Annotated in this window: 59 protein-coding genes (2 of these 59 only partly in view); 33 read left to right on the top strand and 26 right to left on the bottom strand. The window is 69.6% G+C overall.

Translation table 11 applies throughout. The annotated features are described in order from the left end of the window. The 4 genes from ABD235_RS06365 to ABD235_RS06380 form a co-directional block, all read left to right on the top strand. On the top strand, positions 1–537 hold the final stretch of the coding sequence (locus ABD235_RS06365; protein WP_344170832.1) for a 3-hydroxyacyl-CoA dehydrogenase NAD-binding domain-containing protein. It extends 1,608 nt beyond the left edge of the window; 537 of the gene's 2,145 nt are visible here — the last part of the coding sequence; its start codon lies off the left edge, out of view; it ends in the stop codon at positions 535–537. Positions 538–663: 126 nt separating this feature from the next. Then, positions 664–1,944 (top strand): ABC transporter substrate-binding protein, encoded by a 1,281-nt coding sequence (locus ABD235_RS06370; RefSeq protein ID WP_344170835.1) that lies wholly within the window; start codon positions 664–666, stop codon positions 1,942–1,944. Continuing rightward, complete coding sequence (locus ABD235_RS06375; RefSeq protein WP_344170838.1) at positions 1,941–2,849, top strand: carbohydrate ABC transporter permease; 909 nt, start codon at positions 1,941–1,943, stop codon at positions 2,847–2,849. Before ABD235_RS06370 ends, ABD235_RS06375 begins: the two co-directional genes overlap by 4 nt. Continuing rightward, complete coding sequence (locus ABD235_RS06380) at positions 2,849–3,733, top strand: carbohydrate ABC transporter permease (protein WP_344170841.1); 885 nt, start codon at positions 2,849–2,851, stop codon at positions 3,731–3,733. The genes ABD235_RS06375 and ABD235_RS06380 overlap by 1 nt, the downstream gene beginning before the upstream one ends. A 41-nt stretch (positions 3,734–3,774) precedes the next feature. Here the strand turns inward: ABD235_RS06380 and ABD235_RS06385 are convergent, their stop codons facing one another. After that, on the bottom strand, positions 3,775–4,305 hold the full coding sequence (locus tag ABD235_RS06385; RefSeq protein WP_344170844.1) for a YbhB/YbcL family Raf kinase inhibitor-like protein: 531 nt from the start codon (positions 4,303–4,305) through the stop codon (positions 3,775–3,777). Positions 4,306–4,452: 147 nt separating this feature from the next. Here ABD235_RS06385 and cobT point away from each other — a divergent pair, with 147 nt between their 5' ends. Genes cobT through ABD235_RS06405 form a run of 4 tightly spaced genes read left to right on the top strand, consistent with a single transcriptional unit; the run spans position 4,453 to position 8,093 of the window. Then, positions 4,453–5,496, top strand: coding sequence for a nicotinate-nucleotide--dimethylbenzimidazole phosphoribosyltransferase (gene cobT / locus ABD235_RS06390; RefSeq protein WP_344170847.1), 1,044 nt, complete (start codon positions 4,453–4,455; stop codon positions 5,494–5,496). Further along, entirely contained in the window at positions 5,493–6,713 is a 1,221-nt protein-coding gene (gene cobA / locus ABD235_RS06395; RefSeq protein ID WP_344170850.1) for a uroporphyrinogen-III C-methyltransferase, read from the top strand. The genes cobT and cobA overlap by 4 nt, the downstream gene beginning before the upstream one ends. Positions 6,714–6,750: 37 nt before the next feature. Continuing rightward, positions 6,751–7,557, top strand: coding sequence for a TrmH family RNA methyltransferase (locus ABD235_RS06400; RefSeq protein WP_344170853.1), 807 nt, complete (start codon positions 6,751–6,753; stop codon positions 7,555–7,557). Further along, a complete protein-coding gene (locus ABD235_RS06405; protein WP_344170856.1) occupies positions 7,557–8,093 on the top strand; it encodes a GNAT family N-acetyltransferase in 537 nt (178 codons plus the stop codon). The genes ABD235_RS06400 and ABD235_RS06405 overlap by 1 nt, the downstream gene beginning before the upstream one ends. A gap of 48 nt (positions 8,094–8,141) precedes the next feature. On the opposite strand, the gene ABD235_RS06410 is transcribed toward ABD235_RS06405, so the two are convergent. Together ABD235_RS06410 and ABD235_RS06415 are read right to left on the bottom strand one after the other, a co-directional pair. Continuing rightward, positions 8,142–8,504 carry an ACT domain-containing protein gene (locus ABD235_RS06410; protein ID WP_344170859.1) on the bottom strand — a complete coding sequence of 121 codons (363 nt, stop codon included), beginning with the start codon at positions 8,502–8,504 and terminating at the stop codon, positions 8,142–8,144. Between the two features lie 4 nt (positions 8,505–8,508). After that, positions 8,509–9,504: an erythromycin esterase family protein gene (locus tag ABD235_RS06415; RefSeq protein WP_344170862.1), complete on the bottom strand. Its 996-nt coding sequence runs from the start codon at positions 9,502–9,504 to the stop codon at positions 8,509–8,511. Positions 9,505–9,626: 122 nt separating this feature from the next. Between ABD235_RS06415 and ABD235_RS06420 the strand changes: the two genes are divergently transcribed. Then, complete coding sequence (locus tag ABD235_RS06420) at positions 9,627–10,409, top strand: GNAT family N-acetyltransferase (protein ID WP_344170865.1); 783 nt, start codon at positions 9,627–9,629, stop codon at positions 10,407–10,409. On the opposite strand, the gene ABD235_RS06425 is transcribed toward ABD235_RS06420, so the two are convergent. Beyond that, on the bottom strand, positions 10,399–11,436 hold the full coding sequence (locus ABD235_RS06425) for a LacI family DNA-binding transcriptional regulator (protein ID WP_344173674.1): 1,038 nt from the start codon (positions 11,434–11,436) through the stop codon (positions 10,399–10,401). The two genes, ABD235_RS06420 and ABD235_RS06425, sit on opposite strands and share 11 nt — an antisense overlap. A gap of 61 nt (positions 11,437–11,497) precedes the next feature. On the opposite strand from ABD235_RS06425, the gene ABD235_RS06430 reads away from it, so the two are divergent. After that, a complete protein-coding gene (locus ABD235_RS06430) occupies positions 11,498–12,052 on the top strand; it encodes an AAA family ATPase (RefSeq protein ID WP_344170868.1) in 555 nt (184 codons plus the stop codon). Here the strand turns inward: ABD235_RS06430 and ABD235_RS06435 are convergent, their stop codons facing one another. The 3 genes from ABD235_RS06435 to ABD235_RS06445 are packed head-to-tail and all read right to left on the bottom strand — an operon-like array spanning position 12,053 to position 13,830. Continuing rightward, positions 12,053–12,529 carry a hypothetical protein gene (locus ABD235_RS06435; protein WP_344170870.1) on the bottom strand — a complete coding sequence of 159 codons (477 nt, stop codon included), beginning with the start codon at positions 12,527–12,529 and terminating at the stop codon, positions 12,053–12,055. Between the two features lie 45 nt (positions 12,530–12,574). Next, complete coding sequence (locus ABD235_RS06440) at positions 12,575–13,054, bottom strand: hypothetical protein (protein ID WP_344170873.1); 480 nt, start codon at positions 13,052–13,054, stop codon at positions 12,575–12,577. Beyond that, the gene (locus ABD235_RS06445) at positions 13,054–13,830 is read right to left on the bottom strand and encodes a hypothetical protein (protein WP_344170876.1); all 777 of its coding nucleotides are present in this window, start codon (positions 13,828–13,830) and stop codon (positions 13,054–13,056) included. Before ABD235_RS06445 ends, ABD235_RS06440 begins: the two co-directional genes overlap by 1 nt. A 50-nt stretch (positions 13,831–13,880) precedes the next feature. On the opposite strand from ABD235_RS06445, the gene ABD235_RS06450 reads away from it, so the two are divergent. Continuing rightward, positions 13,881–14,300, top strand: a complete 420-nt coding sequence (locus ABD235_RS06450; protein ID WP_344170879.1) for a DUF3592 domain-containing protein — start codon at positions 13,881–13,883, stop codon at positions 14,298–14,300. Positions 14,301–14,315: 15 nt separating this feature from the next. Here the strand turns inward: ABD235_RS06450 and def are convergent, their stop codons facing one another. Then, on the bottom strand, positions 14,316–14,921 hold the full coding sequence (def, locus tag ABD235_RS06455; protein ID WP_344170882.1) for a peptide deformylase: 606 nt from the start codon (positions 14,919–14,921) through the stop codon (positions 14,316–14,318). 55 nt (positions 14,922–14,976) lie between these two features. Between def and ABD235_RS06460 the strand changes: the two genes are divergently transcribed. After that, on the top strand, positions 14,977–15,546 hold the full coding sequence (locus ABD235_RS06460; RefSeq protein WP_344170885.1) for a DinB family protein: 570 nt from the start codon (positions 14,977–14,979) through the stop codon (positions 15,544–15,546). A gap of 46 nt (positions 15,547–15,592) precedes the next feature. Here ABD235_RS06460 and ABD235_RS06465 read toward each other — a convergent pair whose 3' ends face one another. Beyond that, on the bottom strand, positions 15,593–16,408 hold the full coding sequence (locus ABD235_RS06465; protein ID WP_344170888.1) for an LLM class F420-dependent oxidoreductase: 816 nt from the start codon (positions 16,406–16,408) through the stop codon (positions 15,593–15,595). 67 nt (positions 16,409–16,475) lie between these two features. Here ABD235_RS06465 and ABD235_RS06470 point away from each other — a divergent pair, with 67 nt between their 5' ends. Both ABD235_RS06470 and ABD235_RS06475 read left to right on the top strand, forming a co-directional pair. Then, positions 16,476–17,852, top strand: a complete 1,377-nt coding sequence (locus ABD235_RS06470) for an AAA family ATPase (RefSeq protein WP_344170891.1) — start codon at positions 16,476–16,478, stop codon at positions 17,850–17,852. Positions 17,853–17,861: 9 nt separating this feature from the next. Then, the gene (locus ABD235_RS06475; RefSeq protein ID WP_344170894.1) at positions 17,862–18,365 is read left to right on the top strand and encodes a DinB family protein; all 504 of its coding nucleotides are present in this window, start codon (positions 17,862–17,864) and stop codon (positions 18,363–18,365) included. Between the two features lie 3 nt (positions 18,366–18,368). Here the strand turns inward: ABD235_RS06475 and ABD235_RS06480 are convergent, their stop codons facing one another. Continuing rightward, complete coding sequence (locus tag ABD235_RS06480; protein WP_344170897.1) at positions 18,369–18,707, bottom strand: winged helix-turn-helix transcriptional regulator; 339 nt, start codon at positions 18,705–18,707, stop codon at positions 18,369–18,371. 88 nt (positions 18,708–18,795) lie between these two features. Here ABD235_RS06480 and ABD235_RS06485 point away from each other — a divergent pair, with 88 nt between their 5' ends. After that, entirely contained in the window at positions 18,796–19,407 is a 612-nt protein-coding gene (locus ABD235_RS06485; protein ID WP_344170900.1) for an NADPH-dependent F420 reductase, read from the top strand. Between the two features lie 9 nt (positions 19,408–19,416). Next, on the top strand, positions 19,417–20,397 hold the full coding sequence (locus ABD235_RS06490) for an SMP-30/gluconolactonase/LRE family protein (RefSeq protein ID WP_344170903.1): 981 nt from the start codon (positions 19,417–19,419) through the stop codon (positions 20,395–20,397). 116 nt (positions 20,398–20,513) lie between these two features. Here ABD235_RS06490 and ABD235_RS06495 read toward each other — a convergent pair whose 3' ends face one another. Together ABD235_RS06495 and ABD235_RS06500 are read right to left on the bottom strand one after the other, a co-directional pair. Continuing rightward, positions 20,514–21,290, bottom strand: coding sequence for a dioxygenase family protein (locus ABD235_RS06495; RefSeq protein WP_344170906.1), 777 nt, complete (start codon positions 21,288–21,290; stop codon positions 20,514–20,516). A 64-nt stretch (positions 21,291–21,354) separates the two neighbouring features. Continuing rightward, positions 21,355–23,124, bottom strand: a complete 1,770-nt coding sequence (locus tag ABD235_RS06500) for a BCCT family transporter (RefSeq protein ID WP_344170909.1) — start codon at positions 23,122–23,124, stop codon at positions 21,355–21,357. 141 nt (positions 23,125–23,265) lie between these two features. Here ABD235_RS06500 and ABD235_RS06505 point away from each other — a divergent pair, with 141 nt between their 5' ends. Next, a complete protein-coding gene (locus tag ABD235_RS06505) occupies positions 23,266–24,120 on the top strand; it encodes an LLM class flavin-dependent oxidoreductase (protein ID WP_344170912.1) in 855 nt (284 codons plus the stop codon). Here ABD235_RS06505 and ABD235_RS06510 read toward each other — a convergent pair. After that, positions 24,117–24,617, bottom strand: coding sequence for a DUF6328 family protein (locus ABD235_RS06510; protein ID WP_344170915.1), 501 nt, complete (start codon positions 24,615–24,617; stop codon positions 24,117–24,119). The two genes, ABD235_RS06505 and ABD235_RS06510, sit on opposite strands and share 4 nt — an antisense overlap. A gap of 147 nt (positions 24,618–24,764) precedes the next feature. Next, entirely contained in the window at positions 24,765–24,968 is a 204-nt protein-coding gene (locus ABD235_RS06515) for a cold-shock protein (RefSeq protein WP_012921273.1), read from the bottom strand. 484 nt (positions 24,969–25,452) lie between these two features. On the opposite strand from ABD235_RS06515, the gene ABD235_RS06520 reads away from it, so the two are divergent. Then, positions 25,453–25,725, top strand: a complete 273-nt coding sequence (locus ABD235_RS06520; protein WP_344170918.1) for a protealysin inhibitor emfourin — start codon at positions 25,453–25,455, stop codon at positions 25,723–25,725. Positions 25,726–25,760: 35 nt separating this feature from the next. On the opposite strand, the gene ABD235_RS06525 is transcribed toward ABD235_RS06520, so the two are convergent. Both ABD235_RS06525 and ABD235_RS06530 read right to left on the bottom strand, forming a co-directional pair. Then, positions 25,761–27,386, bottom strand: coding sequence for a beta-N-acetylhexosaminidase (locus tag ABD235_RS06525; protein WP_344170921.1), 1,626 nt, complete (start codon positions 27,384–27,386; stop codon positions 25,761–25,763). Positions 27,387–27,444: 58 nt separating this feature from the next. Beyond that, complete coding sequence (locus ABD235_RS06530) at positions 27,445–28,215, bottom strand: fructosamine kinase family protein (RefSeq protein ID WP_344170924.1); 771 nt, start codon at positions 28,213–28,215, stop codon at positions 27,445–27,447. 152 nt (positions 28,216–28,367) lie between these two features. Between ABD235_RS06530 and ABD235_RS06535 the strand changes: the two genes are divergently transcribed. The 8 genes from ABD235_RS06535 (at position 28,368) to ABD235_RS06570 (ending at position 36,303) form a co-directional block, all read left to right on the top strand. Next, positions 28,368–28,784 carry a VOC family protein gene (locus ABD235_RS06535; RefSeq protein WP_344170927.1) on the top strand — a complete coding sequence of 139 codons (417 nt, stop codon included), beginning with the start codon at positions 28,368–28,370 and terminating at the stop codon, positions 28,782–28,784. Between the two features lie 84 nt (positions 28,785–28,868). Next, positions 28,869–29,765 (top strand): alpha/beta fold hydrolase, encoded by an 897-nt coding sequence (locus ABD235_RS06540; RefSeq protein WP_344170930.1) that lies wholly within the window; start codon positions 28,869–28,871, stop codon positions 29,763–29,765. Between the two features lie 34 nt (positions 29,766–29,799). Further along, positions 29,800–30,513 (top strand): ABC transporter ATP-binding protein, encoded by a 714-nt coding sequence (locus tag ABD235_RS06545; protein ID WP_344170933.1) that lies wholly within the window; start codon positions 29,800–29,802, stop codon positions 30,511–30,513. Continuing rightward, entirely contained in the window at positions 30,510–31,232 is a 723-nt protein-coding gene (locus tag ABD235_RS06550; protein WP_344170936.1) for an ABC transporter permease, read from the top strand. Before ABD235_RS06545 ends, ABD235_RS06550 begins: the two co-directional genes overlap by 4 nt. Further along, the gene (locus ABD235_RS06555) at positions 31,229–32,443 is read left to right on the top strand and encodes a sensor histidine kinase (RefSeq protein ID WP_344170939.1); all 1,215 of its coding nucleotides are present in this window, start codon (positions 31,229–31,231) and stop codon (positions 32,441–32,443) included. Before ABD235_RS06550 ends, ABD235_RS06555 begins: the two co-directional genes overlap by 4 nt. Next, the gene (locus ABD235_RS06560; protein WP_344170942.1) at positions 32,440–33,063 is read left to right on the top strand and encodes a response regulator; all 624 of its coding nucleotides are present in this window, start codon (positions 32,440–32,442) and stop codon (positions 33,061–33,063) included. Before ABD235_RS06555 ends, ABD235_RS06560 begins: the two co-directional genes overlap by 4 nt. A gap of 112 nt (positions 33,064–33,175) precedes the next feature. Beyond that, entirely contained in the window at positions 33,176–35,440 is a 2,265-nt protein-coding gene (locus tag ABD235_RS06565) for a discoidin domain-containing protein (RefSeq protein ID WP_344170945.1), read from the top strand. 62 nt (positions 35,441–35,502) lie between these two features. Then, positions 35,503–36,303: an alpha/beta fold hydrolase gene (locus tag ABD235_RS06570; protein ID WP_344170948.1), complete on the top strand. Its 801-nt coding sequence runs from the start codon at positions 35,503–35,505 to the stop codon at positions 36,301–36,303. Here the strand turns inward: ABD235_RS06570 and hrpA are convergent. After that, on the bottom strand, positions 36,293–40,261 hold the full coding sequence (gene hrpA / locus ABD235_RS06575) for an ATP-dependent RNA helicase HrpA (RefSeq protein ID WP_344173676.1): 3,969 nt from the start codon (positions 40,259–40,261) through the stop codon (positions 36,293–36,295). The two genes, ABD235_RS06570 and hrpA, sit on opposite strands and share 11 nt — an antisense overlap. 230 nt (positions 40,262–40,491) lie before the next feature. Here hrpA and ABD235_RS06580 point away from each other — a divergent pair, with 230 nt between their 5' ends. Both ABD235_RS06580 and ABD235_RS06585 read left to right on the top strand, forming a co-directional pair. After that, positions 40,492–40,896: a VOC family protein gene (locus ABD235_RS06580; protein ID WP_344170951.1), complete on the top strand. Its 405-nt coding sequence runs from the start codon at positions 40,492–40,494 to the stop codon at positions 40,894–40,896. Between the two features lie 175 nt (positions 40,897–41,071). Next, positions 41,072–42,400 (top strand): hypothetical protein, encoded by a 1,329-nt coding sequence (locus ABD235_RS06585; protein ID WP_344170954.1) that lies wholly within the window; start codon positions 41,072–41,074, stop codon positions 42,398–42,400. On the opposite strand, the gene ABD235_RS06590 is transcribed toward ABD235_RS06585, so the two are convergent. Genes ABD235_RS06590 through ABD235_RS06600 form a run of 3 tightly spaced genes read right to left on the bottom strand, consistent with a single transcriptional unit; the run spans position 42,401 to position 44,957 of the window. After that, complete coding sequence (locus ABD235_RS06590) at positions 42,401–42,805, bottom strand: universal stress protein (RefSeq protein WP_344170957.1); 405 nt, start codon at positions 42,803–42,805, stop codon at positions 42,401–42,403. It abuts the gene before it with no gap. A gap of 59 nt (positions 42,806–42,864) precedes the next feature. After that, complete coding sequence (locus ABD235_RS06595; RefSeq protein WP_344170960.1) at positions 42,865–44,436, bottom strand: tripartite tricarboxylate transporter permease; 1,572 nt, start codon at positions 44,434–44,436, stop codon at positions 42,865–42,867. Further along, entirely contained in the window at positions 44,433–44,957 is a 525-nt protein-coding gene (locus ABD235_RS06600; protein ID WP_344170963.1) for a tripartite tricarboxylate transporter TctB family protein, read from the bottom strand. The genes ABD235_RS06595 and ABD235_RS06600 overlap by 4 nt, the downstream gene beginning before the upstream one ends. A 94-nt stretch (positions 44,958–45,051) precedes the next feature. Between ABD235_RS06600 and ABD235_RS06605 the strand changes: the two genes are divergently transcribed. Then, complete coding sequence (locus ABD235_RS06605) at positions 45,052–46,233, top strand: RNA-guided endonuclease InsQ/TnpB family protein (protein ID WP_344170966.1); 1,182 nt, start codon at positions 45,052–45,054, stop codon at positions 46,231–46,233. Positions 46,234–46,268: 35 nt separating this feature from the next. Here the strand turns inward: ABD235_RS06605 and ABD235_RS06610 are convergent, their stop codons facing one another. Further along, the gene (locus ABD235_RS06610; RefSeq protein WP_344170969.1) at positions 46,269–47,279 is read right to left on the bottom strand and encodes a Bug family tripartite tricarboxylate transporter substrate binding protein; all 1,011 of its coding nucleotides are present in this window, start codon (positions 47,277–47,279) and stop codon (positions 46,269–46,271) included. 143 nt (positions 47,280–47,422) lie between these two features. On the opposite strand from ABD235_RS06610, the gene ABD235_RS06615 reads away from it, so the two are divergent. The 3 genes from ABD235_RS06615 to ABD235_RS06625 are packed head-to-tail and all read left to right on the top strand — an operon-like array spanning position 47,423 to position 50,305. Then, on the top strand, positions 47,423–48,217 hold the full coding sequence (locus tag ABD235_RS06615) for an IclR family transcriptional regulator (RefSeq protein WP_344170972.1): 795 nt from the start codon (positions 47,423–47,425) through the stop codon (positions 48,215–48,217). Then, positions 48,207–49,508: a CaiB/BaiF CoA transferase family protein gene (locus ABD235_RS06620; protein WP_344170975.1), complete on the top strand. Its 1,302-nt coding sequence runs from the start codon at positions 48,207–48,209 to the stop codon at positions 49,506–49,508. The genes ABD235_RS06615 and ABD235_RS06620 overlap by 11 nt, the downstream gene beginning before the upstream one ends. Next, the gene (locus tag ABD235_RS06625) at positions 49,505–50,305 is read left to right on the top strand and encodes a citryl-CoA lyase (RefSeq protein WP_344170978.1); all 801 of its coding nucleotides are present in this window, start codon (positions 49,505–49,507) and stop codon (positions 50,303–50,305) included. The genes ABD235_RS06620 and ABD235_RS06625 overlap by 4 nt, the downstream gene beginning before the upstream one ends. On the opposite strand, the gene ABD235_RS06630 is transcribed toward ABD235_RS06625, so the two are convergent. From ABD235_RS06630 to ABD235_RS06645, 4 genes are all read right to left on the bottom strand, one after another. Beyond that, positions 50,274–51,773 (bottom strand): AMP-binding protein, encoded by a 1,500-nt coding sequence (locus ABD235_RS06630; protein ID WP_344170981.1) that lies wholly within the window; start codon positions 51,771–51,773, stop codon positions 50,274–50,276. The genes ABD235_RS06625 and ABD235_RS06630 overlap by 32 nt on opposite strands. Positions 51,774–51,901: 128 nt before the next feature. Beyond that, positions 51,902–52,078, bottom strand: coding sequence for a hypothetical protein (locus ABD235_RS06635; RefSeq protein WP_344170984.1), 177 nt, complete (start codon positions 52,076–52,078; stop codon positions 51,902–51,904). A gap of 14 nt (positions 52,079–52,092) precedes the next feature. Further along, positions 52,093–52,776, bottom strand: coding sequence for an SDR family NAD(P)-dependent oxidoreductase (locus ABD235_RS06640; RefSeq protein ID WP_344170987.1), 684 nt, complete (start codon positions 52,774–52,776; stop codon positions 52,093–52,095). A gap of 16 nt (positions 52,777–52,792) precedes the next feature. Next, positions 52,793–53,590 carry an alpha/beta fold hydrolase gene (locus ABD235_RS06645; protein WP_344170990.1) on the bottom strand — a complete coding sequence of 266 codons (798 nt, stop codon included), beginning with the start codon at positions 53,588–53,590 and terminating at the stop codon, positions 52,793–52,795. 41 nt (positions 53,591–53,631) lie between these two features. On the opposite strand from ABD235_RS06645, the gene ABD235_RS06650 reads away from it, so the two are divergent. Beyond that, the gene (locus ABD235_RS06650) at positions 53,632–54,759 is read left to right on the top strand and encodes a M24 family metallopeptidase (protein ID WP_344170993.1); all 1,128 of its coding nucleotides are present in this window, start codon (positions 53,632–53,634) and stop codon (positions 54,757–54,759) included. On the opposite strand, the gene ABD235_RS06655 is transcribed toward ABD235_RS06650, so the two are convergent. Next, on the bottom strand, positions 54,756–54,794 hold the end of the coding sequence (locus ABD235_RS06655; RefSeq protein ID WP_344170996.1) for a GlxA family transcriptional regulator. 936 nt of this gene lie beyond the right edge of the window; 39 of the gene's 975 nt are visible here — the last part of the coding sequence; its start codon lies beyond the right edge, outside the window — the gene reads right to left on this strand; the stop codon is at positions 54,756–54,758. The genes ABD235_RS06650 and ABD235_RS06655 overlap by 4 nt on opposite strands.

Genomic DNA, 54,794 nt, shown 5'->3' on the forward strand with positions numbered 1-54,794 from the left:
CCGCTGGCGATGCTGGACGAGGTCACGCTGACGCTGCCGCAGAAGATCCGCGACGCGGCCCGGGCGGCCGGAGACAGTGCGGGAGCGTTCGACGAGCACCCGGGGATGGCGGTCGCCGACCGGCTGGTCACCGAGTTCGACCGCAAGGGCAAGGCAGCCGGAGCGGGCTTCTACGAGTATCCGGCGGACGGGCCGAAGCACCTGTGGCCCGGGCTGTGGGAGCACTTCGGCGGCGGAACCACCGACGTACCGCTGATCGATCTGCAGGAACGTCTCACCTTCGCCATGTCGCTCGAGACCGTCAAGTGCCTCGACGAGGGCGTGCTGCGCTCCGTGGCCGACGCGAACATCGGCTCGATCTTCGGCATCGGCTTCCCACCCCTGTACGGCGGTGCGTTGCAGTACATCAACCAGTACGCCGGCGGCCTGCCCGGCTTCGTCGCGCGGGCGCGTGAGCTGGCGGCGGCGTACGGACCGCGCTTCGAGCCGTCGTCGCTCCTGGTCACCCTGGCTACAGAGCGGAAACGTTTCAGCTGAGCGGTTCCGCGGTCTTGCGTGAGCGGCGCTTTTCGTTCATTGTCGGAACACTTCTCCAACGATTCACCTGAGCGCACGCCCCCGGTGGATCGTTGGGTTCCGGACGCCCACTCGGAGGTGGAGTCGATGGCCGCTCGTCGCCCGAACACCGGACTGACCCGACGTGACCTGCTCAAGCGGACCGGTGGCCTGGCCGCCCTCGCCGCGTTCACGGCCGCCTGTGGTGGGAACACCGGGCGACCAGCCGACAGCGGGGGAGGCGGCGGCAAACCGGCCCTCGCGCAGTGGTACCACCAGTACGGCGAGACCGGGGCGCGGGAAGCGGCGCTCAAGTACGCCAAGGCGTACGGCGACGCCGCCGTCAGCGTGCAGTGGACGCCGGGCGACTACGGCGCGAAGCTGTCGTCCGGACTGCTGTCCAGCAAGGGCCCGGACGTCTTCGAGAGCCAGCTGAACATCGCGATGGTGAAGAGCAACCAGATCGTCGCGCTGGACGACCTGCTGGAGGGTGTGAAGGACGACTTCAGCGCCGAGGACCTGGCCACCAACACGATCGACGGCAAGGTCTACGGCATCCGGATGATCGTCGACCCGCAGGTGATCTACTACCGCAAGAGTCTGCTGGACAAGGCCGGCATCCAGCCGCCCAAGACGATCGACGAGCTGATCGCGGCGTCCAAGGAGCTCACCACCGACAAGGTGAAGGGCATCTTCGTCGGCAACGACGGCGGCGTCGCCCTCGGAGGGCCGGCGCTGTGGTCCTCGGGCGGTGCCTACCTGACCAAGGACAACAAGCCGGGCTTCACCGATGGGCGCGCGGCGCAGGCCTTCGGCAAGCTGCACGAGCTGTACGCGAGCAAGTCCACCTTGCTCGGCGCACCGACCGACTGGACCGATCCGAGCGCGATCATCCAGGGTCTGGTCGCGATGCAGTGGATCGGGATGTGGGCGCTGCCCGCCATGCAGAAGGCACTGGGGGACGATCTCGGTGTCTTCGCCTTCCCGGCGCTCGACGCGCAGGGCACGCCGGCGGTCTACTCCGGCGGCTGGACCCAGTTCGTCTCGGCCAAGAGCGCCAACGTCGACGCGGCGAAGAAGTTCGTGAAGTGGCTGTGGATCGACCAGGCGGAGTACCAGGAGGACTGGTGCCTGAACTACGGCTTCCACATCCCGCCGCGCAAGAGCCTGGCCGCGAAGGCCGCCAAGCTGCAGGACGGCGCCGCGGCCGAGACGGTGAAGCTCAACGAGCAGTACGGCAAGACCGACAACCCGGCCTGGACGCCGAAGATGGGCACCGCGTTCGGTGACATGCTGACCAACATCATCCGCAAGGGCGCCGATCCCGCGGCCGAGATCAGCAAGGCGGAGAAGACCGTCGGGACGGAACTGTCCCGGCTGTTCGGATGAGTCCCCGCGCCACCACGAAGGGGATCCGCGGCAACACCCTGTGGTTCTGGGTGTTCGTCGGCCCCTTCGTGATCGGCCTGCTGATCTTCAGCTACCTGCCGATCCTGTGGAGCCTGGTGCTCAGCTTCTTCGAGGCGCGCAACACGGTCACGCCGACCGAGTTCGTCGGGCTGCGCAACTACGTCGACATGCTGACCGACCCGAACTTCCTGTCCAGCCTGGGCACGTTCTCGGTCTTCGCCGTCTTCGTCGTGCCGCTGACCTTCGTGCTCTCGCTCGCGCTGGCCCTGCTGGTGAACCAGGTCAAGATCGCCCGCGCCTTCTTCCGCTCGGTGTTCTTCCTGCCCACCGCCTGCTCGTACGTCGTGGCGTCGCTGATCTGGAAGCTGTCGATCTTCAACGGCGTCCGGTTCGGCCTGGCCAACACCGTGCTCGGCTGGTTCGGCATCGACCAGATCGCGTGGCTGTCGACCGTCGACCCGCCGTGGTTCTGGATCCCGATCATCACCGTCCGGCTCTGGTTGCAGCTCGGCTTCTACATGATCCTGTTCATCGCCGGTCTGCAACGGATCTCGCCCGCGCTGTACGAGGCGGCGTACGTCGACGGCGCGAAACCCGGCTGGCAGGTCTTCCTCCACATCACGCTGCCGCAGCTGCGGGCGACGGCGGTCGCCGTACTGATCCTCAACCTGATCGCGGCGTACCAGGCGTTCGACGAGTTCTACAACCTGCTCGGCAACGTCAACTTCGCGCGACCACCGCTGATCTACCTGTACGGGATCTCGCTCGGCACGATCCAGGACCTCGGCCACGGCAGCGCCGGCGCGCTGATCCTGGCGGCGATCATCATGATCGTCACGCTGCTGCAGAACAAGATCTTCGGCTTCGGCAAGGCGAACGACTGATGGCCGCCCGGGAACGCACGTCCGGTACGCCGGAACCGATCGGCTACTCGCGCAGCGGTATCGGCCGGGTCACACTGGTGCTGCGCTGGATCGCCCTGGCGATCGCGGTGATCCTGTTCCTGCTGCCGTTCTACCTGATCCTGCGCAACGCGCTGGCAACCGAGGCCGACATCACCGCGCCCGAGTGGACGCTGTTCCCCAAGGACCTGCAGTGGGGCAACGTCAGCGAGCTGTTCAACGACCAGAGCGTGCCGATCGCACGCGCCCTGTGGAACTCCGCGGTCGTCGGCGTGCTCGGGACGGCGGGGCAGTTGCTGCTGGCCTCGATGGCCGGGTACGGCCTGGCCAGGATCCCGTACAAGCACGCCGACAAGGTCTTCTACGCCGTGGTGGCGACGCTGATGATCCCCGGCGCGGTGACGTTCATCCCGAGCTTCATCGTCGTCTCGTCGCTGGGCTGGGTCAGCTCGCTGCGCGGCCTGATCATCCCGACGCTGTTCAGCGGCTTCGCGGCGTTCCTGTTCCGGCAGTACTTCCTGAGCTTCCCGCGCGAGCTGGAGGAGGCGGCGCGAGTCGACGGCGCGGGCCACTTCGGGACGTTCTGGCGGATCGTCGTGCCGAACTCCCTGCCGTTCTTCGCCGCCCTGGCCGCGATCACGTTCATCGGCAACTGGAACTCGTTCCTGTGGCCGCTGGTGATCGCCCAGGACTCGTCGTCGTGGACGATCCAGGTCGCGCTGTCGACCTTCGTCACCGCCCAGACGATCAACATCCACCAGCTCTTCATGGCGGTCGCGGTCTCGATCCTGCCGCTGGTGCTGATCTTCGCGTTCCTGCAGCGCTACCTGATCCAGGGCGTGACCCAGTCCGGCATCAAGGACTGACGCCGGTACGGCGGGGAGCCGGCTCCCCGCCGTACCGACTGCTACTCGGGGTTGGCGTAGACCGGGGTCGCGATCGCGCGGGCCAGGGTGTGGAAGGCCAGGTTGAAGCTGACCACCGCGGCGCTGGCCTCCTCGTCGACGTCCAGCTTGTCGACGTCGAGCGCGTGCACGACGAAGTAGTAGCGGTGCGCCGGGTCGCCGGCCGGCGGGGCCGCGCCACCGAAGTCCTTGGTGCCGAAGTCGTTGCGGACGTGGAACGCGCCGTTGTCCAGCCGCGGCGTCGCCCCGGCGCCGGCCGGCAGCTCGGTCACGTCGGCGGGCAGATTGACCAGGATCCAGTGCCAGAACCCGGACGGGGTCGGCGCGTCCGGGTCGTAGCAGGTCACCACGAAGCCCTTGGTCTCCGCCGGGAACCCGCTCCAGCTGAGCTGCGGCGACGTGTTGCCGGCGGCAAAGACCTGCGCGTCGCCGAGGGTCTCGCCGTCGGCGAAGTCGGTACTGGTGAGCGTGAACGAGCCCACCGTGGGCAGCTTCTCGTACGGGTCCTGCGCGACCGGCCGTTCGAGCGACATCTGATGATCCTCCCGGGATCTCGCGTGTGGTGATTCCGACATTACTGGCCCTGTGGCTTGGACTCCGGCCGGGGCGCGGCGCCCGGGATGCGAAGATCAGGGTTGGCCGTGTGCTGACGGCCGACGACGAACTCTGGAGGAGCTGCGGTGGAGGAGTACCTGGCCCGGATCGGCCCGGCCGACGAGGCGGCGATGGCAGCCGCCACGCAGCGTCAGCAGTCGCTGACCAAACCAGCAGGCTCACTCGGCGTACTGGAGGACCTGTCCGTCCGCGTCGCGGGGATGACCGGCGCAGTGGTGCCCTCACCGGCGGTAGTCACTGTCTTCGCGGCTGATCACGGGGTGCACGCTCAGGGCGTCTCGCCCTGGCCGCAGGAAGTGACCGCCGCGATGCTGGCGAACTTCGCCGCCGGTGGTGCCGCGGTGAACGCCTTCGCGACCAACAACCGGGTCGACGTCCGGGTGGTCGACGTCGGCGTGGCCAGCGACGTGGACCAGCTGGACATCGTGCACGCCAAGGTCCGTCCCGGCACCCGGGACCTGTCCGTCGGGCCGGCGCTGACCGACGACGAGGTGCTGGCCGCCGTCGCGGTCGGCTTCGAGCTCGCCGACAAGCTCGTCCTGGACGGGTACCGCTGCTTGCTCACCGGCGACATGGGGATTGCCAACACGACGGCCTCCGCCGCCCTGATCGCGACCTTCACCGGCGCGACCGCCGACCAGGTCACCGGCCGCGGCACCGGCATCGACGACGCCACGCTCGCCCACAAGACCGCTGTCGTCGAGGCCGCGTTGGTGCTGCACGAGGTCCCTGCCACCGAGCCGCTGAAGGCTCTGGCGGCGTACGGCGGACTCGAGCACGCCGCCCTCGCCGGCTACATCCTCGGCGCGGCCGCGAACAAGGTTCCGGTCATTCTCGACGGCGTCATCGCTGGCGCGGCGGCGCTCGTCGCCCAGGCGCTGCACCCGTCGGCCGTCGACTACTGCGTGGCCGGCCACCGCTCCGCCGAGCCGGGCCACGCCGTCGCGCTGAAGGCCCTGGGCCTCCAGCCGCTGGTCGACCTGGACCTCCGCTTGGGTGAGGGAACCGGCGCCGTACTGGCCTACCCCATTCTTTGTTGCGCAGTCCGAGCGTTGGCTGAGATGGCCACTTTCGAGTCAGCCGGAATTGCCGCCGGGGAGGAAGCGTGATCGAGCCCGCTCCGTACCTGTCCGGCCTCGTCCTCACCGGGCGTCGCGTGGTGGTCGTCGGCGGCGGGGGAGTGGCCCAGCGCCGCCTCCCGCGGCTGCTCGAGACCGGCGCCCAGATCGACCTCGTCTCACCCGCGATCACCCCCACCATCGAGGGCCTGCTCACCAACCCCGACCTGCGCTGGGTCGAGCGCGGGTACGCCGCCGGCGACCTGGAGGGCGCCTGGTACGTCGTGGTGGCGACCGACGACGCCGACGTCAACGACCAGGTCTCGGCCGAGGCCGAGGAGCGGCGCATCTTCTGCGTCCGCTCCGACGACCGCTCCCGTGCCACCGCGTGGACGCCGGCGTCGGGCCAGCACGACCACGTCACCATCGGCGTCCTGGGCGCGGGCGACCACCGCCGATCGGCCGCCGTCCGCGACGCGATCCTGGAAGAGCTCCGCACCGGCTCGCTCGGCGCCCGCGACTCGCTCGACAAGCAGCCCGGCGTGTATCTCGTTGGCGGCGGGCCGGGTGACCCCGACCTGATCACCGTGCGCGGCCGCCGGCTCCTGGCCGAGGCGGACGTGGTCGTCGCCGACCGGCTCGCTCCCCAGCAGCTCCTCGACGAACTGCACCCCGAGGTCGAACTGATCGACGCCGCCAAGCTCCCGCGCGGCCGTTCGGCCCAGCAGGAGGAGATCAACCGGATCCTCGTCGACCGCGCGCTGGCCGGCAAGCTCGTCGTACGGCTGAAGGGCGGGGACCCGTACGTGTTCGGCCGCGGCTTCGAGGAGGCCATCGCGTGCGCCGAGGCCGGGGTCGCCTGGACGGTCGTCCCGGGCATCACCAGCTCGATCTCGGTCCCCGCGGCTGCCGGCATCCCGGTGACGCACCGCGGCGTCACTCACGAGTTCACGGTCGTCTCGGGCCACATCCCGCCGGACCACCCGGACTCGCTGATCAATTGGCAGGCGCTCGCGCAACTCAACGGCACGCTCGTCCTGCTGATGGCCGTGGAGAACCTGCCCAAGATCGCCGCCACCCTGCTGGAGCACGGCCGGCCGGCCACGACTCCCGCCGCGGTGATTGCCGACGGCACCCTTCCGTCGCAGGAGATGGTCACCGCCGACCTGGCGAGCATCGCCACCACCGCCCAGTCCGCCGGCATCGGCGCCCCCGCGATCGTTGTCATCGGCAACGTAGTCGAGGTGGCCGCCCAGGTCCGCCGATGAACCGCCACGGCACAGTGCTTGAAGTGGTGGTGGACGCGTGATCGTCGAGATCGACCGGGCCGACGACCCGCGCCTGTCCGATTACGTGCAGCTTCGCGAGGTCAACCTGCGCCGCCTGCTGGAGGAGGAGCACGGGCTCTTCATCGCCGAAGGCGACAAGGTCATCCGCCGAGCCGCCGAGGCCGGCTACGAGCCCCGCTCGTTCCTGCTCGCGCCGCGCTGGCTCGACACGCTGGCCGACGTACTGGAGAAGTGGCCGGAGGCACCGGTCTACCTCGTCACCGAGGAACTGGCCGAGCACGTCACCGGGTTCCACGTCCACCGTGGCGCGCTCGCGTCGTACAAGCGCCAACCGCCGGCCGACCTCGACGCGCTCTTGGACAGCGTCCACACCGGCCGGATCGCGATCTTTGACGACATCGTCGACCACACCAACGTCGGCGCCGGCTTCCGCGCCGCCGCGGCGATGGGCGTCGACGCCGTCCTGGTGACCCCGACCTGCGCCGACCCGCTGTACCGCCGCTCGGTGAAGGTCTCGATGGGTACGGTCTTCCAGGTCCCGTGGACCCGCCTGACGTCCTGGCCCGGTGACCTGGCCAAGCTCAAGGCCCACGGCTTCATCACTGCGGCCTTCGCTCTCACCGACGACTCGATCACCCTCGACGACCTGACCGCCCGGCACGACGAGAAGCTGGCGCTGATCTTCGGCACCGAAGGCCACGGCCTCAAGCCGCACGTCCTGGCCGAGTCCGACCTCACCGTCCGCATCCCGATGGCCGGCGGCGTCGACTCCCTCAACGTCGCCTCGTCCGCCGCGGTCGCTTTCTACGCCACCCGCCCCTGATGCGCACCACGGCCCGTCTCCTGCTTCGCCCCTTCCAGGCAACGGATCTGGACCCGTGGGCCGCGCTCAACGCCGACCCCGAGGTGATGCGCTACCTCGGCGGCGAGCCCCTCACCCGCGAGGCCTCCGACCGGATCGCCGAGCAGGTCAACGCCCGGTACGCCGGCGACGGGCTCGGATTCCTCGCCATCGAACGCCGTACCGACGGCGCCTTCCCCGGCGCCTGCGGGCTGCAGACCGAACCCTGGTATCCCGACGACCTCGAGCTCGGCTGGCGCCTCGCCCGCGAGCACTGGGGCCACGGCTACGCCACCGAGGCGGCGGCGTCCTGGCTGGCGCACGCCTTCACCGACCTGGACGTGCCCCGCGTCATCTCGGTCACCGACACCCCGAACGAGCGCAGCATCGCGGTGATGCGCCGGCTCGGCATGACCTTCGACCACACGGCGGTTCTCGAGGAGGACGGGGTCGAGTTCGATGCCACGATCTACTCGATCACTGCCGCTGCCTGGCGCAGCGCTCAGCCGCCTGCATAGGCGGCTGAACGTCAGACGTACGGGCGGTCGCCCGTGGGGCCGGCGGCCTCAGACAACGACCGTGTGGCCGGCGGCTTCGAGGGTGGCGATGGCTTGGTCCAGCGCGTCGGCGGCGACCAGCACCAGGTCGGCCTGGTAAGTGGAAGCCGCAAAGACCGACAGCCCTGCAGCAGCGAGCGGTTGGACGATCGCGGCCAGCATGCCGGGCTGGTCGAGGTCGTGTGCCGCGTGGTTGTAGAAGGCCCGCCAGGGCTCGGCGGAGCTGTCGCCGGTCAGTTCGGCCAGGACGGTGACGCCTTCCGGGGTCCGGGACATCGCCCACCAGTCGCCGCTCGGGAGCTGCGGTGCAGCACCAGCGTGATGCTCGATGCTGAAGGTCGGAGGAAGAACGGTCAGGGTCTGGGCGGGCATGGGCTCATTCTGCCTTGACTACAGGCAAAATCGCGTCGGCGGCCTCCGCGGTGACTCGGTCGAGCCCGGTGGCGTCGAGGGTGCTGATGACCACGGCGTACCGGTCGCCGATGAGCGAGTCGAGGATGGCGCCGGCGGAGTGCCACGTGAGCGTCATCCCACCCATCTGCAGGGTGCTCCGATTGCGTTGCAGGTGGGCGTTCTGGGCGCAGACCAGGGTACGGCCGCGGAGATCTTCGAGGGTCCGGATCTCGAGCAGGTTCTGGGCCATGATCGCGTCGCGGACGGCGAGGAGACCCGAGACGCGGGTGGTCTCGTCGGTCTGCTGCGCGGCTTGCTGGTGGTAACGCAGCAGACCGAGCGCCGCGTTGGCGTGGACGCGAGCGCGGTACCAGGCGGCCCGTGAGGTCGCGGCGATCAGCTCGGGGGCTCGGATGTAGAGCCTGGTGAGCAGGTCGTCGGCGACCGCTCGGAGTCGGACGGCCTCGGCGGTCGCACCGATCGACGTCCCCGAGTCGAGGATCGCCTCCTGCCGACTCCACCGCTCGTCATCGCCAAGAAGCTCAACAAGATCGAGCTCCTCACCCAGGTAGTCCAGAGCGTGTTCCAAGTACGACCGCGGACTGGGCGCACTGGTGCTCTCGGTCGGCGCGTCGAAACCGTAGAACGACAAGCGTTCCGCGTCCGGCCGGTCCTGGTTGTACTCGCGCATCCAACCCACCAGCTGACGATTCGCCTCCACAGCACCGAACCCGTGGGAGAACCCGTCACTCATCACCGCGTCCAGACTGCCAATCCCGCCCCGCACGAAATCGTCAACCGCCAACGCCGCAACGCGATCCGTCTCCAGTGCAACCGACCGAAACCCCAGCCCCACCAACTCTTCGAAGATCTCGTTGCGCACCGGCCCGAAGGACGCGTCCCGCGAGGGATGCGCCGGTTCCCCAACCGCCAGCAGCTCACAAACCCCGGTCGCCAACTCCCGAATGTCCTGTCTCATACGACTAAATCATATGATTGAAGTGCTTGAGGGAAGCTTTGGTGAAAGGTCCAGCGGCAGCCGTTCGCGAAAGTCTCAAATCACCGGTCGGCCTGCGCCGATGGTTGAGTACCCTCCCCGCCATGGACGAGCTCGAGCTGGCGACGGTCACGGCAGCGAACGACGCGTGGGGCGGGACGGCGCCGCTGGGATCGGAGGTCGTGGAGACCCCCGAGTACCGGATGGTGCGGATGCCAGAGCGGTTCGGCAGCCACCTCATGGTGCAGTGGGTCCGCTCGTCGCGCCCGGCGGACGCCGTACTGACCGACATCGTCACGCGGGCCGCCGAGTTCGGCCGGCCGGAGGCGTGGGTGACCGTCCGCCTCAGCGCGCCCGACGGGCTCGACGAGGCCTTGCTGGCGCGCGGTGGCGAGCTGGGCGACACGTACGACGTACTAGCGATGCCGCTGCCGGCTGAGATCAAGGCGCCCGATCTTCCAGAGCTCCGGTGGGCGACCACCTTCGAGGTCGCGCGGGACGTGAACGCCGTCGCGACCGTGATGTTCGGCGGGACCAGGGCGTCCGACGACTTGCTTGCCCAGCGGGCCGCGGAGGAGCGGGAGAAGTTCGAAGCCGGAGCCGGAGGCGCACTTGCCGCCTACCTGGACGGTACGCCGGTTGGCGTGGGATCTGTCGAGGTCGTGGACGGTGTCGCTCGGCTGGCAGGTTCCGGAGTGCTGGAGTCGCAGCGCGGCCGCGGGATCTACCAGGCGATGGTCGTCGGTCGGCTGGCGTACGCCGTCGAGCACGGCGCGACGATGGCGCTCTCGCAGGGCAACGTCACCACCAGCTCGCCGATCCTGCAGCGCATCGGATTTGTTGCCTACGGCCAGGAACGGGCCTACCGGCTGCCGCTCACCGCGTGAGCGGGGGCGTGCTCGCGCGGAGTACGGGATAGGCCGGGACCGTGCGGCGGGTGAGTTCCGTGTCCGTGGTCGTGGCGCGGTAGACGGCTTCTTCGGCGACGGTGTTCAGGGCGACGTGGACCGTCGTGAGCTTCGGTACGACGTCGCGCAGCGTGCTGATGTCGTCGAAGCCGGAGACGCCGATGTCCTCGGGGATCCGCAGCCCGCGCTCGCGCAGGCCGGCGAGCGCGCCGAGGGCCATGTCGTCGGTGACCGCGAACACCAGTTGGAGATCGCGCAGCTCGTCGTCGGTCAGTGAGAGCACGAAGTCGCGAGCGCCGACCCAGCTGAAATCGAGGTGGTGGACACGCGGATCGCTGACACCGGAGTCGCGCAGGCCCTGGACGAAGCCCTCGACGCGTTGCTGCATCGACAGCAGGGGAGTGGCGATGCCGAGGACCAGGCAGCGGCGGTACCCGAGGCCGGCCAGCTCGCGCGCCAACGATCGCGCACCTTCGTGGTTGTCGAAGTCGACGGTCTCGAACGGTAGGTCGTTGCGGCTGATCAGTACGACGCGCCCGCCGGTCTCCTCGTACCGGCGCAGCTCGTCGACGAGTTCCTGCTCCGACGGCGGGTCGACGTACCCGGTCCCGGCGAGGATGATCGCGCGCGGTTGCTGGCCGCGCAGCTCGCGGACCAGGTCGAGCTCGCGGTCGGCGTGCCGCTCGGTGACGGCGATCGAGACGTGCAGGCCGACCGCCTCGGCCTGCTTCATGATCTCGGCGGCCATCGCGGAGAAGTACGGGTCGGAGATCAGGCTGATCACCAGCGCGACGGTGCGCGACGTGCCGCGGGCCATCGCCTGGGCGGGCAGGTTCGGCGTGTAGCCGAGCTGACGGGCCGCGGCGAGGACGCGTTCACGGTAGCTCTCGGCGACCTTGCGGGCGCTGCCGTTGAGCACCCGCGACGCGGTCGGCTGCGACACCCCGGCGTACCGGGCGACGTCGTCGAGCGTGACCGGGCGCTTGGACCCTGGGCCGCTCTGCATCGGTGGCACAGGCGCAGCTTAGCGACGAAAAGTGCTGGACGGGCGTGGTGGGATTGGCCATATGCGGAAAGTCGTCCTGATCACCGGCCTGCAGGCCGCGGGCAAGTCCACCGTCGCGCCGCTGCTCGCGTCCCGCCTCGGCCCGCCCGCGGCGACCCTCGACGGCGACGTCTTCTACCGCGGGGTCGTCGCGGGCGCGGTCGGGATGACACCGGACCCGTCACCCGAAGCGATTCGTCAGCTGGAGCTCCGGTACGCCGCCACCGCCAAGATCGCCCAGCACTACGCCGACGCCGGCTTCGACTTCACCTGTTCCGACATCATCCTCGGTCCGGACGTCGCACGCTGGTTCGACGCGTTGCACGACGTCGAGCCACACCTGGTCGTGCTGGTCCCCTCCATCGACTCCGTCGTCGAACGCGAACTGGGCCGAGGCTCCACGGCGTACCGCGACTGGCAAGCAGCCGACGGCACTCTCGCCGACGCCGTCCGAGCCCTCGAACGAGACCTCTTGGCCACTCCCCGCCGAGGCCTTTGGCTCGACACCACCCACCAAACCCCGACCGAAACCGTCGAAGCCATCCTCGAGAACGACCTCAAGTCCTCGCTCTGGTAGTCACACCAGCGGATCCACACGGATCGGTTCAGGATGCACCGTCACCCAGCCTGGCCGAATCGCCTCGATCTCGGCAGCGAACGCGGGATCCTCGCGATCCAGAGCGACCACGAGGAACCCGGTCGTCATGTCCGGCCAGGTGACACTGACCCGCCCACGGTCCGGACCGTCGGCTCGCATCTCCGACACGATGTGCTGCAGCCGGCTGATCTCCTCGGGGTCCGGCATCCATCTCCACTTGCGGACCCGGAGGTGCTCCGGGCGGGACAGCAACCCGGTGAGCTCATCGCGCGTGCGCCGTACGGCGGTGTGGTCGAGGAGGCGGACGATCAGGAGGATGTGGCCCGCGTTCGAGTCGTACGCGTCGTGGTCGACGACCACCTCGGCGCCGAGGGCGGGATGCGCCGCGATCCAGCGCTCGATCACCGGGAGATCGAGCCTGATCGTCGCCTGCTCGTAGGCGGACAGCTCACGCATCTGTCCACGGTACGGTCCGTCCGAGTTGCCTAGGGCAACAGTCGGCTACCCGATGTCGTGCCAGTTGCCGTCGAACGGCTCGCGGGACACCCTCACCCAGCCCGGCCGGATTCCCTCCAGCTCCGCGGCGAAGACCGGGTCCCATCGGTCCAGGCTCACCTCGATCACCGGGCTCGACCCGCTGGTCACGCTGAAGGTCACCCGCGCGATGCCCGGTCCCTCGGCGTTCCGCATCTGCATCACCGTTTGCTGCACCCGGCGCTTCTCGTCGGAGTCCCCGGTCCACTCCCACACCCGGAGCCGCTCGGGCGAACGCAGCACCGCGGCCAGCTCCTGCTCAGTACGCCGTACTGCCGTTGGATCCCGCAGGTACACCACGATCCGCGTCACCCCGTGCCCGGACAGGAACCCCAAGCAGTCCAGCACGACCTCAGCCTCCAGCTCCGGCCGCTCTGCCACCCAGGCAGCAACCGCTGGCCAGTCGGCCTCGATCGCCCGCGCCTCGTACGGCGGCAGTTGCCGCATCACGAGACGGGCCGGGCGAGGGGAACGGGCATCTCCTGCGGGTCCGGCAGGACCTGGATCCAGCCCGGGTGAATCGCCCGGAGGCGGGCGGTGAACTCGGGATCGCGCCGATCGAGCGCGACCTGCAGCAGTCCGGTCACCGGATCCGGGCCCGTGCCGGCGATCTGGGTGTCGGTGGTCGACTGCAGATCCCACACCAGCCGACTCAGCAGCTCGAGCTCCGCAGGATCCGGCGCCCACACCCGGACCCGCAGATGCTCCGGCCGCTGCAGCAAGGCGCCGACCTCGGCCTGGGTCCGCCGTACGGCGGTGTGGTCACGCACTTCAAGCACCAGCACCACGTGCCCCACGTTCGAGTCGAACGCCTGCCGGTCGACGTTGACCTCGGCAACGAGTCCCGGATGCTCCTCGGCCCAGACTTTGAGCACAGGCAGGTCGAGATCGAGCGTCGCCTGCTCGTACGGCGTGAGCACCCTTGGCGGCAACGGGACCGGCCGATCCGGCGGGACGTGGAGATCGACCGGCTCCGGGAACCGGGTGCGGACGCGGAGGTGTTCGGGGCGGCTGAGGAGCGGGGCGAGCTCGGTGTGCGTTCGCCGTACGGCCGTGTGGTCGTGGATCTCGACGATCAGCAGAACGTGGCCGATGCCGGCCTCGAAGCCGGCGCGGTCGACGACGAGCCCGGCGACGCGGTCGGGGTGCCGGCTCGCCCAGGCTTCGAGTACGGGCAGGTCGAGGTCGAGCGTCGCCTGCTCGTACGGCGGTAGGGCGCGCATGGCGTCACCTCGCGGGGAACCGGGGGGTCTGCGTCGATAGTCTCACCGGCATGCGGCGGAGTCTCGGGGATTTCAGGGCGCCTGTGCGGTTGATCGGGTGCCTGGTGGCGGCGGTGGTCGCGCTCGGGATCGGCGCGAACGCTGTCGTGGAGCTCGCGCGGCTGGACGCGCGGGGGGTGCGGGTGACGGCGACCGTGCTCGACGTGCCGTCGCCGTTGTCCCGGGGGCCTGGGTCCTTCACGGCGGAGTACGCGATCGCCGGGGGTGAGCGAATCACCACCGAGATCAGCCGGTACGACGTACTGCCGGAGATCGGCGGCCAGGTCGAGATCGTCTACGACCCGGCCGAACCGACGGTGGCCAAGACCGCCGACGCATGGGTGTCACCGTGGGAGCCGGGGATCGCATACGGCCTCGGCGCTGGCGTACTGGTGTGGGTCGCCCTGGGGCGCCAATCGAAGGCGGCTTGACTCTGAGCCCCAGGATTACTCCGCGACCGGCTGGTCCTCGTGCTCCTCGGCGTTCAGCATCGGGGAGACCGGCCAGTCGCTCGGGTAGTCCGGCGCCAGCTCCTCGGCCTCCGCGAACAACCGGCGCTTGTACTTGCGCGACAGCCGGTCGCCGAACACCATGCCCTGGGTGTGGTCGGTCTCGTGCTGCAGGCAGCGGGCGAGCAGGCCGTTGCCCTCGTACGTGACCGGCTCGCCGTGCTGGTCGACGCCGGTCACCCGGGCGAAGTCCGGCCGCGCGCACTTGGTGAACGCGCCGGGCAGCGACAGGCAGCCTTCCTCGCCCTCGTCGAGCTGGCGGTCCTTGCCCTCGGGCAGTTCGAGCTTGGGGTTGCAGACGACGCCCTGGTGACGCTTGCCGTCCTTGTCCGGGCAGTCGAAGACGAACAGCTGCAGGTCGACGCCGACCTGGTTCGCGGCCAGCCCGACACCCTCGGCCGCGTTCATCGTCGCGACCATGTCGGCGACCAGCTTCTGCAGGTCGTCGCCGAAGTCGGTGACGGGCTGGTTCAGCCGGTGCATGACGTCCTCGCCCCACCGCGTGATGGGCAGCACCGAACCGTTCGTAGGCAGCGTAGACATGCGGGAAATCCTAGCGAAGCACCGGCCGAACCGAACGCCCGCCTAGGGTGTGCGCGTGGATCCCAAACTGACGCTGCACAACTACCTGCGCTCGGTGCGCGAGGCGATGCTGTGGAAGCTCGAAGGACTCTCCGAGTACGACGTCCGCCGGCCGCTCACGCCGACCGGCACCAACCTGCTCGGGCTGGTCAAGCACCTGACGATCGTCGAGGCCGGGTACTTCGGTGACACGTTCGGGCGGCCGTTCGGTCAGCACCTGCCCTGGTGGGACGACGACGCCGAGCCCGAGGCCGATCTGTGGGCCACCGAAGACGAGTCGCGCGACCACCTCGTCGACCTCTACCGCCAGGTCACCGCGCACGCCGACGCGACGATCGACGCGCTGGAGCTGGACTCGGTGGGCAAGGTCCCGTGGTGGGGCGAGAACGAGGTCACCCTGCACCAGATCCTGGTCCACGTGGTCGCCGAGACCAACCGCCACGCCGGCCACGCCGACATCGTCCGCGAAACCATCGACAACGCCGTCGGGCTGCGCGCGAGCAACCCGAACATCGAGGACCGTGACGCCGCCTGGTGGGAGAACCACCAGGCCAGGCTCCAGCAAGCAGCCGAAGCCTTCCGCTGAACACTGGGTGCCCGTGCTCGAAGGTGAGCACGGGCACCCAGCAGAATCAGGCCTGGTTGGTCTCGTCGCGCCAGGCGAGCCAGTCGCGGACGAGCCCGAGGTCGTAGTCCGGGCCCGAGGTGTGGATCGTGAACAGGCGGCTGCCGGCGTCGTACAGCGCCTTGGCGGCCTCCTCCGGCTTCTTGTCGCCGACCGCGACCGAGCGCTCGATCTCGCCCGGGTCGCGCCCGATCGTCGCGCAGTGCCCGTCCAGTACGGCGTGCTTGTGCGCGATCGTCTCGGCGTCGCCGAAGCCGTGCCAGATGGTCGCGTGCTGGGCGACGAGCTTCAGCGTCTTCTTCTCACCACCACCGCCGATCAGCACCGGGATGTCGCGGGTCGGCTTCGGGTTCAGCTTGGCCCAGCGCTGCTCGATCCGCGGCAGCGCCTCGCCGAGCGCGTCGAGCCGGCCACCCGCCGTACCGAACTCGTAGCCGTACTCGTCGTAGTCGCGCTCGAACCAGCCGGACCCGATGCCGAAGATCAGCCGGCCGTCGCTGATGTGGTCGACGGTGCGCGCCATGTCGGCGAGCAGCTCGGGGTTGCGGTACGAGTTGCAGGTCACCAGCGCGCCGAACTCGATCCGCTCGGTCGCCTCGGCCCAGGCCGCGAGCATCGTCCAGGCCTCGAAGTGCAGCCCGTCGGGCTCACCGGACAGCGGGAAGAAGTGGTCCCAGTTGAACACCACGTCGACGCCGAGCTCCTCGACCTTCGCCACGGTCCGGCGGATGTCGGCGTACTGCGCGTGCTGGGGCTGGATCTGAACACCGATGCGAACCGGGTAGCTCGCATAGGGACGATCGGTGGACTCAGTCGATGTCATGCTGAGAATCCTATCGGGAGTATCGGAGGACCCCTCCGCTACTCCCGCCATCTGAGCGGAGACGCGGATGCCGGAGCGGGACGAGGTCGCGGAGTTCTCCCGGTTGTTCCTGGCCTTTCTCGAGCGGATGCACCAGACGCCTCAGGGAATCGCCCGGGAGAACCTGAGGGACAGGTTGCGGGACCACCTGGAGGTCGAGCCCGAGGACCTGCCGGTCGTCTCGGCGAGCTTCCCGTCGTTCGACCTGCCGAACGTGCAGCTGGCGCTCGAGAGCTGGTTCGAGCGCGCCGAGGTGATCGGCCTGGTCGGCTCCGACCGCGGGCACCACTCACTGGCGGACCTGCTCGAGCTGGGTGGGGTCCACGGGTGGTTCGGGGTCGGCGCGGTCGACTACCAACGCCTGGAGATCGACGTCGGCGTCGAGATGGACTGTGTCGCGTTCGGGTTCTACCTCGGGCAGCAGGGCGACGACCGGTACGTCGCGTTGCTGCGGGCCGCGAACCCTCAGTACGGGCGGCTGACCGTGCAGGTCGAGGTGCTCGCCACCTCGCGCGACGCCGGGGAGCGCCTGATGAAGGCGCTGCCGGACCTGGTTCGCGAGCACAACGTGTTCCGCGGCAAAGTGGTGTCGTTCGAGCCGCACGAGTTCGGCCACGGCGTCGGGCCGTTCCGGCTGCACCCGCGGCCGGGGATCTCGCGCGACGACGTCGTACTGCCGGACGGCGTGCTGGAGCGCGTCGAGCGTGAGGTGATCGGGGTCGCGGAGCACCGCGAGGCCCTGCTCCGCGGGGGACAGCACCTGCGGCGCGGCATCCTGCTGTACGGGCCGCCGGGCACCGGCAAGACCCACACCGTGCGGTACCTACTCTCGCGGCTGCCGGAGTTCACGGTCGTGCTGCTGGCGGGGACCAGCATCCAGTACGTCGGGGAGGCGTGCGCGTTGGCCCGGAAGCTGCAACCGGCGCTCGTCGTACTGGAGGACTGCGACCTGATCGCCGAGTCGCGGGACCACCTGCACGGCGGCGAGAACCCGTTGTTGTTCCAGGTGCTCAACGAGATGGACGGTCTCGCCGAGGACGCGGACGTCGCGTTCCTGTTGACGACCAACCGCGCGGACATCCTCGAGCCCGCCCTGGCCGAGCGACCGGGGCGGGTCGACCTCGCCGTCGAGGTCCCGCTTCCGGACGCGGTGGGAAGGGCCCGCCTGCTGCGTCTCTACGGACCCACCCTCGACCTCAGCCCCGCGATGGTCGACGAAGTCGTCAGCGCGACCGAAGGGACGACCGCGTCGTTCGCCAAGGAGCTGGTACGCCGTGCCATCCTGCTGGCCGCCGAAGCCGGCACCGCTCCCGGCGACACGCAGCTCCAGGCTGCGGCCGCCGAACTGCTGTCCGCTCGTGACACGCTGACCCGCCGGTTGCTCGGTGCGGCGGACCGGGAATAGTTGCCGTCCATGGAGCTCCACGGACGGGTCGACCCGCCACTCATCGCCGACGAGATGGAGACCCTGCTCGGGTTTCTCGACTTCCAGCGGGGAACGTTCCTGTGGAAGTGCGAGGGGCTGACGCCGGAGCAACTGGGGACGGCGGTGCTGAAGCCGTCGGGGCTCACCTTGCACGGGATGGTCCGGCATCTCACCGAGGACGAGCTCGGCTGGCTCGTCGCGCCGTTCACGGACGCGCCGACGCCGTACCCGTACGGGTCCGAGGCGGCGCCTGGCGCCGCGTGGTCCGACCTGGACCCGGCCAAGTACGACGAGGATCTCCAGCGCTACAAGGACTCCGTGGCCCGGGCCTGTACGGCGATCGCCGGGCTGCCGGGCGACCACGTGGCCGTCGACGACGGTACGTCGTACAGCCTGCGGTGGATCGTCACGCACATGATCGAGGAGTACGCGCGGCACAACGGCCACGCCGATCTCCTGCGGGAACACCTGGACGGCGCCACGGGGGAGTAGCGGTCAGGCGGACTCCTGCGCGTCCAGGACCGTCGACGCGTGCTTGGCGGCCCAGTCGCCCAGGGCCTCGATGGGGACGAGCAGGTCGCGCCCGGCCTCGGTCAGTGAGTACTCGACGCGCGGCGGCGCTTCGGCGTACCGGCGGCGTTCGACGATGCCGTTGTGCTCGAGGCGACGCAGCGTCTCGGTGAGCACCTTCTGGCTGATGCCGCCGATCTTGCGGCGCAGGTCGCCGGGGCGGGCCGGGCCTTTCGAGAGCGAGTAGACGACCACCATCGGCCAGGTGCCGCTGATCAGGTCGGCGGCGATCCGGGCCTGGCAGTCCGCGTAGAACTTCGTCACCGGTCCAGTGTGCACCGGGCGTTGGGCACCGGGAGGTGTGTTTCGTCCCGGCTAGCGTCACGGCCTCCAACACCCAGGAGGAGTGAGCATGCGGATCGGGATCCTCGGCAACGGATCGATGGCGGAAGCGCTCGGGGGGCAGTGGGCGAAGGCGGGCCACGAGCTCTTCGTCGGCGGGAGGTCGGTCGAGCGGGCACGCGAGGTCGGCGACCGGCTCGGAGTGCGGGGAGGCAGCCTGCAGGACGCCGCGGCGTTCGGCGAAGTCGTCCTGCTCGCCGTACCGGCCGAGGCGGCGGTGGCCACCGTCCGAGCGCTTGAGCTCGGCAACAGCACGCTGATCGACTGCACGAACGCGATCACCCACCCGGGCATCACGCTCGCCGTCGACGCGATGGCCGAGACGATCAGCCGGTACGCCGGGCAGGCGCGCGTCGTGAAGGCGTTCAACCTCGCCGCCGACTCCGTGTGGCGTCGCGCCCCGCTGTCCGGTCAACCGCTCGGCGTACCGATCTGCGGCGACGACCAGCACGCCCTCGACCAGGTCGCCCAACTCGTCCGCGACCTCGGCTGCGAGCCTGTCCACGCCGGCAGCCTGGAGCGCGCGCGGTTGCTGGAGGCAACAGCCGCGTTCGCGATCGGGATCTGGTTCGGCGGCGGGGACACGCGTGGACTGTTCCCGCCGAAGGACGAAGCCTTCTAGGCTCGGGTCATGAAGTCGCGTATCGAGCCGGTTCGTTGGACGCCCCCGCCCGCACCGCCGGCCCGTGAGGCCGAGTCGATTACCGTCGAGGTCGTGGCCGTGCCGGGCCACGGGCCCGAGGACACGCTGATCGACGAGGACGGCAGTGTGCTGACCGGTCTGAGCGACGGCCGGATCCTGCGGGTCAGCGCGGACGGGCTGACGATCACCACGCTGGCCGACACCGGCGGCCGCCCGCTCGGCCTGGAGTGGCTGGCCGACGGCACGGTCCTGATCTGCGACGCGAACCGCGGCTTGCTGACGATGGACCGTGACGGCCGCGTGAGCACGCTGCTCGGCGAGATCGCCGGGCAGCCGATGCGCTTCTGCAACAACGCGGACGTCGCCGACGACGGCACGATCTACTTCACCAACTCCTCCACCCGGTTCGGCGTGCACGAGTGGATGGCCGACCTGCTCGAGCACTCGTCGACCGGCAGCGTCTACCGCCTCCGCCCCGACGGTGAGGTGACGGAGCTCGTGACCGGTCGCCCGTTCCCGAACGGCGTCGCGTTGAGCGGCGACCAGCGGACGCTGTTCTTCGCCGAGACCGCCGGCTACGGGCTCTTCAAGCTCGACCTCACCACGGACGACGCCGTACCGGAGCTCGTCGCGCCGATCCCGGGCCTGCCGGACAACATCTCGCGCGGCTCCGACGGTCTGATCTGGGTTGCGATCGGTTCACCGCGCAACGCCGTGCTCGACACGCTGCTGCCCAAGGCGCCGGTGTTCCGCAAGCTGGTCTGGAACCTGCCCGACGCTTTGAAGCCGAAGCCCGCCGACATCATCGAGATCCAGGCGTACGACGACGCCGGACACCTCGTGCACGACCTGCGCGGTACGCACCCGCAGTTCAAGATGCCGACCGGCGTCCGGGAACGCGACGGCAAGGTCTGGATCAGCAGCCTCGGCTCCACCGCCATCGCGCACTTCCCGACGCCGACGGCCTGAGCCGCCTGCCCCACGAATCGTTTGGTGGGTTAACCCTCGACCTGCACCCTTGGCCCACAGAAATCCGGTGGGCCAAGGGGCAACTTGACGGGTTAACCCACCAAATGGGGGGAGCGTCAGCCGATCTGCCAGGAGCGCTTCGAGAGCCCGTACCAGAACCCGTCGATCACCGTCTCCGCCGTCCCGAGGGACTCCTCGGCCGCGCCCAGCGAGACGAACAGCGGCGCGAAGTGCTCGGTCCGCGGGTGCGCGATCCCGGCGGCCGGCGCCTTGTGCAGGAAGTCGATCAGCGAGTCGACGTCCTGCGCCGCGAGCGCCCGCCGGGCCCAGTCGTCGAACTCGACCGACCACGTCGGCGCGGCCGCGCCCGGTGCCCCGGCCAGGTTCACGGCACGCAGGTTGTGCGTCGTGAACCCGCTGCCCACGATCAGCACGCCCTGGTCGCGCAACGGCGCCAGCTTCCGCCCGATCGCGAACAGCGCCGCCGGGTCCAGCGTCGGCATCGAGACCTGCAGCACCGGGACGTCCGCGTCCGGGTACATCTCCTTCAGCGGCACGTAAGCGCCGTGGTCGAGCCCGCGCGACGGGTCGTCGTACACGGGCGTGCCGGGCACCTGGAGCAGCTTGCGCACCTGCGCGGCGAGCTCGGGCGCACCGGGAGCGGCGTACTGGACCTGGTAGTAGCGGTCCGGGAAGCCCCAGAAGTCGTACAGCAGCGGGACGGTCTCGGTCGCGGCGAGCGTGAGCGGTGCCGCTTCCCAGTGCGCCGACACGATCAGGATCGCGGTCGGCCGCTCGATGCCCGCGGACACCGCCGCCAGTTCCGCCGTCCACTCGTGGTCGTCGGCCAGCGGCGGTGCGCCATGGCTCAGGTACAGCACCGGACTCTTCATGTGGGTCCACCCTCTCGGAAGTCTTACCCCTTCCAATGTAGTTGAACCCTCAATCTATTCCGCCTCAGCCCTTCGGTGGCGGTACGACGTCGCGCGGCTGCGTCGGCTCCGGCACCCGGGTGCCCTCCTCGTCGTGCCCGTTGCCGGTGACGACCAGCGAGAAGTCGTCGCCGTGCGCCGAGACGCCTTCGATCACCGCGTTCTCGACCGCTTCGGTCCCGATCTCGCGCCGCAGCATCAACGGGTCGGTGCGCAGATCCTTGGCCAGCGCGACCGCCAGCCCGACCATCACCAGCGCGAACGGCAGTGCCGCGACGATCGTCAGGTTCTGCAACCCCTGCAGCGCCTCGGCCCCACCGCCGCCGGCCAGCAGCATCACCGCCGCGACCGCACCGGTCAGCACACCCCAGAACACGACCAGCGGCTTCTTCGGTGTGATCGACCCGCGCTCGGACAGCGTGCCCATCACGATCGACGCGGCGTCGGCGCCGGAGACGAAGAAGATCGCCACCAGGACGACGACCACGACCGTGGCCACCGACGCGAGCGGGAACGTGTCCAGCAAGCCGAACAGCTGGCCCTCGGGCGTCGACTGCCCGGCGATGTCCGTCCCGTTGCGCTGGGCGTTGATCGCGGCACCGCCGAACACGCAGAACCAGACCAGGCTGACCAGCGACGGCACCAGCAGGACGCCGGTGACGAACTGCCGGATCGTCCGGCCGCGGCTGATCCGCGCGATGAACATGCCGACGAACGGCGTCCACGAGATCCACCAGGCCCAGTAGAAGACGGTCCAGCCGGACAGCCACTCGGCCATCGCGTCGCCGCCGCTGGCCTCGGTCCGCGCCGCCATGTCGGCCAGGTCGCGGAAGTAGTCACCGATGGCCGTCGGCACCAGGTTCAGGATCAGCACGGTCGGCCCGACCACGAACACGAACACGGCCAGGACGACGGCCAGCACCATGTTGATGTTGGACAGCCATTGGATGCCCTTGGCAACACCGGACACCGCCGACGCGACGAACGCCGCGGTCAGGATCGCGATCACCGCGACCAGGACGCCGTTGCCGGCCTTGTCCATCCAGCCGAGGATCTGGACGCCGGACCCGATCTGCAGCGCGCCGAGGCCCAGCGACGCGGCCGATCCGAACAGCGTCGCGAAGATCGCGAGGCTGTCGATCACCTTGCCGACCGGTCCTTCGGTCCGCCGGCCGAGCAGCGGCGCGAACGCCGAGCTGATCAGCTGCGAGCGGCCGCGCCGGAAGGTGCCGTAGGCAATGGCGATGCCGACCACGGCGTAGATCGCCCACGGGTGCAGGGTCCAGTGGAACAACGTGGTCGCCATCGCGGTCTCCAGCGCCTGCGACGACCCGGCCTCGACGGTGCCCGGCGGGGGAGCGGTGAAGTGCGACAACGGCTCGCTGACGCCGTAGAACATCAGGCCGATGCCCATGCCGGCGCTGAACATCATCGCGACCCAGGACACGGTCTTGAACTCCGGCTGCTCGTCGTCGGCGCCGAGCGGGATCCGCCCGTAGCGGCCGGCGGCCAGCCAGATCACGAAGACGACGAAACCCGAGGCCAGCAGGACGAACAGCCAGCCGGTGTTGTGCTCGACCCAGGTCAGCGCGCTGTCGGACGCCGTACCGAGTCCGCCGGAGTCGGCGAATCCCCAGGCCACGAAGGCCAGGGCGATCGCCGCGGTGACACCGAAGACGATCCGGTCCAGCCCCGAGCCGCGACTTCGGCTGCCGGGTGGTGGTGGGGTGGCCAGTGCGGGGTGCTCGTTCTCGTGATCGGAAGACTGGTGCTGATCCTCGATGTCGATCGCCACAGCTGCTACACGCCTCGCTTCGGCGCGCCTCCTTTTCCAAGGTTCGGGGGGACTGCCTTACGACCGTGTCGAAAATCGTGGCGAAATGCAACTATCGTGTGGGCCCGGCCACATCTCGATCCCGCGGACTACTGTGCGGGCATGCGATTCGGAATCACGATCCTGCCCGAGTACCGCTGGAGCGAGGCGGCGCCGAAGTGGCGCGCGGCCGAAGAGCTCGGCTTCGACCACGTCTGGACCTACGACCACCTGACCTGGGGCGGTCTGCAGGACTCACCCTGGTACGGAACGACGCCGACACTGACCGCGGCCGCGCTGGTCACCTCGACGGTCAGGCTCGGCACCTTCGTCACCTCGCCGAACTTCCGGCACCCGCTCGCGCTGACCCGCGAGATCCTCGCCCTGGACGACATCTCGAACGGCCGCTTCCTGTGCGGCATCGGCGCCGGCGGCGGGATCGACACGACCATCCTCGGCGGTCCGGACCTCACGCCGCGGCAGAAGGTCGACCGGCTCACCGAGTTCACCCAGCTGCTCGACAAGCTGCTCACCACGGACGGTGTCGACCATCACGGCGAGTACTACGAGACCCGCAACGGCCGTACCCGGCCTGGTTGCGTCCAGCAACCAAGGGTGCCGTTCGTGATGGCCGCGAACGGGCCGCGCTCGCTCCGCCTGGCGGTCGAGTACGGCGCCGGCTGGGTGACCACCGGCGGCAAGGCCGACGACCTGGAGAGCTGGTGGACCTCCGTCACGGACCTCAGCCACCGGCTGGACGACGTACTGGAAGGCCGTCCGTTCGACCGGTACCTGTCGCTGGACTCGAAGGCCTACTCACTCACCAGCGCCGACGCCTTCGAGGAAGCGGTCACCCGCGCGGCGAAGCTCGGCTTCACCGACGTCATCACCCACTGGCCTCGCGCCGAGGGCGTGTACGCCGGCACCGAGTCGGTCCTCGAGCAGGTGGCGGCCGAGGTCATGCCACGGCTGCGCTAGCTGTTGCCGTTCCTGCTCGTACGCCGTACGTAGGCGGGCAGGATGTACCAGAACGCGAGGAACCAGACCAGGACGACCGCGACGACGACGATCGCGACCGTGCGGCTGAGGACGACGTCGAGGGCGAGCAGGACGCCGCCGCACATGGCGGCGATCAGGAAGACCAGGCCGGCGCTGGCCAGGTGGTGCGCGATCGGGACGAGCCGGTCGCGCAACCGCTGCTGGAAGAGGATCCGGTGGAACGAGACGGGGGCGAGGAACAGGGCGACCGCCAGGGCGGCGGCGACCAGCGTGCCGGCGTACACGTCGTGGGTGAAGGTGTCCGCGTCCTGGAACCGGTTCTGGAAGGCGATGCCGAGCAGGAACGCGAAGAGGATCTGCGTGCCGGTCTGGGCCAGCCGCAGCTCCTGGAGCAGCTCGTTCCAGTGGCGGTCGAGCCGCTCGCCCTTGTCCTCGTCGTCGCGGCTGTAGTTGCCGGCCTGGTCCTGCTCGGTCATCGGTCTCCTCGGGGTGGCTTGTGGCCGAACTGGTACCCCGATTCAATCGCACCGCAACCACCCGCGGAACGGCGAACGGGCCGCCCACCCGAAGGTGAACGGCCCGCTCGATTTTTGCCGTGCTGAAGAGCTGAACTGATCCGGGGATCAGATCGGACGGATGTTCTCCGCCTGCAGGCCCTTCTGGCCCTGGGTGATCTCGAACTCGACGCGCTGGTTCTCGTCCAGCGAGCGGAAGCCCGAGGTCTGGATGGCCGAGTAGTGCGCGAACACGTCCGCGCCACCGTCATCCGGGGTGATGAAGCCGAAGCCCTTGTCAGCGTTGAACCACTTGACAGTACCGACAGCCATTTGTGTCTATCTCCTTGATGGCTTGTAACAAACCGCGACCCACACCTCATGAGCCACGTGTCGCCGAAAGGCCCCAGATAGACAGAACCGGCCATGCAGCACAGCGAAAGTCAATGGGAGTCCAAAACTGCAACGGCACAACTGTAGCCGATCTGGGGCCGCGTGGAAGGGGTGACCACGAACACGTGTCGCGTAAAGTTGCCGCCCGCCACGTTCTGTGACCGCGTCCTGACGGGCCCGACAGGGCGTCGGCGCGCTGCGGCGGAACCGGCCGGAGACAACGAAACCCCCGGCGACCTGCTGAAACGTCGCGGCGCCTGCCACCGTGAGCCTTTCCGGTCGCGGACAAGGAAGGGCTCCGTCCCCTGTACGCCGGGTGATGGCCTTCCTGGCGGCGCTTTTTTCGTCGGCGTGTCGCGCGAACCTGGACAGAACCGGCCGGGTCCGGAAAGGTTTGGGCGGACCACGACCCGGGGAGTATTCGGTGTTTCTCAAAGTCAGCCGCAGCGGTGGATTCGCCGGACTGCAGACCAGTGGCGAGCTGGACACCTCCGGCGAACCCGACGCCGAGGTGCTCGAGGCGGTCGCCGTCCGGCTGACCGAGCAGCCGCCGGGCACCGGACAGCCGCAGCCTGACCGGTACGTCTACCGGCTGGAGCTCACTGCCGGCGAGCGGGTGACCGCGGTGGTGCTCGCCGAGCAGGATCTGGACCAGGACGCCGCCTGGCTGCTCGAAAGGGTCCTTACGCAGGAGTAGGGCCCCGGCTTCCCAGGGCCCTACTCACGAACGGGTTACCGCCAGGCGATCTCGGGTGCCCGGTAGAAGTTCACGCTGAGCGCGTCCCAGCGCGAGCCCTGACCGGCCAGCCGGTCGGCGTACGTCGTCCAGTCCAGCGCGGAGGCCGGCGACCAGCCCAGCTCGGCGATGCCCGGCAGCCGCGGGAACGCCATGTACTCGAGCTTGTCCACGTCGTCCAGCGTCTCGGTCCACAGCGGCGCCTCGACGCCCGCGATCGCGCTCTCCGGCAGATCCGGGATCAGCGTCGACGGGTTCCAGTCGTACGACTTCTGGACGCTGACCAGACCGGCCCAGTCCTGCCCGATCGGGGTGCTCGCGTCGTACTTCATGTCGAGGTAGGCCCGGTTCGCCGGGGACAGGACGACCTTGGCGCCCTGCGCCGCGGCTTTGCGGGCGAGCTCACGGGACCGCTCGTCGTCGGTCCCCCAGTACTGCGCGATGCTGCCCGGCGGGAGGGGCGTCTCGGCGATCTCCTGCCAGCCCATCACCTTCTTGCCCTGCTTCGCGACCAGGGCGGAGGCCTTCGGCACGAAGGTCAGGTAGTCCGAGTGCGGCGTCGAGTGCGCCTCGTCGCCGCCCAGGTGCAGCACGCTGCCGGGGTTCTGCTCGGCGACCTCGCGGAACACGTCGTCCAGGAAGTCGTACGTGATGTCCTTGCCGACGCACAGGGAGCTGAAGCCGACCTCGGTGCCGGTGTAGAGCGGGGGAGCGACGCCGTCGCAGTTCAGTTCGGCGTACGACGCCAGGGCCGCGTTGGTGTGACCCGGAGTGTCGATCTCGGGGATGACCTCCATGAAGTGGTCGCTGGCGTACTGGACGAGCGCGGCGTACTCCGCCTTGGTGTAGGAGCCGCCGGGCGTCCCGGTGGTCTCCAGGCTGCCGCCGTACGTCGTGAGGCGCGGCCAGCTGTCCACCTGGATCCGCCAGCCCTGGTCGTCGGACAGGTGCAGGTGCAGCTTGTTGAGCTTGTACAGCGAGGCCAGGTCGATGTAGCGCTTCACCTCCGCGACGGAGAAGAAGTGGCGGGACACGTCGAGCATGGCGCCGCGGTAGCCGTACCGGGGCGAGTCGGAGATCGCAGTACCGCTGATGCGCCACGGGCCGGCCTGACGGGTCTTCGACTCCGCCTTGGCGGGCAGCAACTGGCGCAGGGTGGTCACACCGCGGAACAGGCCCTCCGGGGTGGCTGCTACGACGCTCAGGGTCGAGCGGTCCGCCCGCAGCTGGTAGCCCTCGGCGCCGAGCGAGGCTGGGCCGTTGGTGGAGAGCCTCACATCGACCAGGCCGGGGACGGCCGGGATGATCGGGAGCGGGTAGCCGGTGGAGCGGCGGAGCTGGCTGGTGAGGCCGTCGGCGACCTTCCTGGCCGCGCGGCTCTCCTTGGCGCTCGTCTCGAGGCCGACGAGGGACCAGGGCTGCAGGGCGAAGCTCTGACCGGGCAGGGCCTGCTGGTGGGCGGGCTTGGGAATCAGTGAGGGCACAGTGCTCGCAGCGGGCTGCGGCTGGGCCGTCGGCCCGGCTGAGGCGGGCGAGGTGGCTAGGAGTGGCGAGGCCAGCAGGGCGGCTGCGGCGAGACCGGCCAGGGCGACCTGACGACTGGGGCGGGCGAGTCGTGTCATGACCGGAAGTGTTCGTCTGCTCACACCGTGAGTCAAGACTTTCCGACAACTCCCTGCGTTAGTAGTGGTGGGCGACCGCCATCGCGCGGGGGAGGTAGGCCGCGCCGAACATCACCAGGTGGGTCAGGAGCGGATGCAGCCGGTGCAGGTCGACTCGCTCACGCCAGCCGTCCGCCAGCGGGTGCGCCTCGTCGTACGCACGCAGGACGCGCTCCACCTGAGGCATGCCGAACAGGTTGAGCATGGCCAGGTCGGTCTCCCGGTGGCCGCCGTGCGCGGCCGGGTCGATCAGGTGGACGCCGTCGGGGCACCACACGACGTTGCCGGACCACAGGTCGCCGTGCACACGGCTGGGCCGCTCCGCCGGGTCGTCGTACGCGCCGGCCTCCAGCTTGTGGCAGAGGCGCTCGAAGACCTTCAGGTGGGCGCTGTCGATCGTGCCTGCGTCGTACGCCGTCCGCAGGTACGGACGGAGTCGCAGGTTGGCGTAGAAGGCGCCCCACGAGTCCAGCGGGCTCAGGCTGTGCGGCAGCTCGATCGTGCCGATGAAGCCGTCGGTCTCCCAACCGTCCGGCGGTACGCCGTACCAGCGGGCGCCGGCGGCGTGCGTGACGGCCAGCAGCCGGCCGAACTCGTCGGCGGCCGCACCGGTCGGCGGCACGGTGTCCAGGTGCGGTGTGGTCAGGCTGGTCGCCGTGACCTCGAGCGGCTGCACGACCGGCACCCCACCGGGCACACCCAGCCAGCGCAGCCCAGCGGCCTCGACCTCGAAGAACCCGGGCGGAGCGTCGTGCCGGTGCTTGACGAACGCGGCGGGCGGCCTGGTCATGGCGGCACTCTGCCAGGTCCGTGGCCGGCGGATCACATGGACGTGGAAAGGACGCGTGTCGGAAGGTGCGCGATGGGCCGGTGACCTGTCATGGTGTTCCGGGCCTTCTGACCAGGACGGGCCCAATTCCTGACAAGGAAGCTGGAGGACAGATGACGCAGGTGGCAGAGCAGCCGGGCAGTACCGCCGGGCGGCTCGGCTCGGTGGTGCTGGACTGCCCGGACCCGCTCGAGCTCGCCCGGTTCTACTCGACGCTGTTCGGTCTGGAGATCGACGAGCACGGTGACGACGACTGGCGCAGCCTCAGCGGCCCCGGTTCGACGCTCGGCTTCTCGTCGCTCGCCTTCCGGCGTTCGGACGACTACGTTCCGGCCACCTGGCCGGGCACCGATGCCCTCGAGCTTCACCTCGACCTGATCGTCGAGGACCTGTCCAGCGGTCACGCGGCCGTCGTCGCCCTGGGCGCCGAGCCCCTGGACCCGGTCGACGCCCCGCCGGCCGGGAACGACCGCGGCTGGCGCGTGTACGCCGACCCGGCGGGACACCCGTTCCGGATTTGCCTGGAGTGACGTCGTACTGACTCTCGAACGGCCGGCGCCCTGCTGTGGGCGCCGGCCGTTCGACGTTTCCGCCAGGACGCCTACGGTGGACCGATGGACCTGTTCGAGGATTTCGACGAGTTCACCGTGACCACCTCGGCCACCACGATTCACGGGCGGCGCGGGGGATCGGGACCACCGCTCCTGCTGCTGCACGGCATCCCGCAGACGCACCTGATGTGGCACCGGGTCGCACCACGGCTGGCCGAGCGGTTCACCGTGGTGGCGACCGACCTGCGCGGGTACGGCGGCAGCGGTACGCCGCCGAGCGCTCCCGACCACACGCCGTACAGCATGCGGAGCATCGCACTCGACCAGGTCGAGGTGATGAGCGCGCTCGGCTTCGACCGCTTCGCGGTGGCCGGTCACGACCGTGGCGCGCGGTGCGCCTACCGGATGGCACTCGATCATCCCGATCGCGTCAGCGAGCTGGCCGTACTGGACGTCGTTCCCACCGGCGACGCGTTCGAGCGCGCGGACAAGGACTTCGCCGTCGGCTACTGGGTCTGGTCGTTCCTGGGCGCTCCGGAGCCGATCCCCGAGCAGCTGATCGCGGCGGCGCCCGACGTACTGGTCGATCACATGCTCGACACCTGGTCGAAGGATCCGGCGACGTTCCCGGCCGAGGTGCGGGCGGCGTACGTCGAGCAGTTCCGCGATCCGGCGCGGGTGCACGCGATCTGTGAGGAGTACCGGGCCGCGGCGACGCTCGACTGCGCGCACGACGCGGCCGATCGCGGGGTGCGGAAGATCGCGTGCCCGGTCCTGGTGCTGTGGGATCCGGCCGGTGCGCTCGGCGCCTGGTACGACCCGCTCGCGATCTGGCGTGAGTGGGCCGACGACGTCCGCGGTCGGCCGATCGACGCCGGTCACTTCCTGGCCGAGGAGGCGCCGGAGGAAACCACCGCGGCGTTGACCGAGTTCCTCGGCGGGGGTCCATCGATCGGTTGATGCCCGCGGTCCGGCCGGACGGGAGCCTCGAGGTATGACAGTGATCGAGGTCGAGAAGCTCAGGAAGAACTACCGGTCGAAGCCCGCGGTCGACGGGATCTCGTTGCGCGTCGAGCGCGGCCAGATCGTCGGGATCGCGGGCGCCAACGGGGCCGGCAAGACGACGCTGGTCGAGTGCCTGTCGGGACTGCGGCAGCGCGACGGCGGCGAGCTGCGGGTGCTGGGGATGGATCCGTGGACCGAACGGCGCCGGCTGCAGCAGCGGATCGGCGTCCAGCTGCAGGAGTCCGCGCTGCCGGACGCGTTGAAGGTGGGCGAGGCCTTCCGCCTGTACGCCGCCCTGTATGACGGTGGCGACTGGCGCACGGTGATGGCCGACTGGGACCTGGCGGACAAGCAACGGGTGAGGTTCGGGAGCCTGTCGGGCGGGTGGAAGCAGCGGCTGTTCGTGGCGCTCGCGCTGGTCGGCGACCCGGAGATCGTGTTCCTCGACGAGCTGACCACCGGGCTCGATCCGGTCGCCCGGCGTACGACGTGGACGATGCTCAGGAAGCTGAGAGAGCGTGGGCTCACGGTCGTCCTGGTGACCCACTTCATGGACGAGGCCGAGGCGCTCTGCGACCGGATGATCATCGTCGGCAACGGCCGCGTGATCGCCGCCGGCAGCCCGGCCGAGCTGGTCGCGGAGACCGCGACGGACTCGTTGGAGAGCGCGTACTTGGCGCTGTCCGGAACGGACCTGTCGTGAAAGGCCTGCTGCAGATCGTCGCCGTGGAGCTCCGGCTGATCGTCCGGGACCCGTCGTCGGTCTTCTTCGCGCTGGCCTTCCCCGCGGTCCTGCTCTGGGTCAAGATGCGCAGCTCCGACTCGCTGCCCGGCGGCGTCCGCGACATCGACGCGAACGTGCCGATGCTCAGCGTCTTCGTGATCGGCCTGGCCGCGCTGGTCGTCCTGCCGAGCACGATCGCGCAGTACCGCGAACGTGGGATCCTCAAGCGGCTGCGCGCAACTCCGGCCGCACCCGGGCTGTTGCTCGGCGCGCAGTGGATCGCCCATGTCCTGCTGGCCGTTGCCGGTACGGCGGTCCTGGTGGTGATCGGCGCCCTCGCCTTCGATCTGGCCGCGCCGGCGAACGCGGCCAAGGTCGTCCTGGCCTGGCTGCTCGGCGCGAGCAGCCTCGGCGGGATCGGCCTGCTGATCGGCGCGCTGGTCCCGAACAACCGCAGCGCGACGCTGCTGGGCCTCGGGCTGTTCTTCCCGATGGTGTTCGTCTCGGGTGCGATGATCCCGCGCGAGCTGACGTCCGGGGCGTTGCGCACGATCGGTGACTGGACCCCGATGGCGCCGGTCGTCGAGACGATCCGCGCCGCCTGGTCCGGACAACCGCTGTCCGCGCTTACCCTGATCGTCATGGCGGCCATCACCGTAACCACGACCGCCCTCGCGGCCCGCCTGTTCCGCGCATGAACGACGCCGAGGTTCCCGCCTGGGAACGTGCTCTTGCGGTCCTTCCGTCCTTGTTCCTTCTCCTGCCCGCGACTTTCGCGCTGCTCGACAACTGGCGACCTTCGGTGTTCCTGCTCAGTCTTGCGGCTCTGGTCTGGATGGCAGTCCTCTTCCGCGCAGGCCACCGCCTCCTGCTCCGGTTCGTCTACCTCGCCGGCATGCTCGTGCTGCTCGGATTCCTCGTCCACGCCGACTCGCTCTTCTCCGTGACCGGGGTCGGCCTGTTCCTCCAGGTCTTCACGCTGCTCCCGGGCAGGACCGCGTACGCCGGGGTCGCCGCGACCTGCGCCGTACTGGTCCTGGCCCGGCCGCGCTCGGGCGAAGGCGTCGGCGACCTGATCGTCTCGTTCCTGATCGCCGTACTGATCGCCTCCGCGACCGGTCTGCTGTTCACCGCGATCTCCAACCAGTCCGAGCAACGCCGCCAACTCATCGCCGAGCTCCGCCGAACCACCACCGAACTCGCCGCCCTCGCCGAGCAGAACGCCGAGCTGCAAGCACGCCTGCTCACCAGCGCCCGCGAGGCCGGCGTCCTCGGCGAACGTCAGCGGATGGCGCGCGAGATCCACGACACGATCGCCCAGGGCCTGACCGGCATCGTCACCCAGACCGAGGCCGCCGAAGACGACCCGACCACGAGCCGGGCCCGTCTGTCGACGATCGGCGGACTCGCCCGCCAAAGCCTCGCCGAAGCCCGGCGGTCGATCCACGCGCTGCGCCCAGGTCCCTTGCAGGACAGCGATTTCGCCGCCGCGCTGGAGAAGCTCGTCGCCGACTGGTCGGCCGGGGGAGTGCCCGCCACGCTCACCGTGACCGGTGAACCCGTTGCCCTGCACACCGAAGTGGAGTCGACCCTGATCCGCGTCGCCCAGGAAGCCCTCACCAACATCACCAAGCATGCCGACGCCAGGCAGGTCGTCGTCACGCTGTCCTACCTGGACGATGTGGTCGCCCTGGACCTGCACGACGACGGCCAAGGCTTCGTGCCTGCGCCGGCGGAGCGGGGCGGGGGTCGGCCGGAGTGGGCGGTCGGCGGCTTCGGTTTGCTGGTGATGCGGCAGCGGCTGGCTCGGCTGGCGGGCTCGCTGGTCGTCGAGTCCGGATCAGACCGCGGTACGGCGATCTCGGCGACGGTCCCGGTCATTCCACCGAACTCCGGAGCGAGCGAGTGATCAGCTTGATCATCGTCGACGACCACCCGATCGTCCGCGACGGCCTGCGCGGCATCTTCGACTCCGACCCCGCGTTCGACGTCGTCGGTGAAGCCGGCGACGGTGCGGAAGCGCTGACGATCGCCGGCCGGCACCGGCCGGACGTCGTACTGCTCGACCTCCGCATGCCCGGCCTGTCCGGCGCGCAACTGATCCGCGCGCTCCGCGCCCAGCAGCCGACCGTCCGCATCCTCGTCCTGACCACCTTCGACGACGACACCGAGATTCACGCCGCGATCGACGAAGGCGCGACCGGCTACCTGCTGAAGGACACCCCACGGACCGAGCTCCGCCGCGCCGTCGAAGCGACGGCCCGCGGCGAGCACGTGCTCTCACCGACGGTCGCCCACGCCCTGACGCGCCGCTCCACCACTCCCGAGCACCAGAAGCTCAGCCCCCGCGAGCTCGAGGTCCTGAGCCTGGTCGCCCGCGGGACCACCAACCGCGAGATCGCCGCCCGGCTCTTCATCACCGAGGCGACGGTCAAGACCCATCTGCTCCACCTCTACGCCAAGCTCGAGGCCAAGGACCGCGCCGCGGCGGTCGCCATCGCCTATCAGCGCGGTCTGCTGTCGCACTGAAGTTCCGGAACCGCGCTCGGGGAACGTTCCCTTGACACGGAAGCGGAGCGGGGCCACTCTCTCAGAGAGCGCTCTCTCACCCGCCCTGTTCACCGTCTGATTGGTCTCGCCCATGTCCTTCAGCACGCGCTCTCCGGTGCCCGCGCACCGGTCCCCGGCGCTTCTCCGCCGCTCTCTGGCCCTCGCCTCCGCAGGCCTCCTGCTGGCCACCGCACTCGTCGTCTCTGGTGAGGCCGACGCCGCGGTGGGTCAGCAGGAAGCCGCCTGCGGTACGGCGAACATCGCCCAGGGCCGCCCGGCCACCGCCTCGTCCACCGAGAACGGCGGCGTCCCGGCCGCGGCCGCCGTCGACGGCAATCCGGGCACCCGCTGGGGGAGCGCGTTCTCCGATCCCCAGTGGTTGCAGATCGACCTCGGGTCCAGCAAGCCGATCTGCCAGGTCGCGCTGACCTGGGAGACGGCGTACGGCAAGGCCTTCCGGGTCGAGGCCTCCGACAACGCCTCCAGCTGGACCCAGCTCTACGCGACCACCACCGGCACCGGTGGCACCCAGACCCTCGACGTCAACGGCACCGGTCGCTACCTGCGGATCACCGGCACCCAGCGCGCGACCGGGTACGGCTACTCGCTGTGGGAGGTCGCCGTCCGCACCACCGACGGAGGCACCGGTCCCGTGATCCCGCCGACCGACCCGCGCAACCCCGACTTCGGCCCGAACGTCTCGGTCTTCAGCCCCAGCACCCCGCAGGCCGAGATGCAGAACAAGCTGAACCAGATCGCCGCCGAGATGCACACCAACCAGTTCGGCACCCAGCGGTACGCCGCGCTGTGGAAGCCCGGCACCTACACCGCCGACGTGAACCTCGGCTTCTACACCCAGGTCGCCGGCCTCGGGCTGTCGCCGGACGACGTCAACCTCAACGGCCACGTCCGGGTCGAGGCCGACTGGCTCCAGCAGGGCGACAACCCGAACAACAAGGGCAACGCGACCCAGAACTTCTGGCGCTCGGCCGAGAACCTGGCCGTCACCACCCCGCCCGGCCAGATCGAGCGCTGGGCGGTCTCCCAGGCAGCGCCGTACCGCCGGATGCACCTGAAGGGCGCGCCGGAGATCCAGCTCTGGAACGGCGGCGACGGCTGGGCCAGCGGCGGCCTGTTCGCCGACACCAAGATCGACGGCCGCGTGGTCTCCGGATCCCAGCAGCAGTGGCTGTCCCGCAACTCCGAGTTCGGCAACGGCTGGGCCGGTTCGGTCTGGAACATGGTCTTCGTCGGCGTCAACGGCGCCCCGCCGCAGAACTTCCCGAACCCCTCGCACACGGTGGTCGGCCAGACCCCGCAGATCCGGGAGAAGCCGTTCCTGTACTTCGGTGCCGACGGCAACTACAACGTGTTCGTCCCGGCCCTGCGCAGCAACACCTCCGGCACCAGCTGGTCGAACGGTCCGGCCGCCGGTACGTCGATCAGCCTGGCCGACTTCTACGTCGCCAAGCCCGGCGTCTCGGCCGCGACGATCAACGCCGCGCTCGACCAGGGCAAGCACCTGCTGCTCACGCCCGGCATCTACCACCTCAGCGACAGCATCAAGGTCAACCGCGCCAACACCGTCGTACTGGGTCTCGGCCTGGCCACGCTGATCCCGGACACCGGTCAGGCGGCGGTCAGCGTCGCGGACGTCGACGGCGTGAAGCTGGCCGGCTTCCTGGTCGACGCCGGCCCGGTCAACTCGCCGGTCCTGATCCAGGTCGGCCCGGCCGGCTCGAACGCCAACCACGCCGCCAACCCGACCTCGCTGCACGACGTCTACGCCCGGATCGGCGGCGCGCACGTCGGCAAGGCGACGGTCAGCGTGCAGGTAAACAGCAGCAACGTGATCGGTGACCACCTGTGGCTGTGGCGCGGCGACCACGGCCAGGGCATCGGCTGGGACGTCAACACGGCCGCCAACGGACTCGTGGTCAACGGCAACAACGTGACCATGTACGGCCTGTTCGTCGAGCACTACCAGCAGTACGAGGTGCTCTGGAACGGCAACAACGGCCGCACGTACTTCTTCCAGAACGAGTTCCCGTACGACGTCCCGAACCAGGCCGGCTGGAGCAGCGGCGGCGGCAGCCAGGGTTGGGCGGCGTACAAGGTCGCGAACAACGTCACGAACCACGAGGCGTGGGGCGTCGGCAGCTACTCGTTCTTCAACACCAACCCGTCGATCGTGGTGTCGCGCTCCTTCGAGGTCCCGGACACGGCCGGAGTGCGCTTCCACGGCCTGGTCTCGGTCTCGCTCGGTGGCGTCGGCACGATCAGCAACGTCATCAACAACACCGGTGGTACGGCCAACGCGGCTACTCAGCAGCGCTACGTCACCAACTACCCGTAACCCCTGACGGTGGGCCCCTGGTAGCCCGATACTGGGGGCCCACCGACTTAGGGGAGAGCGCAGTGAAGACCGGATACGCACCCGTCAACGGCCTCGAGATGTACTACGAGATCCACGGTCAGGGCGGTACGCCGCTGCTCCTGCTGCACGGCGGGCTGTTCAACATCGACCTGCAGTTCGGCGAGCTGCTGCCGAAGCTCGCCGAGACCCGGCAGGTGATCGCGACCGACTTCCAGGCCCACGGTCGGACCAACGACATCGACCGGCTGCTGACCTGCCCGGACCTCGCGTCGGACGTGATCGGTCTGCTGGAGCACCTCCAGGTCCCGCAGGTGGACGTGTTCGGCTTCAGCGTCGGCTCCGGGGTCGCGCAGCACCTGGTGATCGACCACCCGCAGCTGATCCGCAAGGCGATCCTCTCGTCGGCGTCGTTCCAGAAGGACGGCGACCGGCCGGAGAACTCGGCGGTCGGCGAGATGAAGGTCGAGATGATCGCCGGCACGCCGATGGAGTCCGACTACCTGGCCAAGTCCCCGCACCCGGACCGGGAGCACCTGCAGATCCTGCTCGACAAGCTCGGCACCTTCAACCAGGGCGTGCCGGAGTGGACCGACGAGCAGATCAAGTCGATCAGCGTCCCGACGCTGCTCACGGTCGGCGACAACGACGGCATGACCCTCGAGCACGCGGTCAAGGTCTACCGCCTGCTCGGTGGCGACGTGAACGCCGACTTCGTCGGGCTGCCGGTCAACCAGCTCGCGGTGATCCCCGGCAGCACGCACTTCTTCGGCCTGGCCCGGACCGAGCTGTTCCGCGAGCTCGTCACCGGCTTCCTCGACGCCCCGGACCCTGCTACGCCGTAGCCAGCGCTTTCCGGATCCGCTTCTCGGACACCGGGTACGGCGTACCGATGGTCTGGGCGAACAGGCTGATCCGGAGCTCCTCCAGCATCCACCGGACCTCGAGGAGCTCCGGACTCGGGTACTTGCCGGGCGGTACGGCGCGCAAGCGGTTCTGGTACTCCTCGGTCAGCAGCTGCACGATCGCCATCCCGGACCGGTCCCGCATCGCGTTCGCCGCGACCTTGTCGAGGCGCTGCTCGATCCCGCGCAGGTAGCGGATCAGGTCGGGCAGCCGCTGCGCGCCGGTCTCGGTGATGAACCCGCGATGCACCAGCCCTTCGAGCTGCCCCCGTACGTCGGACAGCGCCGCCAGCAGGGCTGGGCTGGACGACCGTGAGATCTGCTTGTCGACGGTCCGGGCGTGGGCGAGCACCTGCTCGACCTGCTTCAGGATCGTCAGCACGGTGTCGGCGAGATCCGAGCGGACGGCGTCGCGCAGGATCGAGAACGCCGTCAGGTTCCACGCCGGGCCGCCGGCCGCGGTCATCAGCTGGTCGATCGCCGCGGAGATCGCGTCGTCGAGCAGGTCGCCGACGCTGCGATGCGGCCCGGCCAGCAGCGTCATCTTCTGCTGGTTGGTCAGGTTCTTCTGCACGACATCGACCACCGACGGCATCGTCAGCAGGAGCAGCTTGCGCGTCCCGGCCCACATCGCGGCGGCCTGGTCGCGCTCGGTCTCCTGCAGCCGTACGGCGACCGTCTTGCCCTCGTCGACCAGCGCCGGGTACCCGGCGACGGTCAGTCCGGCGCGGTGCTCGGAGAAGCTGCGCGGCAGGTCGCCGATCGTCCAGTCGGTCAGGCCGGACCGCTCCAGCCCGCTGACGGCCTTCGACGCGACCTTCGAGATCGCGGCCGTCGTCTTCGGCTTGAGCCGTTCCTTCAGCCGGGCCAGGTCCTTGCCCTCGGCCACGGTCTTGCCGTGGTCGTCGACCACCCGGAACGTCATCCGCAGGTGCTCGGGCACCCGCGTCCAGTCCCAGTCGGACTCCTCGATCACCACGTCGCGCAGGTTGCGCAGCTCGCGCGCAAGCGCCTCGGTGAGCGGACCGGAGGCCGGGTCAAGGTGGGGGAGCACCTGCCGGGCGTGGTCCGGAGCCGGCACGATGTTGCGCCTGATGGCCTTGGGCAACGACTTGATCAGCGTCGTGACGAGTTCCTCGCGGAAGCCCGGCACACTCCACTCGAACCCGTCGGCGGTCACCTGGTTGAGCACCAGCAGCGGCAGGTGCACGGTGACACCGTCCGCGTCGGTGCCCGGCTCGAAGGCGTAGGTCAGGTCGAAGGTCATCCCGTTCTGCGACCAGGTGAGCGGGAACTCCTCCTCGCGCACCTCGGCGCCCTCACGGACGACCAGCGACCGCTCGAAGTCGAGCAGGTCGGCGTCGCGCTGCCGGGCCTTCTTCCACCAGGTGTCGAAGTGCCGCCCGGTGACGACCTCGGGGCCGAGGCGCTCGTCGTAGAAGGCGAACAGCGTCTCGTCGTCGACGCGCAAGTCGCGGCGCCGCGTGCGTTCCTCCAGCTCCTCGACCTCTTCGAGCAGCTTGCGGTTGGCGTGGAAGAACTTGTGGTGGGTGTCCCAGTCGCCCTCGACCAGCGCGTTGCGGATGAACAGCTCCCGCGACACCTCAGGGTCGACCGAGCCGTAGTTGATCTTGCGCCGGGCAACGATCGGTACGCCGTACAGGGTGACCTTCTCGTAGGCCATCACCGCGCCGGCCTTGCGTTCCCAGTGCGGCTCGGAGTAGCTGCGCTTGATCAGGTGCTGGGCGATGTCCTCGGCCCACTCGGGCTCGATCTTCGCGTTGACGCGCGCCCACAGCCGCGACGTCTCGACCAGCTCGGCGGCCATCACGAACTGCGGCGGCTTCTTGAACAGGCCCGAGCCGGGGAAGATCGCGAACTTGGTGCCGCGGGCCCCGAGGTACTGGTGCTGGTTGGCGGGATCCTTCATGCCCAGGTGCGACAGCAGGCCGGACATCAGCGAGACGTGCACGCTCTGCGGGTCGGCCGGCTCGCCGGAGTTGAGCGTGACGCCGATCTGGGAGGCGACCTGGCGCAGCTGGGCGAAGATATCCTGCCACTCGCGGACGCGCAGGTAGTTGAGGTACTCGCTGCGGCACATCCGGCGGAACTGGTTGCCGGACAGCTCCTTCTGCTGCTTCTTCAGGTAGCCCCAGAGGTTGAGGTAGCCGAGGAAGTCGCTGTTCGGGTCGCGGAACCGCGCGTGCGACTGGGTGGCCTGCGCCTCGGCGTCGGTCGGCCGCTCGCGCGGGTCCTGGATCGACAGCGCGGCCGCGATCACCATCACCTCGCGGACGCACGCGTGCTTGTCCGCCTCGACGATCATCCGGGCCAGCCGCGGGTCGAGCGGGATCTGCGCGAGCTGCTTGCCGATCGGGGTGAGCCGGCGGTGCCGCTCGCTGGCCTTCGCGGACTCGATCGCGCCGAGCTCGGTGAGCAGCTGCAGGCCGTCGGTGATGCTGCGCTTGTCCGGTTCGTCGATGAACGGGAACGCCGCGATGTCGCCGAGGCCGATCGAGGTCATCTGCAGGATGACCGAGGCGAGGTTGGTGCGCAGGATCTCGGGATCGGTGAACTCCGGCCGGGCCTCGAAGTGCTCCTCGGAGTACAGCCGGATGCAAATGCCGTCGCTGGTACGGCCCGAGCGGCCCTTGCGCTGGTTCGCGCTGGCCTGCGAGATCGCCTCGATCGGCAGGTGCTGGACCTTGGTGCGGTGGCTGTAGCGGGAGATGCGCGCCGTACCGGGGTCGATCACGTACTTGATGCCCGGCACGGTCAGCGAGGTCTCGGCGACGTTGGTCGCCAGCACGATCCGGCGGCTGCTGCTGTGCGGCTGGAAGACGCGGTGCTGCTCGGCGTTCGAGAGCCGCGCGTACAGCGGGAGCACCTCGACCGACGAGCCGGGGCGGCCGCGGTTCTGGGCGAACTTGTCGTTCAGCGCGTCGGCGGTGTCGCGGATCTCGCGCTCGCCGCTGAGGAAGACCAGGATGTCGCCCGGCGCCTCGACCGACAGCTCGTCGACGGCGTCCAGGATCGCCTGGGTCTGGTCGCGGTCGATCGTGCTCGGGTCGTCGGGGTCGTTGACCGGGCGGTACCGGACCTCGACCGGGTAGGTGCGGCCGGAGACCTCGACGATCGGGGCGGGCGTGCCGTCGGCGCCGGCGAAGTGCTCGGCGAACCGCTCGGGGTCGATGGTCGCCGAGGTGATGATCACCTTGAGGTCGGGGCGGCGGGGGAGCAGCTGGCGCAGGTAGCCGAGGATGAAGTCGATGTTCAGGCTGCGCTCGTGCGCCTCGTCGATGATGAGCGTGTCGTAGCGCGTCAGGTCGCGGTCGCGCTGCAGCTCGTTCAGCAGGATGCCGTCGGTCATCAGCTTGACCAGCGAGCGTTCGCTGACCTTGTCGGTGAAGCGCACGGCGTACCCGATGGTGTCGCCGAGCTCGGTCCCGAGCTCCTCGGCGATCCGCTCCGCGACCGTCCGCGCCGCGAGCCGCCGCGGCTGCGTGTGCCCGATCAGGCCCTGGACGCCGCGACCGAGCTCGAGACAGATCTTCGGGATCTGGGTGGTCTTGCCGGAGCCGGTCTCACCCGCGATCACGACGACCTGGTGGTCCCGGATCGCCTCGGCGATCTCGTCCTTGAGCTGGCTGACCGGGAGCTCTTCCGGATAGCTGATCTCCGGTACGGCGGCCCGCCGCTGCTCCACCCGCCGCTCAGCCTGCTCGAACGCGCCGAGCATCCCTTGGAGAGCTTGGGCGCGCTTGCCCGGCTCGCGCATCGTCCGCACCCGCTCCAGACGCCGGCCCAGCTGCTCGCGGTCGTAGACCGTCAACTGCTCGAGCCGAGGCAGCAGCTCTGCAACAGTCGGCCCACCCTCAACCTCAGAACTGTCTGTAATGGGTCGATCAGTTGCCGCTTTACCGCCACGACGGCGGGGCCGCCGTCGGCGGGCGGGGTCCTGGACGGGACCGGTGGCAGGAGAAGGACTGGAGGACTCGGTCCGGGCATCAGGCATGGCGTGCACCAGTTTAGATGCCCCACTCCAATCACTCACGCGGATTACCCCCGCACGGCATCGATCAGGAATCGAGAAGCACCGGGCGGGCCCGCGAACCTAGCGTTCTTCTCATGAACCTCACCATTCACTGGACCTTCCTCCCGCACACCGACGCCGACGCCTCGCTGGCCTTCTACCGCGACGTCCTCGGCTTCGAGGTCCGCAAGGACGTCGGCGCGAACCGCATGCGCTGGATCACCGTCGGCCCGTCCAACCAGCCGCAGACCTCGGTCGTCCTGAACCCGCCCGAGGCCGCCGACCTCACCGGCGACGAGCGCAAGCTGCACGACCAGCTGATCGCGAAGGGCAACTACATGCTGGTCTTCGCCGCCGACGACCTCGACAAGACCTACGAGCAGATCCACGCCGCGGGCGCCGAGGTCGTCCAGGAGCTCGAGGACCACCCGTACGGCGTCCGCGACTGCGCCTTCCGCGACCCCGCCGGCAACATCGTCCGCATCCAGCAGGCCGACTGACCTGTCGGAACGGCTCGCGAGAGCCTGCCGAGACGGCTCGCGCGAGCCCAGCGCCCGACGCACGGCCGCCTCCAGCGTCGCGGCGGCTTGCTCACTCAGCGCGATTTCCAGGCGCCGAACTGTTGTCCTGCCCGTTCCACCTCCGCTCTACTTGGCCGCGGGGGAAGGGGCGGGCATGGCCATTGACGAGGCAACCGGGGACAGTACGACAGGCAACCGCAGGAACTCGGCGGGGCGACAGGCCGGAGCCGACGCCGGACACGGACCGGACGGGGCCACGGGCGACGGGCCGAACGGACCCGCAGGCGGCCGGCGCGGCCGAGCCGACGCGCGCGACCGGCCGGACAGAGCGGACGCGGGGGATGGGCAGGGCGGGCCGAACGCCGGCGACCGGTTCGAGCGCACCTTGCTCCGCGCCGCCGCGGTGGTACTCGGCATCGGCCTGCTCGCGGCGGTGCTCTACGCCCTTCCGTACGGCGCGGGCCGCGCGACCACGATCATCAGTGCCGCGATCGCGACCGCCGGCGCGGCCGCCGCGATCGGCGGCGTACTGGGGTTCCTCTTCGGGATCCCGAAGACGTTGCAGTCCGAGCAGCTCGACGGCCAACGCGTCCGCTACCTGGCCAACACCAACCTCGAGGAGATCTCCGACTGGCTGACGAAGATCATCGTCGGCGTCGGCCTGATCCAGATCGCGACCCTGCCGTCGGCGCTCCGGCGCCTCGGCGCGTGGCTGGGCCCGCTCTTCGGCGGTGAGCCGCACAGCCCGGCCTTCGCGATCGTGTACGCCGCCTACTGCGCGGTGAGCGCGTTCCTGCTGCTCTACCTGTGGACCCGCTCCCGCCTCCGCGGCGTACTGCAGGCGGCCGACGCCGACCTGACGCAGAAGATCGAAGGGGTCCTGACTCAGCGCGAGGACGCCAACGCGTACGCGCTCTCGCTCGTGGAACGCCAGCTCACCGGTCAGAACCCGCCGTCGCAGCAGGAGCTCGACGAGGCGATCGCCGGTGCGACGCCGGAGTGGCTGGTGCAGATCTTCCGGCGCGCCGAGGACCAGCGCGGCAAGAGCTGGCGCGACGACAAGCCGGCGATGGAGCGGACCATCCCGGTGTTCCGCGCGCTGATCGCGAACGACCGGGCCGGCCGCTTCTTCCGTCACTTCGCCGCGCTCGGGTACGCGCTGAAGGACTCCGACCCACCCCAGTACGCCGAGGCGGTGCAGGCGCTCAGCAAGGCGATCACGATCCGCGGCAGGCAGCGGGTGACCAGCGGCACCGCCTTGATGGAGTGGAACCGGGCGATGTGCCGCATCCTGGACGACCCGGCGTACGGCGCCGACCGCCCGTCCGACGACCAGACGCAGGCGTGGATCGTCGCGGATCTCAAGCTGGCTGCCGTCTACATGCCGAGGCAGTTCTTCCCCAGTGCGCCGGTCCGCGAACAGGTCGACGGCGTCGAGATCATCACCAAGTGGATGCGGCTCAACGGCGTCGGGCAGCTGTGATCAGTCCCGCGTGCTGGGGACCTTCACCGCGAGGACCGGCACCGGCGACTCCAGCAGGACTCGCTGCGCCGTACTGCCGAGGATGAGCTTGCCGACCGGCGAACGCCGGCGCAGCCCGAGGACGATCAGAGTCACGTCCTCCGCGGCGGCCGCCTTGAGTAGCTCCGCGGCGACGTCACCCGTGCCGACGGCCTGCTGGATGGTGACCTCGACGCCGGCCTCGCGGAGCTTGGCCTCGGCGGCGGCGAGCTCCTCGGCGTTGGCGTAGCGGCTGTCGATGTAGGCGTCGCCGCGGCTGGTGTTCAGCAGCAGGACGCCGGCCCCGCGCAGCTCGGCTTCGGCGGCGGCCGCGGTCAGCGCGGCCTCGCCTTCGGGGGTGGGCACGTAGCCGACGAGGATCTTCACGAGGTCACTCTCCCATCACTCGGTCCCACTGGTGCCCACCCCTCAACCACGAACGCCGATCAGTCGTCCTCGCCGAAGGTCAGGCGGTCGCGGGTGGGCTGCGTGCCGCGGACGCGGGCGACCAGCCGCGGCAGGTACGGCACGAACAACGCGAGCACGGTCAGCACGATGATGATCAGGCTGAGCGGCCGGGTGAAGAACACGCTCGCGTCGCCGTTGGAGATCACCAGCGCCCGCCGGAACTGCTCCTCCATCGTCGGGCCGAGGATCACGCCGAGGATCACCGGCGCGATCGGGAAGTCGAGCTTGCGCATGAAGAAGCCGACCACGCCGATCAGCAGCGCCATCAGCACCTCGTAGCCCGAGCCGGACAGTGAGTAGACGCCGAGGCAGGCGAAGACCAGGATCCCGGCGTACAGCAACGGCCGCGGGACCTTCAGCACCTGGACCCAGATCTGGATCAGCGGCAGGTTCATGATCAGCAGGATCAGGTTGCCGATGTACAGCGACGCGATCAGCGTCCAGACCAGCGTGCCCTGGTCCTCGAACAGCTGCGGCCCGGGCTGCACGTTGAAGATCTGGAACGCCGCGAGCATCACCGCGGCGGTCGCCGACGTCGGCAGGCCGAGCGTGAGCAGCGGTACCAGGACGCCGGAGAACGACGCGTTGTTGGCCGCCTCGGGCCCGGCCACGCCCTCGATCGCGCCGTCGCCGAACTCGTCGGGGTGCCGGCGCCCAGCCTTCTTCGCGCGCCGCTTCTCGATCGTGTACGACAGGAAGGTCGGTACTTCGGCGCCGCCGGACGGGATCGCGCCGAACGGGAAGCCCAGCGCCGTACCGCGCAGCCACGGCGCCCAGGAGCGCTTCCAGTCGGACTTGTTCAGGTACCCGGTCCGCAGCCGGCCCTTCTCGAGCACGGCCGGGCGGTCCGGCGTACTGCGCAACTTCGACGCGACGTGGAGGGTCTCGCCGATCGCGAACAAGCCGACGATCACGATCACCACGTCGACGCCGTCGAGCAGCCGGAGCGTGCCGAAGGTGTACCGCTGGGCGCCGGAGAGGCTGTCGAGTCCGATCAACCCGATGAAGAGGCCAACCGTGAGCGAGAGCAGTCCGCGGACGAGCGAGTGCCCGACCAGCGCGGTGACGGCAACCATCGCGAGCAGCGTGATCGCGAAGTAGTCGGTCGCCTGGAACTGGCTGGCCAGGTTGCCGATCGGTTTGGCCACGAAGGTCAGCAGCACGGTCGAGATCGTGCCGGCCACGAACGACCCGATCGCGGCCGTCGCCAGCGCGGCGCGGGCCCGGCCCTTGAGCGCCATCTTGTGGCCCTCGATCGCGGTCGCGACCGAGGCGGACTCGCCAGGGGTGTTGATCAGGATCGACGTGGTCGAGCCGCCGTACATCGCGCCGTAGTAGATCCCGGCGAACATGATGAACGCGCCGATCGGGTCGGAGAAGTTGAAGGTGATCGGCAGCAGCAGCGCGATGGTCAGCGCCGGGCCGATCCCGGGCAGGATCCCGACGAGCATGCCGAGCGTGACGCCGAGCACGGCCCAGAGCAGGTTCATCGGGTCGAGCACGGTGCCGAAACCGTGCATCAGGTCGCCGAAGACGGCAAGTGAGATCACAGGCCGAGCACCCCTTCCGGCAGCGAGATGTCCAGGAACTGCGTGAACGCGATGTAGACGACGACCGCCAGTACGACGGCCACGACGATGTCGCGAACGAGCTGGCGACTGCCGAGCACCCGGGCGGCGCCGAAGAACAGCAGTGCGGTCGCGAGCATGTAGCCCAGCGGCACGACGAGGAACGCGTACAGCACGAGCAGCGCCGACAACGCCACCGGCTCGAACCAGCTCCGCTCAGTCAGACCGCCGCCCGCACCCTCGGCTGGGGCTTTCGCCGTACGCGGCGAGCGCAGACCCTCGACCAGGTAACCGATGCTCAGCAACAGCCACGCACTGGTGACCAGCAACGGAAAGAACCGCGGCCCTTGCGGATCAAGGCCCTTCGGACTGCGGATGTCGAACACGCCCACCAGGAACGTCGCGCTCAACACCACCAGGACAACAGCCGCAACAATCCGCACCAACCGCGAGGCCTCGACCTCGACGTCCGAGGCCCGCACCGCTTCGACTTGCTCACTCACGGGGGTCCCTTCCTTCTCACTCACAGGGGGTCCCTTCCTTCGACGAAAACTGTCGGTTCCGACTGGTTGGGTGCTCGGTGTGTCTCGGTTTCGGATGGATCCGACCTCCGCGCAGGAAGCTGCATTGCTGGAGCAGTGCAGGCACGCCCGGTACGTGTGGAACCTGGCGCTCGAGCAGTGGTCGATGTGGACTCGCGACAAGGGCGCGACGCCTGGGTATGTCGAGCAGGCACGGCAGTTGACCGAGGCGCGAGCGGAGGCCGAATGGCTGCGGGCCGGGTCGCAGACCGTGCAGCAGCAGGCTCTCCGAGATTTCGACCAGGCCATCCGAAACTTCTACGCAGCCACCCACGGGCGGCCGACCTGGCGCAAGGCCGGACTGCACGAGGGGTTTCGAATCGTCGGCGGGCAGGCATCCCGGGTGGTGAAGCTCAACCGGAGGTGGGCCAAGGTCAATGTGCCCAAGGTCGGCTGGGTGCGGTTCCGGCTGTCCCGGGCGATACCGAGTGCGAAGTCCTACCGGGTCACTCGCGACCGGATGGGACGCTGGCACCTCGCGTTCGCCGTCATTCCCGAACCGATCCCCGCGCCCGGTACGGGCGACGCTGTCGGGATCGACCTCGGCGTCAGAGTGTCGGCAGCCTTGTCCACAGGAGAGCTCCTGTCGTGCCCCGGGCTGTCGGCGGCCGAACTCGCACGGCTCAAGCAACTGCAGCGCGGCCTCGGCCGTTGCCGACGCGGCTCGAATCGGCGCCGCCGGAAGAAGGACGCGGTCGCGAAGCTGCACGCCCGGGCCGTGGACCGACGTAAGGACTGGGTGGAAAAGACCAGCACCGAACTCGCTGGACGCTTCGATGTCATTCGCGTGGAAGACCTGCGCATCACCCAGCTGACCAGACGCCCGACGCCCATCCCGGACCCCGATCGACCAGGCGCCTACCTCCCGAACGGCCGCCGCGCGAAGGCCGGGCTGAACCGAGCTATTTTGGCCAATGCCTGGGGAATGCTTGTGCGACGCCTGGAGCACAAGGCCGCGGGCAGGGTCGAGAAGGTCAACCCGGCGTACACGTCCCAGACCTGCAGCGCCTGCGGGCACCGCGCACCTGAAAGCCGTGAGAGCCAAGCGGTGTTTCGGTGCGTGGGCTGTGGACGCCGGGCGCACGCGGATGTGAACGCAGCTATCAACATCGCGGCCGGACGGGCCGTCAGCGCACGCCGAGAGATGCCCCGAAGGGCCTCGCCGAAGCGTGAACCTCAACTCGCTACCTCCACGTAGTAGGTGAAATCCCCGTCCACCGGACAGGGAGGACGTCAAACGATCCCCAGCTCCTTCAGAAGGCCTTCCACGCGGGTGGTTTCGTCGGCGATGAACTTCTTCGCCTGGTCGCCGGTCTGGAAGAAGTCGGTCCAGCCCTGCTTCTTGCGGATCTCGTCCCACTCGGGGGAGCTGTTGACCTTGGTGACGAACTCGATCAGGCGTTGGCGGTCGGCCTCGGGGATGTCGGGCGGGGCGACGATCGCGCGCCAGTTCAGCACCTCGGTGTCGTAGCCCTGCGACTTCAGCGTCGGCAGCTGCTTGCCGTCGACGGTCATCGGCTCGGTGCCGGTGGTCGCGAGCACGCGCATCTTGCCGGCGGTGATCTGCTCCTCGAACTCGCTCAGCCCGGAGATCCCGACCGTGACGTCGCCGGACAGGATCGCGGCGGTCGCCTCGCCGCCGCCGGAGTACGAGATGTACTTGACCTTCGACGGGTCCCCGCCGGCGGTCTTCACCAGGACCCCGGCGGCGATGTGGTCGGTGCCGCCGATCGTGCCGCCGCCCCAGCTGACCGACGCCGGGTCGGCCTGGTACTTGTCGACCAGGTCCTTCAGCGACTTCAGCGGGGAGTCGGCCTTCACCACGAACACCTCCTGCTCGGCGGTGATGGTGGCGATCGGCGTCGTGTCGGAGATCGTGATCTTCGACTGGTTCAGGGTCAGCGCGCCGACCATCACCAGGCCGGTGATCATCAGCGTGTGCGGGTCCTTGCGGTTCTTGGTGACCAGCTTCGAGATGCCGACGGCGCCGCCGGCGCCGGTCACGTTCACCACCGACGTCGACCGGCCGGGCAGGAAGTCGTCCTCCTGGACGACGTGCTGGAACTGCCGGGCGGTCAGGTCCCAGCCGCCGCCGGGCGCGGCCGGCACCATGATCTCGACGTTGCGGGACGGGAAGTCGCCCGCCACGCTGCCGCCCTCCAGGGCGGCGCAACCTGTTGTCGCGAGGAAACTCAGCGACAACCCGCCGGCGACGAAGGCCCTGCGGGTAACGGGGCGCGACATGGGGTACCTCCTCAGGCACGCGGGGGGAGGGTGGCCTGGATCACTGGCGACCGTAGCAGCATTCCACCAGGAGGTACAGAGATTCCGTTCTGCGGACCAGCGGGTTATCTTCGAGAGCGGAAGCAACCGGCGAAAGGGACGGCATGACGGACGGTGGGCCTGCTGGGGAGCGTGAGCTGGCCGGCGTACGGAGTGTGCATCGGGCGCTGGATCTGCTGGAGCGCTTCGACGACGAGCACCCGACCTGGACGCTGGCCGAGCTGACCACGGCGAGCAAGTTGCCCAAGACAACGGTACTGCGGCTGGTGACGACGCTGGAGCAGCGCGGGCTGGTCGCCGCGATCGGCCCGGGGCGCTACGCGATCGGCCCGGGCTTCCTGCGCTGGTCGCGGTTGAGCAGCGCGAGCATGGAGATCCCGCCGGCCGTCCGGTCCGCGATGGGCAAGCTGGCCGCCGACACAGGGGAGACGGCCAACCTGTACATCCGGGTCGGGCGGACGCGCGTCTGCCTCGCGCAGGCCCAGGGGACGCTGAGCGTCCGGCACTCGATCGCGGTCGGCTCGGCCCTCCCGCTGTGGGGCGGCGCCGCGTCGAAGGTGCTGCTGAGCGATCCGCCGCTGCTCGCCGCCGACCCGTCGGTGATCGAGGATGTCGCCGGCGAGTCGCCGTACGGGAGCGACTTCCCGAAGAAGCTGCGCGCGGTCGCCGCGGCAACCGGCGAACGCGGGTTCGCGATCACGCACGGAGAGCGTGAGCTCGGTGCTTCCGGAGTGTCCGCGCCGGTCCTTCGCTCGGACGGCCGGGTGGTCGCGGCGGTTGGCATCGGGGGCCCGACCACTCGCTTCAACGAGGAACGCCTGCCGGCGTACGTCCAGGCCGTACGGCGGTGCGCGCGAACGATCAGCTCCACCGGCTGGAGCGGTTTCAGTGCTTCCTGACAGCCCGGGGGCCTGGCCGAGCGAGCGCTCCGCGGCGCCCGAGGGTGCTCGGGGGCCCGGCGCCGACCTCCTGGCCGGCGTACGGGTGCTGGACCTGACGAACGTGCTCGCTGGGCCGTTCGCCGGGTACCAGTTGGGGCTGATGGGCGCCGACGTCGTGAAGATCGAGGTGCCGGGGACCGGTGACCTCGCGCGCAACCTCGGTGGTGATCCCGAGCTGAGCGCACGCGGGCTCGGGATTTCGTTCCTCGCGCAGAACAGCGGGAAGCGCTCTCTCACGCTGGACCTCAAGGCGCCGGCCGGGCGCGAGGTGTTCGAGCGGCTGGTCCGTCAGGCCGACGTACTGCTGGAGAACTTCCGCCCGGGCGTGCTGGAACGCCTCGGCTTCGGCTGGGAGGTGCTGCACGAGTTGAACGACGGGCTCGTCTACTGCGCGGTCTCCGGCTTCGGGCAGACCGGGCCGATGCGCGGGCGCCCGGCGTACGACCAGATCATCCAGGGGCTGTCGGGGATGATGAGCGTGACCGGTACGGCGGAGAGCGCGCCCACGCGGACCGGGTTCCCGATCGCGGACACGCTCGGCGGGTACGCCGCCGCGTTCGCGATCTCGGCCGCGCTGGTGAAGCGCGCCCGCACCGGGCTCGGCAGCTTCCTCGACGTCTCGATGCTGGAGACCGCCGTCGCCGCGATGGGCTGGGTGGTCTCCGACTACCTGGTCGCCGGCCGCGAACCACGGGCCATGGGCAACGAAAACGCGACCTCCGCGCCGTCGGGCACCTTCGCCACGGCCGACGGCGCGCTCAACATCGCGGCCAACAAGCAGGAGCAGTACGTCGAGCTGTGCACGGTCCTCGGCCGCCCCGAACTGATCACCGACGCCCGCTTCGCCACCCGCGAGGCGCGCAAGCAGCACCGCGCGGAGCTGAAGACCGAGTTGGAGATCACGCTCGGAGAGCGCTCCGCGGTCGAGTGGGACGCGCTGCTGGAACGTTCCGGCGTACCAGTGGCTCCGGTGCTGACCGTTCCGCAGGCGCTGGCGCTGGATCAGGTCGCTCAACGCAGCCTGCTGCACGAGGTCTCGATGCCGACCGGCGCGGGGTCCTCAGATGCAGGGACGCCGGTCGGAGAGCGCTCTCTGCGCGTTCTCGGCAGCAGCGTTCATGTCGACGGGCAGCCAGTCGGTCCGATCGGTCGGCCGCCGGAGCTGGGTGAGCACGTCGACGACGTACTGGCCGAGATCGGGTACACCGCGGAGGAGATCGCGGACCTGCGAGCACAAGGAGTCGTATGAGTGAGTCGGTAGGGGACTGGTGGTCCACCGCGATCACCGACATCCAGCCGGGCGTCATCCGCTTACGCGGGTACGCCGTCGAGGAGCTGATCGGCGCGGTCAGCTACCCGCAGATGGTCTGGCTGATGACCCGCGGCGAGCTCCCGTCGGACGCCGAGGCTAAGCTCCTCGAACTCACCTTGGTCGCCGCCGTCGACCACGGCCCCCAGGCCCCGTCGATCGCCGCCACCCGCATGGCGACGTCCTGCGGCCTCGAGCTCAACAACGCGATGGCCACCGGCGTCAACCTGCTCGGCGACGTCCACGGCGGCGCCGGCCAGCAATGCCTCGAGGTCCTCCTCCAGCTCCGCGAGTCCGGCAAGCCCCCGGAGGACGCCGCCCGCGAACTGGTTGCCGACTACAAGCACCGCAAGGCCTTCATCCCCGGCTTCGGTCACCGCTGGCATCCCCGCGACCCCCGCCGCGATCCGCTGATCACGGCCCTCGAGCAGGCCACCGAGGCCGGCACAGTCACCGGCGACTACCTGACCCTCTCCCTGGCCCTGGAAAAAGTCCTTGCCGAAGGCACCAAACCCGTTCCGATGAACGTCGACGGCGCCACCGCGGCGATCTACGCGGAACTCGGCTTCGCCCCCGAGCTCGCCCGCGGACTGTTCGTGCTCTCCCGCTCGGTCGGCCTGCTGGCCCACGCCTGGGAGCAGCACCAGGAGCCGACCCGCATCAAAGGGCCACTCCCCAAGGGCATCAGCCCGACGTACACGGGCCCTAGCCCTCGCTCGCTCCCAGATCCCGCTTGAGAACCTTGCCGGTTGCGGTGCGGGGTAGTTCGTCCACCACGACGATCTCCCGGGGCGCCTTGTAGCGGGCGAGGTTGGCTCGTACGTGGTCGATCAACTCGTCCGGCGTCGCGTCGTCCGCGAGTACGACGTACGCGATCAAGCGCTGGCCGAAGTCCTCGTCCGGTACGCCGATCGCCGCGGCGTCGCGGACCGACGGGTGGGTGAGCAGGCAGTCCTCGACCTCGCCCGGGTACACGTTCTCGCCGCCGGAGACGATCATGTCGTCCTCGCGGCCGTCGACGAACAGGCGGCCGCGGGCGTCCAGGTGCCCGAGGTCGCCGGTGCTCATCCGGCCGTCGACGACGGTCTTGGTACTGCCGTCGGAGTACCCGCCGAAGACCAGCCCGCCGCCGGCGAAGATGCGGCCGGTCTCGCCGGTGGGCACCGGGCGGTCGTCGGGGCCGAGGATGCGGACCGAGCTGCCGAGGCACGGGCGTCCGACCGTGCCCGGCGCCGCGAGCAGATCGGCGGACGACGCGATCGTCGCGATGCCGATCTCGCTCGACCCGTACGCGTCGCACAGCACCGGACCGAACTGCGTGATGAAGCGCTCGGCCAGCGAGGGCGAGAGCGCGGACGCGCCGGAGATCACCGCGCGCAGCGACGTGACGTCGTACCGGGCGAGCTCGCCGGGTTCCAGCTCGAGGATGCGTTGGAGCATGACCGGTACGGCGACTATCGAGCCGGCGCGCGTGGACTCGATCGAGGCGAGGGTCGCGGCGGCGTCGTACCGGCGGGCGAGGACGAGCGGCGAGCCGAGGAAGAGCGCGAGCATCGAGTTCAGCAGGCCGAGGCCGTGGAACAGCGGCGGGCAGATCAGCATGGGCTCGCCGGCGCGGAGGCCGAAGCGCTGCAGGGCCGACGCCGTCAGTCCCGCCAGACCGAGCGCGGTCGGCGCGCGGGGAGCCGCCTTCGGCGTACCGGTCGTTCCCGAGGTGAGGATCGTGATGTGCCCCGGGCGATCCGGCGCCGGCGGAGCGGGCGCTCGAGCCGCCGCCAGATCGTCGAGTCCACTACCGTCCTCCTGCCAACCCAGCACGGCCGGTACGTCGGTCTCGATCACGAACTCCTCGTCGTGCACGAGCAGGTCCGGCCGATGCTTCTCCAGTACGCCGGCCACCTGCGGCGCCGCGAACTCGGTGTTCACGAACAGCACGTCGGCCCCCAGCCGCGAAGCCGCCAGCGTCGCGGCCAGGAAGTACCGGTGGTTCCGGCACATCACCGCAACCTTGCCCCCAGCAACAATCCCGTACTCCGCGTGCATCCCCGCCGCGATCGCCGCGACCCACACGTCCAGCTCGCGGTAAGTCAACTGCCCCCGCTCGTCGATCACCCCCGCCCGCTCCGGAAACCGAAGCGCAGCAATCGCCCCCAGCGCCGCCATCGACTGCCCCCACCGCCGCAGCGCCCGCTCGATGCCCGGCACCTGTAAGGGCCCCGCCGCCCGCCAAACCCCCGACCGAGCCAACGCGAGCGAAACCCCACCCACCTCAACGGCCCCGCGAACCAGCCACTCCGGCATCCGCGAAGGCCCAACAGGCCGAACTGGCGGCCTCACGGCGTGCGCTTTCTCGCGTTGCCGCGCCGGAAGTACTGTTCGAACAGGCGATCGGTCGGCACGCGCAAGAGGTTGCCGAGAGCATCCGCCGGGCGGACCAGCGGCGGGGTGATGTTGTGCGGGCGATCAGCCACCGCTCGGCAGACCTGGTCAGCCGCCTGCTCGGGGGTCAAGCCCGGCAGGCTGTTCAGTAGCGGGTGGGCTCGCTCATGCGGGTGTGGACGAGGCCCATGTACACCGTCGACGTGGTGACGCCGTCGTGGCGTAGCTCCTGGGAGATGCAGCGGAGCCACACGTCGAACGCGCTCTTCGAGGCCAGGTACGCCGACCAGCGCGCCATCGGGGGAGTTCGTACGCCGGCTGTCGACACGTTCACGATGTGGCCGGCGCCTCGCTCTCGCATCGACGGGAGAAGTTCGAGGACGAGCTTGGCTGGGCCCAGGTAGTTGACCGAGTTGGTGCGTTCGATGTCGTGGAAGCGCTGGTACGAGTCGGCGATCGAGCGGCGGATCGACTTGCCCGCGTTGCTGACCAGGACGTCGACCCGGCCGTGGTCGCGCAGTACGTCGGCGACCAGTTGCTCGATGGCCGCCGGGTCGGACAGGTTCGTCGGGTAGGAGAACGCCTGGCCGCCCGAAGCCCTGATGCCGGAGGCAACCACGTCGAGTTGCTCGGCCGTCCGGGCGACGAGCAGCACGACAGCGCCCGCCGCGGCCAGGCGCCGGGCCGTCGCCTCGCCGATCCCGTACGACGAACCGGTCACGAGCACGACCTTGTCCCGTACGGCGGCGCGCAGCCGGGCGTCCGGGACCCCGCTCCGCCCGTTGATCAAGGCGACGAGCAGCGGCCATCCCGGCGGGCGTTTGTCCATGCCGTCGATATTACTGTCAGGTAGCTTCCAGCGACACCCTCCGCAACCACTCCTGCACATGCGCCGCGAACAGCGCAGGCTGCTCGAGCTGCAGGTTGTGCCCGGCCGCATCCAGTACGACGTACGACGCCCGCGGGTAGTGCGGCAACAGCGCCCACTGGTCGGCGTACCCGGTGGAGGAATCCTGCCGCCCGCACAGGATCAGCGTCGGCCGCTCGTACGCCGGTCCGCTCTCCGGCGCTGTCGAGAGCGTCCAGTTCTTCCGGATCCGCGCCATCGCCTCGGCGTCGGCCGCCGCCAGCCCCGGCGCCACGTCGCTCAGGAAGGCGCGCAACGTCTCCGGCGTCTGCACGACCGCGATCTCGCGATAGTCCTCGGCGATCCGCGCGTCCAGTCCGTCGAGCAGCCCAGGCGTCGACTGCAGGACGACGTGCTCGGGCACGGTTCGAGAAGCGTTCTCGACCGCCACCCCGATCGGACAGATCAGCCCGAGCCCCAGCACCTGCTCCGGCCGCCGCGCGGCCACAGTGCGCGCCAGGTACCCGCCGTACGACTCGCCGACCAGCAGGAACGGCTCGTCGCCGATCGTCTCGTCGACGAACGACAGCAGCGCATCCAGCACCCCGTCCGAGCTGTCGATCGCGCCCGCCGGACTGCGGCCCATACCGGGCAGATCCGGGTAGATCCGCCGGTACCCGGGCAGGTCGGCGAACACCGGCTCGAGGCAGCCGGTCATCAAGCGGTGGTCGGGGGTCCAGCCGTGAACGGCCAGGACCGGGGTGCCCTCGCCGTGGCTGACGTGATGGAGTGCCATGGCGGTAGTTCTAACAGGGCCCGCCGACATAGTGTCGGGGCATGAGTCGTCGATCGTTGCATCAGTCAGCTCCGGACGCCGGAGTGCTCAGGAAGCGGTTGGAGCGGGCGCAGCAAGTCGCTGCGGGGACCGGTCTGGTGATCGCGCCGGGCTCGGACCTGCGGTACCTGATCGGCCAGGGCGGCGGCTCGTTCGAGCGGCTGACCGCGCTCGTCGTACCGGCTCAAGGAGCGCCGGCGCTCGTCGTACCGAAGCTGGAAGCACCGGGGTACGCCGATGTGCCGCTCGCCGAGCTGGGTGTGGACGTCCTGACCTGGGTCGACGGCGACGACCCGTACGCGCTCGTCGGCGATCGGCTGGGCAAGCCGGAGCAGGTTGCGGTCAGCGACTTCGCGATCGCCCTGCACGTGCTCGCCCTGCGGCAGGCGATGCCGGCAGCCGAGCAGGTGCTCGCCGGGCCGATCGTGCGCGAACTGCGAATGCGCAAGGACGCGACCGAGATCGCCGAGCTGCGCGCGGCCGGTGCGGCCATCGACCGGGTGCACGCGCGGGTCCCGGAGTTCCTCCGTGCGGGCCGGACCGAGGCCGAGGTCGGCGAGGACATCACCAGAGCGATCGTCGAGGAAGGGCACGTCAACGCGGACTTCGTGATCGTCGGCAGCGGCCCGAACGGCGCCAGCCCGCACCACGACGTGTCCGACCGCGTGATCGAGGCCGGCGACGTGGTGGTGGTCGACATCGGCGGGCCGTTGCCGTCGGGCTTCAACTCCGACTCCACTCGCACCTACGCGGTCGGTGAGCCCCGGGACGGCGATGTGCGCGAGACGTACGCCGTACTGCAGGAAGCGCAGCAGGCCGCCGTCGACGCTGTCCGGCCCGGGGTGACCGCCGAGTCGATCGATGCCGCGGCCCGCGAGGTGATCGTGGCCGCCGGGTTCGGCGACTACTTCATCCACCGGACCGGGCACGGGATCGGACTGGACGTGCACGAGGAGCCGTACATCGTCGCGGGCAACCAGTTGCTGCTGGAGCCCGGCATGGCCTTCAGCGTCGAGCCGGGCATCTACCAGCCGGGCCGTTGGGGTGCGCGGATCGAGGACATCGTCATCGTCACCGACGACGGCGTGGAGCCGGTCAACCAGCGTCCGCACGAGCTCCTGGTCGTCTAGGCCGCCCGGAACGTCTTCCGGTAGGCCAGCGGCGA

Origin of the sequence: Kribbella lupini (assembly GCF_039529595.1) — a bacterium.
Classification (GTDB): Bacteria; Actinomycetota; Actinomycetes; order Propionibacteriales; family Kribbellaceae; genus Kribbella; species Kribbella lupini.

Bases quoted from the DNA above. Each gene is read 5' to 3' on its own strand.
- ABD235_RS06370 (WP_344170835.1), top strand. From the start codon at position 664: ATGGCCGCTCGTCGCCCGAACACCGGACTGACCCGACGTGACCTGCTC.
- ABD235_RS06375 (WP_344170838.1), top strand. From the start codon at position 1,941: ATGAGTCCCCGCGCCACCACGAAGGGGATCCGCGGCAACACCCTGTGG.
- ABD235_RS06380 (WP_344170841.1), top strand. From the start codon at position 2,849: ATGGCCGCCCGGGAACGCACGTCCGGTACGCCGGAACCGATCGGCTAC.
- ABD235_RS06385 (WP_344170844.1), bottom strand. From the start codon at position 4,305: ATGTCGCTCGAACGGCCGGTCGCGCAGGACCCGTACGAGAAGCTGCCC.
- ABD235_RS06405 (WP_344170856.1), top strand. From the start codon at position 7,557: ATGCGCACCACGGCCCGTCTCCTGCTTCGCCCCTTCCAGGCAACGGAT.
- ABD235_RS06410 (WP_344170859.1), bottom strand. From the start codon at position 8,504: ATGCCCGCCCAGACCCTGACCGTTCTTCCTCCGACCTTCAGCATCGAG.
- ABD235_RS06415 (WP_344170862.1), bottom strand. From the start codon at position 9,504: ATGAGACAGGACATTCGGGAGTTGGCGACCGGGGTTTGTGAGCTGCTG.
- ABD235_RS06420 (WP_344170865.1), top strand. From the start codon at position 9,627: ATGGACGAGCTCGAGCTGGCGACGGTCACGGCAGCGAACGACGCGTGG.
- ABD235_RS06425 (WP_344173674.1), bottom strand. From the start codon at position 11,436: ATGCAGAGCGGCCCAGGGTCCAAGCGCCCGGTCACGCTCGACGACGTC.
- ABD235_RS06430 (WP_344170868.1), top strand. From the start codon at position 11,498: ATGCGGAAAGTCGTCCTGATCACCGGCCTGCAGGCCGCGGGCAAGTCC.
- ABD235_RS06435 (WP_344170870.1), bottom strand. From the start codon at position 12,529: ATGCGTGAGCTGTCCGCCTACGAGCAGGCGACGATCAGGCTCGATCTC.
- ABD235_RS06440 (WP_344170873.1), bottom strand. From the start codon at position 13,054: ATGCGGCAACTGCCGCCGTACGAGGCGCGGGCGATCGAGGCCGACTGG.
- ABD235_RS06445 (WP_344170876.1), bottom strand. From the start codon at position 13,830: ATGCGCGCCCTACCGCCGTACGAGCAGGCGACGCTCGACCTCGACCTG.
- ABD235_RS06450 (WP_344170879.1), top strand. From the start codon at position 13,881: ATGCGGCGGAGTCTCGGGGATTTCAGGGCGCCTGTGCGGTTGATCGGG.
- def (WP_344170882.1), bottom strand. From the start codon at position 14,921: ATGTCTACGCTGCCTACGAACGGTTCGGTGCTGCCCATCACGCGGTGG.
- ABD235_RS06465 (WP_344170888.1), bottom strand. From the start codon at position 16,408: ATGACATCGACTGAGTCCACCGATCGTCCCTATGCGAGCTACCCGGTT.
- ABD235_RS06470 (WP_344170891.1), top strand. From the start codon at position 16,476: ATGCCGGAGCGGGACGAGGTCGCGGAGTTCTCCCGGTTGTTCCTGGCC.
- ABD235_RS06475 (WP_344170894.1), top strand. From the start codon at position 17,862: ATGGAGCTCCACGGACGGGTCGACCCGCCACTCATCGCCGACGAGATG.
- ABD235_RS06485 (WP_344170900.1), top strand. From the start codon at position 18,796: ATGCGGATCGGGATCCTCGGCAACGGATCGATGGCGGAAGCGCTCGGG.
- ABD235_RS06490 (WP_344170903.1), top strand. From the start codon at position 19,417: ATGAAGTCGCGTATCGAGCCGGTTCGTTGGACGCCCCCGCCCGCACCG.
- ABD235_RS06495 (WP_344170906.1), bottom strand. From the start codon at position 21,290: ATGAAGAGTCCGGTGCTGTACCTGAGCCATGGCGCACCGCCGCTGGCC.
- ABD235_RS06505 (WP_344170912.1), top strand. From the start codon at position 23,266: ATGCGATTCGGAATCACGATCCTGCCCGAGTACCGCTGGAGCGAGGCG.
- ABD235_RS06510 (WP_344170915.1), bottom strand. From the start codon at position 24,617: ATGACCGAGCAGGACCAGGCCGGCAACTACAGCCGCGACGACGAGGAC.
- ABD235_RS06515 (WP_012921273.1), bottom strand. From the start codon at position 24,968: ATGGCTGTCGGTACTGTCAAGTGGTTCAACGCTGACAAGGGCTTCGGC.
- ABD235_RS06525 (WP_344170921.1), bottom strand. From the start codon at position 27,386: ATGACACGACTCGCCCGCCCCAGTCGTCAGGTCGCCCTGGCCGGTCTC.
- ABD235_RS06530 (WP_344170924.1), bottom strand. From the start codon at position 28,215: ATGACCAGGCCGCCCGCCGCGTTCGTCAAGCACCGGCACGACGCTCCG.
- ABD235_RS06535 (WP_344170927.1), top strand. From the start codon at position 28,368: ATGACGCAGGTGGCAGAGCAGCCGGGCAGTACCGCCGGGCGGCTCGGC.
- ABD235_RS06540 (WP_344170930.1), top strand. From the start codon at position 28,869: ATGGACCTGTTCGAGGATTTCGACGAGTTCACCGTGACCACCTCGGCC.
- ABD235_RS06545 (WP_344170933.1), top strand. From the start codon at position 29,800: ATGACAGTGATCGAGGTCGAGAAGCTCAGGAAGAACTACCGGTCGAAG.
- ABD235_RS06555 (WP_344170939.1), top strand. From the start codon at position 31,229: ATGAACGACGCCGAGGTTCCCGCCTGGGAACGTGCTCTTGCGGTCCTT.
- ABD235_RS06565 (WP_344170945.1), top strand. From the start codon at position 33,176: ATGTCCTTCAGCACGCGCTCTCCGGTGCCCGCGCACCGGTCCCCGGCG.
- ABD235_RS06580 (WP_344170951.1), top strand. From the start codon at position 40,492: ATGAACCTCACCATTCACTGGACCTTCCTCCCGCACACCGACGCCGAC.
- ABD235_RS06585 (WP_344170954.1), top strand. From the start codon at position 41,072: ATGGCCATTGACGAGGCAACCGGGGACAGTACGACAGGCAACCGCAGG.
- ABD235_RS06605 (WP_344170966.1), top strand. From the start codon at position 45,052: ATGGATCCGACCTCCGCGCAGGAAGCTGCATTGCTGGAGCAGTGCAGG.
- ABD235_RS06610 (WP_344170969.1), bottom strand. From the start codon at position 47,279: ATGTCGCGCCCCGTTACCCGCAGGGCCTTCGTCGCCGGCGGGTTGTCG.
- ABD235_RS06615 (WP_344170972.1), top strand. From the start codon at position 47,423: ATGACGGACGGTGGGCCTGCTGGGGAGCGTGAGCTGGCCGGCGTACGG.
- ABD235_RS06625 (WP_344170978.1), top strand. From the start codon at position 49,505: ATGAGTGAGTCGGTAGGGGACTGGTGGTCCACCGCGATCACCGACATC.
- ABD235_RS06640 (WP_344170987.1), bottom strand. From the start codon at position 52,776: ATGGACAAACGCCCGCCGGGATGGCCGCTGCTCGTCGCCTTGATCAAC.
- ABD235_RS06645 (WP_344170990.1), bottom strand. From the start codon at position 53,590: ATGGCACTCCATCACGTCAGCCACGGCGAGGGCACCCCGGTCCTGGCC.
- ABD235_RS06650 (WP_344170993.1), top strand. From the start codon at position 53,632: ATGAGTCGTCGATCGTTGCATCAGTCAGCTCCGGACGCCGGAGTGCTC.